At 63.3% G+C, this 57,671-nt stretch carries 43 protein-coding genes (2 of these 43 running past the window's edge); 24 read left to right on the top strand and 19 right to left on the bottom strand.

What is annotated here, in order from left to right; all coding sequences use genetic code 11:
• The 3 genes in view from OKA05_RS22495 to OKA05_RS22485 are tightly spaced (at most 26 nt apart) and all read left to right on the top strand, a layout consistent with a single transcriptional unit that may run on beyond the window.
• Positions 1-2,371, top strand: the 3' portion of a protein-coding gene (locus tag OKA05_RS22495) for a DUF1800 family protein (protein WP_264489449.1). The gene continues 2,309 nt to the left of window position 1, outside the view; the window shows 2,371 of its 4,680 coding nt (coding positions 2,310-4,680); its start codon lies beyond the left edge, outside the window; the stop codon is at positions 2,369-2,371.
• Between the two features lie 19 nt (positions 2,372-2,390).
• Positions 2,391-3,941 (top strand): DUF1501 domain-containing protein, encoded by a 1,551-nt coding sequence (locus tag OKA05_RS22490; protein ID WP_264489448.1) that lies wholly within the window; start codon positions 2,391-2,393, stop codon positions 3,939-3,941.
• A gap of 26 nt (positions 3,942-3,967) precedes the next feature.
• On the top strand, positions 3,968-4,495 hold the full coding sequence (locus OKA05_RS22485; RefSeq protein ID WP_264489447.1) for a hypothetical protein: 528 nt from the start codon (positions 3,968-3,970) through the stop codon (positions 4,493-4,495).
• A gap of 273 nt (positions 4,496-4,768) precedes the next feature.
• On the opposite strand, the gene OKA05_RS22480 is transcribed toward OKA05_RS22485, so the two are convergent.
• Together OKA05_RS22480 and OKA05_RS22475 are read right to left on the bottom strand one after the other, a co-directional pair.
• On the bottom strand, positions 4,769-6,301 hold the full coding sequence (locus OKA05_RS22480) for a DUF5060 domain-containing protein (RefSeq protein ID WP_264489446.1): 1,533 nt from the start codon (positions 6,299-6,301) through the stop codon (positions 4,769-4,771).
• A gap of 331 nt (positions 6,302-6,632) precedes the next feature.
• Positions 6,633-7,289, bottom strand: a complete 657-nt coding sequence (locus tag OKA05_RS22475; protein WP_264489445.1) for a PEP-CTERM sorting domain-containing protein — start codon at positions 7,287-7,289, stop codon at positions 6,633-6,635.
• A gap of 273 nt (positions 7,290-7,562) precedes the next feature.
• Here OKA05_RS22475 and OKA05_RS22470 point away from each other — a divergent pair, with 273 nt between their 5' ends.
• Positions 7,563-10,451, top strand: coding sequence for a glycoside hydrolase family 18 protein (locus OKA05_RS22470; RefSeq protein WP_264489444.1), 2,889 nt, complete (start codon positions 7,563-7,565; stop codon positions 10,449-10,451).
• Between the two features lie 190 nt (positions 10,452-10,641).
• On the opposite strand, the gene OKA05_RS22465 is transcribed toward OKA05_RS22470, so the two are convergent.
• A complete protein-coding gene (locus OKA05_RS22465) occupies positions 10,642-12,540 on the bottom strand; it encodes a beta strand repeat-containing protein (RefSeq protein WP_264489443.1) in 1,899 nt (632 codons plus the stop codon).
• A 927-nt stretch (positions 12,541-13,467) separates the two neighbouring features.
• Here OKA05_RS22465 and OKA05_RS22460 point away from each other — a divergent pair.
• The gene (locus OKA05_RS22460; RefSeq protein ID WP_264489442.1) at positions 13,468-13,701 is read left to right on the top strand and encodes a hypothetical protein; all 234 of its coding nucleotides are present in this window, start codon (positions 13,468-13,470) and stop codon (positions 13,699-13,701) included.
• A gap of 18 nt (positions 13,702-13,719) precedes the next feature.
• Here OKA05_RS22460 and infA read toward each other — a convergent pair whose 3' ends face one another.
• The gene (gene infA / locus OKA05_RS22455) at positions 13,720-13,920 is read right to left on the bottom strand and encodes a translation initiation factor IF-1 (RefSeq protein ID WP_264489441.1); all 201 of its coding nucleotides are present in this window, start codon (positions 13,918-13,920) and stop codon (positions 13,720-13,722) included.
• A 229-nt stretch (positions 13,921-14,149) separates the two neighbouring features.
• Here infA and ftsY point away from each other — a divergent pair, with 229 nt between their 5' ends.
• The 6 genes from ftsY to hflX all read left to right on the top strand — a co-directional run bounded on the left by ftsY (position 14,150) and on the right by hflX (position 20,525).
• Positions 14,150-15,001 carry a signal recognition particle-docking protein FtsY gene (gene ftsY, locus OKA05_RS22450; RefSeq protein ID WP_264489440.1) on the top strand — a complete coding sequence of 284 codons (852 nt, stop codon included), beginning with the start codon at positions 14,150-14,152 and terminating at the stop codon, positions 14,999-15,001.
• A 520-nt stretch (positions 15,002-15,521) separates the two neighbouring features.
• The gene (locus tag OKA05_RS22445) at positions 15,522-16,052 is read left to right on the top strand and encodes a hypothetical protein (protein ID WP_264489439.1); all 531 of its coding nucleotides are present in this window, start codon (positions 15,522-15,524) and stop codon (positions 16,050-16,052) included.
• Positions 15,973-17,241: a beta-ketoacyl synthase N-terminal-like domain-containing protein gene (locus OKA05_RS22440; RefSeq protein ID WP_319800664.1), complete on the top strand. Its 1,269-nt coding sequence runs from the start codon at positions 15,973-15,975 to the stop codon at positions 17,239-17,241. The genes OKA05_RS22445 and OKA05_RS22440 overlap by 80 nt, the downstream gene beginning before the upstream one ends.
• A complete protein-coding gene (locus OKA05_RS22435) occupies positions 17,238-18,368 on the top strand; it encodes an HAD-IB family phosphatase (protein WP_264489438.1) in 1,131 nt (376 codons plus the stop codon). Before OKA05_RS22440 ends, OKA05_RS22435 begins: the two co-directional genes overlap by 4 nt.
• Positions 18,369-18,775: 407 nt before the next feature.
• Entirely contained in the window at positions 18,776-19,114 is a 339-nt protein-coding gene (locus OKA05_RS22430) for a hypothetical protein (RefSeq protein ID WP_264489437.1), read from the top strand.
• A gap of 121 nt (positions 19,115-19,235) precedes the next feature.
• Positions 19,236-20,525, top strand: a complete 1,290-nt coding sequence (hflX, locus tag OKA05_RS22425; protein WP_264489436.1) for a GTPase HflX — start codon at positions 19,236-19,238, stop codon at positions 20,523-20,525.
• A gap of 4 nt (positions 20,526-20,529) precedes the next feature.
• Here hflX and OKA05_RS22420 read toward each other — a convergent pair whose 3' ends face one another.
• Complete coding sequence (locus tag OKA05_RS22420; protein ID WP_264489435.1) at positions 20,530-21,252, bottom strand: hypothetical protein; 723 nt, start codon at positions 21,250-21,252, stop codon at positions 20,530-20,532.
• Between the two features lie 549 nt (positions 21,253-21,801).
• Here OKA05_RS22420 and OKA05_RS22415 point away from each other — a divergent pair.
• The 6 genes from OKA05_RS22415 (at position 21,802) to OKA05_RS22390 (ending at position 33,298) form a co-directional block, all read left to right on the top strand.
• Positions 21,802-24,072 carry a DUF1592 domain-containing protein gene (locus OKA05_RS22415; RefSeq protein WP_264489434.1) on the top strand — a complete coding sequence of 757 codons (2,271 nt, stop codon included), beginning with the start codon at positions 21,802-21,804 and terminating at the stop codon, positions 24,070-24,072.
• Positions 24,073-24,113: 41 nt separating this feature from the next.
• On the top strand, positions 24,114-25,412 hold the full coding sequence (locus OKA05_RS22410; protein ID WP_264489433.1) for a DUF1552 domain-containing protein: 1,299 nt from the start codon (positions 24,114-24,116) through the stop codon (positions 25,410-25,412).
• A 59-nt stretch (positions 25,413-25,471) separates the two neighbouring features.
• Positions 25,472-27,742: an ATP-binding protein gene (locus OKA05_RS22405; RefSeq protein ID WP_264489432.1), complete on the top strand. Its 2,271-nt coding sequence runs from the start codon at positions 25,472-25,474 to the stop codon at positions 27,740-27,742.
• Entirely contained in the window at positions 27,640-28,251 is a 612-nt protein-coding gene (locus tag OKA05_RS22400; RefSeq protein WP_264489461.1) for a response regulator transcription factor, read from the top strand. Before OKA05_RS22405 ends, OKA05_RS22400 begins: the two co-directional genes overlap by 103 nt.
• A gap of 171 nt (positions 28,252-28,422) precedes the next feature.
• Positions 28,423-31,362, top strand: coding sequence for an autotransporter-associated beta strand repeat-containing protein (locus OKA05_RS22395; protein ID WP_264489431.1), 2,940 nt, complete (start codon positions 28,423-28,425; stop codon positions 31,360-31,362).
• 97 nt (positions 31,363-31,459) lie between these two features.
• A complete protein-coding gene (locus tag OKA05_RS22390; protein WP_264489430.1) occupies positions 31,460-33,298 on the top strand; it encodes an alpha-L-fucosidase in 1,839 nt (612 codons plus the stop codon).
• A 3-nt stretch (positions 33,299-33,301) separates the two neighbouring features.
• On the opposite strand, the gene OKA05_RS22385 is transcribed toward OKA05_RS22390, so the two are convergent.
• The 8 genes from OKA05_RS22385 to OKA05_RS22350 all read right to left on the bottom strand — a co-directional run bounded on the left by OKA05_RS22385 (position 33,302) and on the right by OKA05_RS22350 (position 39,740).
• Complete coding sequence (locus tag OKA05_RS22385; protein WP_264489429.1) at positions 33,302-33,706, bottom strand: hypothetical protein; 405 nt, start codon at positions 33,704-33,706, stop codon at positions 33,302-33,304.
• 50 nt (positions 33,707-33,756) lie between these two features.
• Positions 33,757-34,626: a transglutaminase family protein gene (locus OKA05_RS22380; RefSeq protein ID WP_264489428.1), complete on the bottom strand. Its 870-nt coding sequence runs from the start codon at positions 34,624-34,626 to the stop codon at positions 33,757-33,759.
• Positions 34,627-34,710: 84 nt separating this feature from the next.
• Positions 34,711-35,739 carry an alpha-E domain-containing protein gene (locus OKA05_RS22375; protein WP_264489427.1) on the bottom strand — a complete coding sequence of 343 codons (1,029 nt, stop codon included), beginning with the start codon at positions 35,737-35,739 and terminating at the stop codon, positions 34,711-34,713.
• Positions 35,740-35,747: 8 nt separating this feature from the next.
• Positions 35,748-37,175 carry a circularly permuted type 2 ATP-grasp protein gene (locus OKA05_RS22370; protein WP_264489426.1) on the bottom strand — a complete coding sequence of 476 codons (1,428 nt, stop codon included), beginning with the start codon at positions 37,173-37,175 and terminating at the stop codon, positions 35,748-35,750.
• A gap of 608 nt (positions 37,176-37,783) precedes the next feature.
• Positions 37,784-38,566 (bottom strand): GTP cyclohydrolase FolE2, encoded by a 783-nt coding sequence (gene folE2, locus OKA05_RS22365; RefSeq protein WP_264489425.1) that lies wholly within the window; start codon positions 38,564-38,566, stop codon positions 37,784-37,786.
• A 76-nt stretch (positions 38,567-38,642) separates the two neighbouring features.
• Positions 38,643-38,885, bottom strand: a complete 243-nt coding sequence (gene rpsR / locus OKA05_RS22360; RefSeq protein WP_264489424.1) for a 30S ribosomal protein S18 — start codon at positions 38,883-38,885, stop codon at positions 38,643-38,645.
• Positions 38,886-38,904: 19 nt separating this feature from the next.
• Positions 38,905-39,078, bottom strand: coding sequence for a 50S ribosomal protein L33 (rpmG, locus tag OKA05_RS22355; RefSeq protein WP_264489423.1), 174 nt, complete (start codon positions 39,076-39,078; stop codon positions 38,905-38,907).
• Between the two features lie 32 nt (positions 39,079-39,110).
• Positions 39,111-39,740 (bottom strand): TraR/DksA family transcriptional regulator, encoded by a 630-nt coding sequence (locus OKA05_RS22350; RefSeq protein ID WP_264489422.1) that lies wholly within the window; start codon positions 39,738-39,740, stop codon positions 39,111-39,113.
• Between the two features lie 226 nt (positions 39,741-39,966).
• Between OKA05_RS22350 and OKA05_RS22345 the strand changes: the two genes are divergently transcribed.
• On the top strand, positions 39,967-40,620 hold the full coding sequence (locus OKA05_RS22345; RefSeq protein WP_264489421.1) for an FHA domain-containing protein: 654 nt from the start codon (positions 39,967-39,969) through the stop codon (positions 40,618-40,620).
• A gap of 9 nt (positions 40,621-40,629) precedes the next feature.
• Here OKA05_RS22345 and OKA05_RS22340 read toward each other — a convergent pair whose 3' ends face one another.
• From OKA05_RS22340 to OKA05_RS22315, 6 genes are all read right to left on the bottom strand, one after another.
• Positions 40,630-41,685 carry a prenyltransferase/squalene oxidase repeat-containing protein gene (locus tag OKA05_RS22340; protein WP_264489420.1) on the bottom strand — a complete coding sequence of 352 codons (1,056 nt, stop codon included), beginning with the start codon at positions 41,683-41,685 and terminating at the stop codon, positions 40,630-40,632.
• Positions 41,682-45,248, bottom strand: a complete 3,567-nt coding sequence (locus tag OKA05_RS22335) for a coiled-coil domain-containing protein (protein ID WP_264489419.1) — start codon at positions 45,246-45,248, stop codon at positions 41,682-41,684. The genes OKA05_RS22340 and OKA05_RS22335 overlap by 4 nt, the downstream gene beginning before the upstream one ends.
• A 16-nt stretch (positions 45,249-45,264) precedes the next feature.
• On the bottom strand, positions 45,265-47,664 hold the full coding sequence (locus tag OKA05_RS22330; protein ID WP_264489418.1) for a hypothetical protein: 2,400 nt from the start codon (positions 47,662-47,664) through the stop codon (positions 45,265-45,267).
• 110 nt (positions 47,665-47,774) lie between these two features.
• Positions 47,775-48,074, bottom strand: a complete 300-nt coding sequence (locus tag OKA05_RS22325; RefSeq protein ID WP_264489417.1) for a hypothetical protein — start codon at positions 48,072-48,074, stop codon at positions 47,775-47,777.
• Positions 48,071-48,289, bottom strand: coding sequence for an addiction module protein (locus OKA05_RS22320; RefSeq protein ID WP_264489416.1), 219 nt, complete (start codon positions 48,287-48,289; stop codon positions 48,071-48,073). The genes OKA05_RS22325 and OKA05_RS22320 overlap by 4 nt, the downstream gene beginning before the upstream one ends.
• Before the next feature lie 39 nt (positions 48,290-48,328).
• Positions 48,329-50,875, bottom strand: a complete 2,547-nt coding sequence (locus OKA05_RS22315; protein WP_264489415.1) for an ABC transporter permease — start codon at positions 50,873-50,875, stop codon at positions 48,329-48,331.
• A 208-nt stretch (positions 50,876-51,083) separates the two neighbouring features.
• Here OKA05_RS22315 and OKA05_RS22310 point away from each other — a divergent pair, with 208 nt between their 5' ends.
• The 6 genes from OKA05_RS22310 to OKA05_RS22285 all read left to right on the top strand — a co-directional run.
• On the top strand, positions 51,084-51,554 hold the full coding sequence (locus tag OKA05_RS22310; protein ID WP_264489414.1) for a host attachment protein: 471 nt from the start codon (positions 51,084-51,086) through the stop codon (positions 51,552-51,554).
• Positions 51,555-51,645: 91 nt separating this feature from the next.
• The gene (locus OKA05_RS22305) at positions 51,646-52,257 is read left to right on the top strand and encodes an MBL fold metallo-hydrolase (RefSeq protein WP_264489413.1); all 612 of its coding nucleotides are present in this window, start codon (positions 51,646-51,648) and stop codon (positions 52,255-52,257) included.
• Between the two features lie 120 nt (positions 52,258-52,377).
• Positions 52,378-54,993: a hypothetical protein gene (locus OKA05_RS22300; RefSeq protein WP_264489412.1), complete on the top strand. Its 2,616-nt coding sequence runs from the start codon at positions 52,378-52,380 to the stop codon at positions 54,991-54,993.
• On the top strand, positions 54,990-55,613 hold the full coding sequence (locus OKA05_RS22295) for an SPFH domain-containing protein (RefSeq protein WP_264489411.1): 624 nt from the start codon (positions 54,990-54,992) through the stop codon (positions 55,611-55,613). The genes OKA05_RS22300 and OKA05_RS22295 overlap by 4 nt, the downstream gene beginning before the upstream one ends.
• Complete coding sequence (locus tag OKA05_RS22290) at positions 55,610-56,593, top strand: prenyltransferase/squalene oxidase repeat-containing protein (protein WP_264489410.1); 984 nt, start codon at positions 55,610-55,612, stop codon at positions 56,591-56,593. The genes OKA05_RS22295 and OKA05_RS22290 overlap by 4 nt, the downstream gene beginning before the upstream one ends.
• Positions 56,590-57,671 carry the 5' portion of a hypothetical protein gene (locus tag OKA05_RS22285; RefSeq protein ID WP_264489409.1) on the top strand. The gene runs 478 nt beyond the window's last position, so the window shows 1,082 of its 1,560 coding nt (coding positions 1-1,082); its start codon is at positions 56,590-56,592; its stop codon lies off the right edge, out of view. Before OKA05_RS22290 ends, OKA05_RS22285 begins: the two co-directional genes overlap by 4 nt.

Below are 57,671 nucleotides of genomic sequence, written 5' to 3'. Positions count from 1 at the left end.
ATTGGCGTCCTTCGACGAGTGGATCGACGACGAGTTCGAAAAGCAGGCCACCAGGCACCTGCCCTACGTCGAGCAATTCCGGAACGTGTCCAATCCCAACAACAACACTTACCCCGGCACTCTTTCCTTCAACTCCTGGTGGAAGAACTCGATCCAGGGCGAGGATCAGCTCCGCCAGCGGATCGCCTTCGCACTCAGCGAGATCATGGTCATCTCCGAAAGCGGCCCGCTCGACGAACGCGCCAACACGATCTCCGATTACTACGACGTCCTGTTAGATCACTCCTTCGGCAATGTCCGCGACCTGCTGGAAGCGGTGACCCTGCATCCGGCGATGGGCCGCTACCTCGACATGTTGAATAACAACAAGCCGAGCCTGTCCGCCGGTCGCATCCCGAATGAGAACTATGCCCGGGAGATCCTGCAGCTCTTCTCGCTCGGCCTCTACCGCCTGCATCCCGATGGCTCGCCGATGCTGAATTCGAAGGGCGAACTCATCCCGGTCTATGACCAGGACTCCATCATCGGCTACGCCCACGTCTTCACCGGCTGGGGCTACAATTACACCGGCAGCAGGACCACCTTCCCCTCCACGTCGAATTGGATCGATCCCATGCGTGAGGTCCCGGCCTGCCACTTCACCGGGAAAAAGCGCTTGCTCAACAATGTCGTCCTTCCGGGCATTCCGGTGCTCAATGGCACCCCGCTCAATCCCTACGGTGACCACACCATTGCCCCGATCGCGAACAACCCGGAGTTCCAAGCCCTGCCCGCTCTCGAACTCGATGCCGTCCACGACCAGCTCTTCCAACACCCGAACATCGGGCCCTTCCTCTGTAGCCAGTTGATCCAACGGTTGGTCACGTCCACGCCGACACCCGGCTACGTTTACCGCGTGGTTCAGAAGTTCAACGACAATGGCTCCGGCGTCCGCGGCGACATGAAGGCCGTCATCAAGGCCATCCTGCTCGACTACGAAGCCCGCTCGCTCGAAGCCACCGAGGCACCCGGCTTTGGCAAGCAGCGCGAACCAGTCGTCCGCGTCACCCAGCTCGCCCGCGCCTTCCGCCCGGAAAACAATTTCGCCGGAACCTACGCGCAGGACGGCGGCCTGATCACCGTGAACACCGGGGCAATGGCCCATCGTCTGGCAAACAACCAGAAGGTCCTGCTCGGCTTCTCAGGGACGGGCACCCAGTCCCACGATGGCGACTACACGCTGTTCGCCACGCCGCCCGCAAACAGCTTCACTGTTAGAACACGGGACATCTTCAGGGGCACCTGGAGCCAGCCGCTGGATGGCAATCTCATCACGGTCACCTCCACCTCCGGCGATCACGGTTTCGCCACCGGCCAATCGGCCTATCTGCGCTTCCGCACCGGCATCGCGGGCACCCTCGTGAGCGGGATCTTCCCCGTGACGCGGACCGGTAATACCACCTTCACCGTCACCGCCCCTGACATCGCCACCGCGGCGAGATCCGGAGACATCGACATCGCGGTCTTCCGCGGCGGCTATTCGCAATTGAGGAACAATGCGGACCTGATCGTTACCTGCGGCACGCTGCCGGGACTGGTGGTGGGTGGCAAGTTGACCATGAGCTTCATCGCGATCAGCAATCCGGCACCACCGGATGGGGTCTATGTGATTGATACCGTCGCTGGTACCGAGCCCCGCCGCTTCACGTTGAAGCGGGAGGGCGAAACCACCCCGCCGCCCACGACTCTTGACCGCACGGGCACCTTCAATGCCGCGCCGCATGCTCCGATCTTGAACCGCTCGGGCACCGTCGTTTCCGGCTACTCGGACTGGAATGTCGGAAATACCGATACCGCGCTGGGCCAGACCCCGCTGGGTGCTCCCACCGTCTTCAATTTCTTCGAGCCCGGCTACAAGTTCCCCGGCTTGCTTGCCGATAGCGGCCTCGTCACGCCGGAGTTCCAGATCAGCTCCGACACAAACGTCATCCGCCAGGCGAATTTCCTCTTCGCCGGCATCTACCACACGACCAGCACCACCGGCAGCGGCAGCCTCACCGCCGGCTACACGAACGGCTTCAGCAGCTTCGTCGGTGGCGCGCACGACATCATGATGGACTTCTCGAAGTGGATGGGTCCCCGACCCAGTGCCACCGGCAACTGGACCGATACCCCCAACCTCCGCGCCCTGATCCAGGAGCTGTCGGGGATCCTGATGGGCAGGCCGGCGAGCACCGCCTTGGAAAACGAGATCTATAACTACGTCTCCATCAATACCGGCACCGGCTACATCGCTTACCCCGCCACCCCCACCGAGACCGACCGGAGGAATCGCATCCGCGCCGTCCTCTACTTCATCGCCGTTTCCCCCGAGCACGCGATCCAACGCTGAGCCCACACCACGAAACGTCATGTCCACCATCGACCAGGACCGCGCCCGTCTCCTCCGCTCCCGCCGCAGCTTCTTCCGCACCATCGGCGGGGCCGCACTGGGCTCCGCCGCCATCTCCACCACCCTGCGGGATTTCCGGCTCATCAATTCCGCCCTCGCCCAAGGCAATGGCGTCGGCGGCAGCTTCACCGACTACAAGGCGCTGGTCTGCATCTTCCTCAACGGCGGCAACGATGCCAACAACCTGATCATCCCGCGCGGAGCCCAGCATGCGAACTATGCGGCGATCCGCGGGAATCTGTTCATCCCGGAATCCCTGCTGCTGCCGATCTCACCGCTGAACAACGACGGCAACGAATACGGCTTCCACCCCGGCTGCCCGCAGCTCGCCAACCTCTTCCAGGCTGGCAAGCTGGCCACGCTCTTCAACGTGGGTCCGCTGCTCTTCCCGACCAACCGCGTCCAGTATCAGAAGAAACTCGTCGCCTTGCCGCCTCAGCTATTTTCCCACTCCGATCAGGTCACCCACTGGCAAACCTCGCTGCCCGACCAACCGCCTCGCAGCGGTTGGGGTGGCCGCGTCGCCGACTATCTCCATCCGTACCAGACCGAGTTGCTCGAGGATCCGGTGGACCGGGCGAAGGTTTCCCTCTGCACCAGCATCGCCGGGGCCAATACCTTCGAGGTGGGCAATACCGTCCAGCAGTTCCACGTCTCTACCAGTGGCGCTGTCACCTTGGCCGGTGCCGCTTCTAACAGCACCTCGACGGCGGAGCGGGGAAATGTCATCCGCCGGATCGCCCGGCTAAACCAAGAGAACCTCCAGGCCGACGCCTTCGGTGATGTCATTGATAATGCCATCATCGCGGGAGCCATTCTCAATGACTCGGTCGCGGCCACCTCATCCGGTGCTCCCGCCAATTGGGTCTGGAACACGCCCTTTCCTTCCGGCGGCCTTGGCGATCAATTGAAGATGGTCGCCCGCATCATTGCCGGCCGGAAAAACCTCAAGGTGAAGCGCCAGATCTTCTTCGTCTCCGCCGGCGGCTACGACACCCACACCGCCCAGTTGGGTGACGGCACCCAGGAGGAGGCCGCCGTGACCGGCTCCCACGCCAACCTGCTTGCCACGCTCAGCCAGGCCATCGGTGCCTTCCAGGCCGCCATCGAACAGATCGCCGCCTACAATAACCCGCTTAACCCCGACATCGGCGATCCCGCCCTGGCGAATAACGTGGTCGGCTTCACCACCTCCGACTTCGGCCGCACCTTCCCCACCAATGGCCAGGGCAGCGACCACGGCTGGGGCAGCCACCACCTCATCTTCGGTGGCAATGGCAATCCCACCACCGGCGCCGTGATCGGCAAGAAGACCTACGGCACCTTCCCGGTGCTCACCGTCAATGGCCCCGACGACACCAGCACCGGCCGCTGGATCCCCACCACCAGCGTGGACGAATACAGCGCCACCATGGCCAAATGGTTCGGCGTGGATGCCGCCCACCTGCCGGTGGTCTTCCCGAATCTCGGCCGTTTCGCCACGCCGGACCTCGGCTTCATGCGGGTCTGAAACTACGAGACCTACCGTAGTTTCCCATGAAAGTCCTCGTCGCCACCGTCGTCGCGATCCTCCTGTTAGGCCTTGCCCTCTGGCGGCCATGGGAATCACAGCCGGCGCCTGCCTCCCCGTCCCCGGCTCCCCCGGCGGCGAAAAACCCGCCACCGCCCGCACCGGAAACGTCTTCCGAAGAACCGGCCGTCACTCCCGTCGAGCCACCGCCCCCGCCTCCTCCGGCAACCGATCTCTCGCTGCTCACGCCCGAGGAAATCCAACGCGTCCGCGACGCCATCGACAGCATGGAGCTCGTCCTCCGCGACTACGCCGTAGCCTTGGGCGGCAATCCCGTCGGCACCAATGCCGAAATCACCTCCGCCCTGCTGGGCGACAATGCCAAACAGCTCCGGCTGGACCTCCCCGGCGGATCATCGGTCAACGCCACCGGAGAACTTTGCGACCCATGGAGCACCCCGTGGTTCTTCCACCAGCTCAGCGCCACGAAAATGGAACTCCGCAGCGCCGGCCCCGACCGGAAGCTCTACACTAAGGACGATTTCGTCCGGTAAGCCATCTGCCCGGGCGATCGCCCAAGCCGGAACGCGATCCGTGCTTTGGTCACGCCGTAGGGATAAACGTGCATGGGGTCTGCATGGGGAGTCCTGGCGGGACATTCCACCGCTCGAACCACTTGCGGGGCGTGAGGACCGCGAAGTCCCTCGCCTTGGCGTCGATCCGCCCCACCCCTAGAGCCTGACCGGGCGTGCCCCCCAGTGTGTCCTGCGTCCACTGGCAGGTCCCCAGCAAATAGGCCGCAGCACTTTTGCAGGGCCGGCGGGCTGTTATTGCTGGCTGGGAACGCGGATTCGCAAAAGGTAGTCAGGGTGCGGGGCGGTAAAGCTGAATTCCCCGGGCTTTACGGGCTGGAGCTTTCTGGCCGACATGTTCCAGGTGTCGATCTCGTCGACCTCATATTCGCGCTCTCCCTCCATCTGTAGGCGGACAGGGCCTTCAGCCGTCGCGTAAACGAGATAGACCGAACCGGGCTTTGACAGTGCGAACGCGCTCTGTCCCAAGCGGGCCGGAGTCATCTCGGCGTAAGGGAGGGCCTCCATCGTTTTGCGCAGGAACGCGATGCGCGGCGGGCTCTCCCCGCGGAGTACTCCCCCTTTGGACCACCACAGGACGTCCTGCGGGTGCCGCAGCGTCTCGCCGTGGCCGACGTATCCGCCGCAGACAGTGCCCACCCAGAATTGCCGCAGCATCTCGGGGCCGGTGAGCTTGCCCCAACTGGCGCTGATGTTCCCCTCGTAGCGGCACTCGTCCAGCACGACGGGCTTCTGGAACCTCTCACGCCATTTCAGGATCTGGCTCGGGTCCCTATGCTGGACGCTTACATGGGTTACCCAGGGCTTCGAGTGGTCGTACAACTTGGACGCGTGATGGATGCCGCGGAGCCTGTGGTGCGGATCTTCCTTTTCCAGAATCGACAGGATCCGGTCCCAGTCCTCCATGCGCTTGTTGCCCCGCTGCCCGTCCCGCAGCGGCGGGATCATGAAGTCGTACTCGTTGGCCGCCGACCACCAGACGTTCCGATAGGCAGAGAGCCTGGCGATGGCATATCGCAGGTAGCGGTCGTCGGCCTCGGAATCCATCTCGGCGAAGCCCCATCGGTCGTACGGGTGAAAGAGGATCAGGTCCGCCTCGATCCCGAGCTTCCGAAGGTCGCCGATGCGTTGCTCAAGGTGCCGCCAGTTCGCGGGATCGAAGCGCTCGAAGTCGAACGCCTTTCCGTCGGCTGCGCGTGCGAACGGGAATGTAGTGGGATCGTTGGCGTTGTGCCTGTATGACTTCGGGAACACGCACATCCGGAGCTTGTTGAACGGCTCGGTCGCCAGCGTCTCGAGGGTTTGCTTCTGAAGCTCGTCCGTCTGGTGGGTCCACGCGTAGCAGGTGGTGCCTACCTGGAAGAACGGCGTGCCGTCGGCATATGCCAGGTGGAAGGTCTCACGGATCCGGACGGGGCCGTGGTTGTCCCCGGTCGCAGCGGTCGCCTCGAAGCTTCCGTCCTTGCCGCTCAGCTCGGCCTGGTTGCTCCGGGTCGTGTAAGTCCAACGCCCCGGGTCGGGAGGCGAGAAGCGGACGCGATACACGCCTCCCCCGTCGTAGAAGCCCGGCACGGTGATGGTCTCCTCGCCCTTGGTGAACCGGGCGGATAGCTGGACCTCGACGAACGGGTTCCCAGATGATGGCCCGGACAGCGTAAGCTCAAGCACATCCCATCGCTCGACCGACTTCGGCTGCTCTGCCGGAAGCGGTGACAAGAACGGAAGGAAGGCTGTCAGGGACCAAGCGAGGGGAAGGTTGCGCTTCATTGAGATTCTTGGTTAGGGACGAATATAGGTAAGGACTATAGTGCACGCACATTTCTCCACCCTACTAACCCAAAGCGGGGAAGGCATGGGCGATGAAAGGCCGTCGGGTGAGACGCAACGGCCTTGATAACGCGGCTCCGTCAGTAGAGGGAGGTGTCCCCCTGAAGAGAGAGGGAAGCGGCGATGTTGTTCCGCGAAATGCTGCACCGCAGCGTGCGCCTCAGCGCTGCGTCGCGCGAGCCTTGCCGGACGGCTCGCCCACCACGCCAAAAAAAAAACAGCCGGGATCGATCGGTCCCCGGCTGCGCGTAATGCCGTTGCGGCGAAATTTTTATGGCCGGCGTCGGCGCAATAGACCGAGCACACCCAGCCCGCCCAACAATGCGGCGGATGGCTCGGGGACAACGCTGAGCGAAACATCGTCAATCAACGGAAACTGCCCGTCCCCCGCGGTGCGGAAGAATCGCAGGTAGAGCGTGTTGCCCACACCGGCATCGCTGGCCTCCACCGCGGCCGTCGTTGAAATGGAAGACGATTGGTAGGCACCCGTGCCAGTGACCGTTCCGGAAAACAAGGCCACCCCGGTGGTGCTGGCTCCCTCGTCGAAATCGACGTCACCTTCGGCGCTGTAGTAAAAGATCTGCCAACTGATGACCGGGCTGCCGGTCGCGTTGTTGTCACGATGGAAGAACTGCAGGTCGAAAGTGTCACCTGCGGCAATGATGTGGCCAAGGTTGATCGTCGGTTGCGATGCAAGCGACACGATGCCTGCCGAGGTTCCGGTCCGTGCGGGTGTGCTGATGACCGCGGTCGTGTCCACGCCGGCACCGTAGTTGTACCACCCCGAGACGTTTGCATACGTGGTCCCGGCAGAGTCGCGTGCCTCAAACCCACCGTTCCGTGTCGTCCCATCGATGAGCACGGTTGCGGCCTGGCTGACCACCATCATGGTGGCGAGGATCATTCCTTGGAAAATCAATGTTCTCATGAATCTGCTGGGCGAAAGTTCCCCTTCAATGCGCATCACCCGCAAATGCCTGCCGACGGTTGGTTTTCCCGACCAGATGGCGGCGGTGAAACTGGTCGGGTTTGAGGACCGGTAGGTTTCGGTGGCGAGAAGTCCCGCCTCGGCGAGAAGTGCTTCAGACGTGCCCCGCCTGGGCGGGGCAGCTCTAGCAAGGGGGAAAGTTCCAGGTCGGGGCAACGGCCACCCGCCAATCGTCGCGCCGCATTCGTCACGTCTTTTCCCACAAGCGGAATTATGAGAATCTCCATCTTCCTGCCATCTGCGATCGTGGCTGCCACCTGCGGCAGCTCGACCGTCCTTTCTGAATCCCTTCCGGCGAATGCATCCACCGCTCACAGTGCGGTGATTCATTTCGACCGAACGGATTACTTCGTGGAAAACCGTTATGGTGCCACGACCCCGACCAAGTCCGCCGGGCAACTCGAAACCGCCATCGTCTTCAACCAAGGCGCGTTCATGGAGCCTGACACCGACGGCCACCTCGATCTGCCGGCAAATTTCGCCGACCGGGTGGCATTCATCAGAAGCGCTTCGCCCAATGCCAAGTTGACGCTCGGGGTCTTTTCGCTCCGGCACATCGTGTCAAATCCAACGGGCCTGCAAGCATTCATCGACCAGGTTCATGAGCTTGTGGATACGCATAACTTTACCGGCATCGACATTGACTGGGAAGACATGCCAAACTCGGGAACCTATGTGAGCCCGGCGAACTACGGGGCGACGGTCAAGGCGATCGCCGATGAGTTCCGGCCCCAGGGAATCGTGGTCTCCACTTCCCATGCACACGGCTCGCAATATGAACCGTATGTGGAGGCGATTGCGAATACGGTCGATTTCGTGAACATCCAGTTCTACTTCGCCCAGTCGAATGCGATGGACCTGGCTACTTTCAAGAGCCGCCTGTCTGCCTACATCAACCGCGGCCTGAGAGCCTCCCAAATCCGCATCGGGCTGCCGTCGTACGGAATGACCGCCCAGGGCAATTCGACAACCGACAAATGGCGGAGCTGGAACCAACTGCGCAATGCAGGAGTCGATCTCGCCCAGGCGAACCAGTGGACCGACCCCGGCAACGGACACGTGTACTATTTCAGCGGCTTGGAGCTGGTAGATGCGAAGGTCAACTACGCAAGGAGCAATGGCTTCGCGGGTGTCTTCAGTTGGGAGCTTACCCAGGATACGAACTACGATCACGAGCTGTCCATCAACCGCCGGATCGACAGCCTGGCGGCGCAGACACCTGTCCTCGAACTCAGCAACTCGAATGCGGGAAACGGGGCGCTGGGGACTGGCGTGGCGACTCTGGGGTCCGGCGCGGTGCTTAATCACGGCATCCTCCGCTTCTCCCGCACGGGGACGAACGTTTATGGCAACACGATCGAGGGCAGCGGGCGAGTGGAAACGGCCGGCTCCGGCACCACGGTGCTCACCGGGGATAGCGGCTATGCAGGCGGGTCCCTCGTGGCCGCGGGATCAGTCCTGCAAATCGGCAACGGAGCCGCACAGGGAAGCATCACCGGGCCCATCGAAGTGAACGGGACGCTCGCCTTCAACCGGTCTGACGATTTGAACATCGCGAATCCCATCAGCGGGACGGGACGCCTGAACAAGGCCGGGGCTGGCCGCTTGTCGCTGGATGAGGAAGATCTTCCCCTCACTCTCACCACCTTCGCCATCACCGGCGGGACTGTGGCAAATACCGGGGACCTGCAATTCCCGGGGAACGTGCTGATCGGAGATGCCGCTACCGGCACCTTTTCCCAAAGCAGCGGAACGCTGACCTTTTCCACCCCGGTCGGCGATTGGGGGAATGGAGTGAACATCGGTCACCGCAATGGAGGCATCGGCCGCTATGAGATTGCGGGCGGCACATTGAATGTCCCCAACGCGAACACCATCCTCAGCGCCGGCGGTGCCTGCAGTGGCACGCTCGCCGTTTCGGGTAGCGGCACGGCGAATCTAAAAGGCATCGCCATGGGTACCAGCGCGACTGGAGTGGCACACCTGCACCTCATCGGCGGTCGATTGAATGTCGGCAGCGGGGGAATCTACCATTGGGTCACACCGGCCGCCGGCGCGGTGCGCGAGATCCGCCTGGAGTCGGGGGTGCTTGGAGCGCTGGAAGATTGGTCGAGCGCGGTGAACATGAGCCTTTCCGGGGCTGAGCTGGGAATCGCCATCGACACCGCGGATGGGACTTCACCGGATGAAACCCGGCAGATCAGACTTTCCGGCATTCTTTCCGGCGCTGGCAGTGTCACCCTGACCGGCGGAGGCTCGCTGGTGCTAGGCGGTACGAATTCATACACCGGGACCACCACCGTGGAGGAGGGAACCTTGTCGCTGGAAGGCAGCCTCGCCAGTGAAACCACCGTCGCCGAAAAGGGGACGCTCCGCGGCACCGGTGCGATCCATGCCCCGGTAAACGTGCAATCGAGAGGCACGCTCGCTCCGGCCGCAACGTCCACTTTCACCACCGGCAGGCTGGACCTCGCTGAGGATGCCATCCTTCTGGCCGAAGGCCGCACCTCCGTCACCGGGGATGTGAGCGTGGCCGGCGCGGAGATCGTGGTGACCACGGCTCCCGAGGCCAGTCCGGGGGTCTTGATTTCCTACTCCGGCATCCGCACCGGGAAGTTCGCAGCGACCACTGTGCCGCTCGGCTGGGAAATCCGGTATGACGACGATGCCCGCGAGATCCAGTTGGTCCCACGCGATGCCGGTTTCGGCGCCTGGATGGAGCAGCTCGAGGCGGAAGGCCAAACCGGCTTCAATGACGATGCCGACAGCGATGGCATTTCCAACGGCCTGGAGTTCGTCTTTGGCGGGGATCCATTGATTCCTGACAGCACCATTCTCCCCGCGCTCGCAGCATCGGAGGAAGGGGGATTCCGCTATTCCTTCCGGCGCGACTCACGGGCTCGCGAGCACAGCGTCATTACCGTGAAATTCAGCGATGATCTGAGCAGTTGGCCAGAGGAACGGGACATCATCTTGGGCGCTGACACCCTTTCGAGTCAGAGCATCGAGATCGCCGACCAGGGTGACCATGATTGGATCACGATCCCGCTTCCTGCAGACGCCCCCCGGACCTTCATTCGACTGGATGTGAGGGAGCCTTGAACGTCGGGCATGAGGGCGAGGCGGCGGGTGGGAGGCTCTCCGTCAGCTTTTCTGAGGCGGTCGTCTGGTTCAGAAAGGATCTCCCCCGAGGCACCGGGAAACAGGTCGGACCCGAACGTCCGTCGGTACTCAAAAAAAGCCTCCCGCGCGTGGGACGCGGGAGGGCTCTGTAGAAACGGCCGGGTATGGATCAGAGGGTCACATCCACCCGGAGGCGGGCGAATTTCACCGTATCACCCGCTTGGGGCACGCTGGCAGTGATGGTGTCCGTTCCATTCGGGTTCTCCGTGACCATCACTTCCTGCGACACGCCAACGGTGTAGCTTGTGGGCCAGGTGGCGAGCGTTGTGCCGACCTCGATCCTGAGCACGGTGTCGGGAGTTTTTGAGGCCCGATCGCGCACGAATTCGAAGACCATGTTTCCGCCGGAAATCGTGATGTCAGGCAGCTTGCCAGCGTCATTCGTGGTCCCTGAGCCACCAAGCACATACTCGACTGCGTTCGCGACGCCATCCTTGTCGAAGTCGGCGTTGGCCGTGCCGCCACCGGCATTGGTTGCGGCCCACGCACCATAGCCGGAGGAGGTTGCCAGGGTGAGCACTCCGGTGGTCTCGTCGAAGGTCCAGAGCTTGGAGCCGTCGGTCTTCGTCCACTTGTCGCCTCCGGCGTCGGCAAAGCCACTGAGGACGGTGAAAGTGGTCCCGTAGGCCCCGGGAAGCGAAGGGACATTTTCCAAGGTCCAACTGCCGCTGTTCAGGGCGGAAGCGGCCGTGGTATCGATGGCGAAATCGCCGTTGAGGAACACCGTTCCAGCACCGGAGAGGGTGTTGGTCGCTCCGCTGGTGGCACCGATGACGAATGTCAGCCGGGCGTTGTCGGCGAGGGTGAGGGTGCCTCCGTTAACGGTGGTGTTTCCGCTGTAGGTGTTCAGACCCGAGAGCGTGAGTCCGCCGAGGCCGGCGGTGTTCAGCGCACCCGCACCCGAAAGAACGCCGGAGAGAGTAATCGTCCGCGCCACCGCGGCGACTGGATCCGTGGTGTTGAAGGTGACGCCGGCAATGGCATCGTTCAGGATCATCGCCGCCGGGCTGGACCAATCGGCCAGAGCGCCCACGGTTCCCGCGCCGAGGGTAACGGTGCCTGCCGTCGTGGCCCCGCGGACCAGTCCGTTGGCACCCAGATTCAGTCGACCGCCGGTAATCAATATCGAGCCATTCGCCGTGGCGGAAGTCCCGGACAGCCCGATGCCGCGCAAGTTGGCCGTGCCGCTGGTAATGTTCAGCAAGGCTCTGGCACCCCCGCCGACCGTGACATAAAGATTGGCGTTCGGAACATTGAGTGTTCCGCCCTGGAGAAAGTAGGTATTCTGCGTCGTGGCGGCGGCGCGAAAGGCGATGGAAATGCCTTCGCCAAAGGTAGCGACATCATCGACCGCGGAGCCAAGGGTGACCGTCCCTGCGGTTTGGGTGAAGGAAGCGGCCCCGTTGACATTGTTGTTCACATGGAAGCTTCCGGTAACCGTCAAGTTTCCGGCCGAAGTGACATTGACCCGGTTGTTGCTGGCCGGGCCGCCGTTCAGCGACGCCAGGGTGAGTGGGGTTGCCGCAGGCAAATCGATCGAGCTGCCGACTGCGGTTCGGATCGCGCCGAGCGATATCCCTCCGCCGCCGGGCGCGGTGAACGTGGTCGCTCCGCTGAGTGTGATCGCGTCGCTGATGGTCTGAAACTCGGCGCTGTTGTTCGTGATGCCAGTGCTGAGAGTGAAAGCATTTCCGCTGATGAGATACGCCGGAGCGGGGGCATTGAAAGTGATACCGGCGAGGGTCACCGTGACCGCAGTGAGGTCATTGTTCAACGTCGTTCCCGCAGTTCCGGCCGCATTGAAAATGAGATCGTCGCCGTTGACGGGGGTAAAGTCCCAGTTGTCAGGGGTGGTCCAACTCGCGTCAGTGTTACCGATCCATACGCAGGGTGCCGCGTTTGAGGAGCCGGCCGCTGCCAGCGCGATGGCACTCACTGAGAGCGCAGCACGCACACGCACTGCAGGAGAGCAATGAGGGGAGAGGAATGGGTTGGGTTTGAATTTCATTCGTTGAAATTGCAAAGCTAACAATGGGAAATGGGGGGGCGCACGGAATGGTGTGGTTGGTTGGTCGGACCAGTTGTCCAGGCAGGCGCCGATCAGCCAGGGCTCCTCCACTAGGATTAAGTCCAACCCAGATGGACGGGATGGAGGCAGATTCACGGGAAGGTTCCGGTTCCCGACTCAAGATCCGGGCTTTCGGAATGGAATGGACCGGTTCAAATCTTCGATTTGAAGTCCATTCTGAGATCCATCTGCGTTCATCCCGCTGCGATCGCCTCGGCTTCCTGCCGGCGGTGATCACACCAGAGGATCACCAGAGGGTTCCCGCATCGTAACATTCTGCAGATGCTTCTGCGGTGGACCAGCACGCTCGGCGCATCGTCTGCACCGTCCCAAAACCAGAAAGCGGCTTCCAAAGCCTTGAGTCCCTCAAACTCCTTTACTCCGGTCTGGTAGAGATACCGGAGAAGCGGAGTCCAGAAAGCAGCCTCGGCTTCCGGAGATCCGGCGAACTCCAGTAACACCAGTATAGAGAGGCTTACTGGAGTTTCTGGAGTAGTCCCAGAGGCCCCGTTCAGACCGACGAATCAGAACCGTCAGCATGATCCCCGGGCTTCACGACAGCGAGGCATCCGCCGCCGTCGAATTTCAAACCCGCTTCGCTACTCCGGCAATTCCGGTAGAGAGACATGCCGAAATACCGGAATGCCTGAAGATGTTCGGCGACAGCAAAAGTCGTCCCAGCTTCCGCCGTGCACGGTCCCACTCAAGTCTTCCATCCCTGCCTTTCATCTGTGTCCCTCTGCGTCCATCTGCGGTTGAAATTCTGTCACTTCAACGTCATCAGGTAAGCGAACAGATCCGCCACCTGCTTCTCGCCGAAACCGTCGATGAGCCCCTCCGGCGGTCCTCCGCGACTACGCCGTGGCCTTGGGCGGCAACCCAGTCGGCACCAATGCCGAAATCACCTCCGCCCTGCTGGGCGACAATGCGAAACAGCTCCGGCTGGATCTCCCCGGCGGATCATCGGTCAACGCCAGCGGAGAACTCTGCGACCCGTGGAGCACCCCGTGGTTCTTCCACCAGCTCAGCGCCACGAAAATGGAACTCCGCAGCGCCGGACCGGACCGGAAGCTCTACACCCCGGACGATTTCGTCCGGTAAGCCCATCCGCCCAAGCGATCAGCCAAGCCGGAACGTGATCCGTGCTTTGGTCACGTCATAGGGAGACATTTCCATTTTCACCCGGTCACCAACGACCAGGCGGATGAAGCGCTTGCGCATCTTTCCGGAAATGTGGGCGAGCACTTCGTGACCGCTCTGAAGTTGCACACGGAACTGAGTACCAGCGAGAACCGAGGTAATCGTGCCTTCGACCTCCACGGACTTCTCTTCGCCGTCTGGTCCAAGCTTGCGGGCGCGCGGGCTATTGCGGTCACCGCGACGGCCACCGCCGCCTCGTCTAAATCCTCCTTGGGGCATAATGATTGAAAAACCTCGTCTTGTGACGGGCGCGGCGATTCATCGTCAATGCTGCGGCCGCATTCAACTGCAAAAACGCGCCGCGCTTGCCGCATCCGCCCCCGCCCGCTAGAAGCCGCCCCCACTTTCCATGGCTGGCTTCTTCAAATCCCTCTACAATAAGCTCTCGAACAAGGCGGAAATCGACTGGGACGAACTGGAGGCCGATCTGGTCACCGCCGACCTCGGGCCAAGGCTCGCCATGACCATCGTCGAGGAGCTCCAGGGGCTCGGTCGCCAGGTCTCCCCCGAGGACGTGATCGAGTCCGCGCGCCGCCACGTCGCCAGTCGCCTGCCGGCCGATTCCCCGCCGTTGCTGCCGCGGATGGACGGAAAACCGTTCGTTTTCCTCGTGGTGGGCATCAATGGCGTGGGCAAGACGACTTCCTGCGCCAAGCTCGCCCACTGGCTGCAACGCCGCGGCCAGCCGACCGTGCTCGCCGCCGCAGACACCTTCCGCGCCGCCGCCGTGGAGCAGCTCGAGCGCTGGGGCCAGCGGCTGAATATCCCGGTCGTGAAGGGCCAGCCAAACGCCGACCCGTCGTCGGTGTGCTTCAATGCCCACCAGAAAGCCATCGCCGACGGCTCGAAATATCTGATCTGCGACACCGCCGGCCGCCTCCACACCCGCCACAATCTGATGGAGGAGCTGTCCAAGATCAAACGCACGCTGGCCAAGAATGACGAAACCGCCCCGCACCTCACGCTGCTGGTGGTGGACGCCACCACCGGCGCCAATGCGCTCCAGCAAGCGAAGGAATTCCACAAGGCCTGCCCGCTCGATGGCCTGATCGTCACCAAGATGGACGGCTCCGGCAAAGGCGGCGTGGCCGTGGCGATCCACGACCAGCTCGGCATCGCCCCCCGCTTCCTTGGCACCGGCGAGGAGCCGGACCAGTTCTCGCTGTTCAGCAAACAGAAGTTCGTGGAGGAGATGCTGTGACGCGATCGGGCCCGGCTCGAAATGACACCGCCCGGGCTTCCTCACTTTGGGATCCGTGGATGGCAGGCGGATGGAAGATGGAGGTCAGCATCTGCCCGGGAGCGCCGGTCTTCAGACCGGCCCGAATGGTCCCTCGATGCTCGTCTTCAGTGGCGGAAGTCTGAAGTCGGAAGTCGGAAGTCGGAAGTCGGAGGACAAATGGGAGCGCTACGCCTCGGTGGTCTCCGACCCCTGACTTCCGGCCCGCCGCGTCTCCGACGCAGTTCCGTGGCCCGGGAGCGCCGGTCTTCAGACCAGCTGCCAAGGACCATTCGGGCCGGTCTGAAGACCGGCGCTCCCGGCGAGGCGGCCTCGGCTCCCTTCGCTTCCTTCTGTTCCGTATCCTCCTGCCTTTCTCCGTGACCTCCTGTCTTCCTCTTGTCCCCTCTCTGGGCGAGCAAAGGATACAAAACGAGGTGGCTCTGATGACTCCGCAGTTTCCCCTGTTCAGCGTGGGGGAGTTCGTGGGAAAGATGCTTCGATGCGCATCGCACTTCTTCTGCTGACGTTCGCTGCGGCTTCCGCCGGCTGCCACAAGACCACAGTGACCACCACATCCTCCACCGTGGCAACGTCGCCCGACACCTTGATCGCCGGCACGATCATCCGGTCCGCAGGCACGTGGTCGGCTCACAAAGCAAGGACCACCCAGAAACTGGACGTCACGGTGAGTGGAAACTCCATCTCATGGACGATCGACACGATGGAACAGCTACCGGGCGGAGGCTCAAGCGGCGGGTCGGGATCATCCGGCATGACCCTCTCATCGCCCACAGACCCGTGGTTCATCTTTGTCGAATCGCCCCGCCATCTGTGGTTCTTCAATGGCACGACCGACCTCACCTACAGCCTCTCCGATGGTGGCGGTTCGCGAAGCGGCCCGGCGATCCATGCCGGCAAGCTAATGCCCACCAACGAAAAGATCCCGCCGGATCTCGTCCGCCAGCTCCCTCCCGATCTTCAGAAGCAGCTTCCGCCGGTACCGCCCAAGGAGGAGCGTCCCAGCTTGTAGGCTGCTTCTATTTCCTTGGCATCGTCCGGCTGCGGTTCTAGTCCCTCGCATCGACACGCCGCTTGCCATTACCGGACTCGGAGCCCTGTCGGGGCTTGGTGGCGATATTTCCTCTCACTTTCGTGCGATCGAGGAGGGGCGCACCAACTTCCGGCCGCTTTCCGAACTGTTAGGAAACGACAGCCCCCACCGAGACCTCCCTGCCTCGTGGATCGGGCCACGGAAGCTGCTGCTCAGCCGCAAATGGGCACCCGCCAGCATGGCCGCACTCCATGTCGCACGCCAAGCGATCGCGGAGGCCGGATGGTCGGCGGACGACTTGGAAAACACGGCACTTTTCCTCGGCACCAGCCGCGGCACCGCAGCGGGCTGGATCGATCCATGGCCGGAGCGCCGCGCCTTTCCGCTGATGGCGGCCAGCAATTCGCTCCACAGCGAGCCGGCCGCTGCGGTGAGCATCGAGCTAGGCATCCGCGGCCCGTGGCAGGTCCAGGCCAGTGGCTGCGCGGCGGGGCTCGATGCCCTCGGCATGGCCGCGCTGTGGCTTTCCGCCGGACTGGCAGAGCGGGCGCTGGTCGTCGCCGTCGATCTTCCCCTCTCGGCTTGCCTGCTGGATAGCTATGCGGCCACCGGCATCCTGTCGAAGAGCGGGGTCAACGATCCCTACTCGCCGGCCACCACCGGCATCCTACCGGCCGAGGCCGCCGCCGCGATCACCTTGGAACGCACGCCGCAACCCGGAGCCCCACGGCTTATCGGCTACCTCGCCAATGCCGACGCCGCCGACGCCATCGGCATGCCCGCGGGAGCCCCGGGAGTCGTCCGGCTGTTAGAACAAGCGCTCGCGAAATTCGGCCCACCCGCCGCGTTGTGCCCGCATGCCAGCGGCACCGCCTCGCACGCCACCTTGGAGCCCGCCGCGATTCTTGCTGCCCTCGGCGAAGGCACCGCCCTTTGCCCGCTCAAGCCCTACCTCGGCCACGGCATCGGCGGCGGCGGCTTGCTTGAGATGGTCATCCTCGCCGCCTTCCTTCGCGATACCCGACTGCCCCCACCCCTTCCCCACCTGACTTGCCCCCCCCGCCTGACCATGACGCCCCCCGCCCTTTCCCCGGGAGCCACGGTCTTCAAACTCGCTTCGGCGCTCGGCGGAAAGAACTCCCTCGTCGCCCTACAAGCCCCGTCATGAACGATCTGCGCCTCGAAGTTTCCATCGACGACCAACGACTCCGCCTCTACCGCGGCGCCGAACTGGAGCGCGAATATCTCGTTTCCACGGCGACCAAGGGCGCGGGCTTCACCGAGGGCAGTTATCGCACGCCTACCGGGCGTTTTGTGATCGTCCAAAAGATCGGCGATGGCGAACCGGCCGGCACCATCTTCAAAAGCCGCCAACCCGTCGGCCAATGGCAGCCCGGCGAGGCCTGTGACCAGGATCTGGTCCTCACCCGTATCATCCGCATCAGCGGCCTGCAGGCTGAAAGCGCCAATACCTTCGACCGCTTCATCTACTTCCACGGGACCAATCAGGAAGAAAAGCTCGGTACACCCGCGAGCTGTGGATGCATCCGGCTGTCCAACACCGATATCATCGACCTCCACGACCGCGTCGAACCCGGCATGATCGTCGAGATCCCCCCCCCCACCTGTAGCCGCGGAAAACTGATCTTCTTCGACTGCGACTCCACCCTGTCTTCCATCGAAGGCATCGACGAGCTGGGCCGGGCCCGCGGTGCCGAGGTCTTCAAGATGGTCGAGCATCTGACTCATCAGGCGATGAACGGCGAAGTGCCGATCGGCGAGGTCTTCGGCCGCCGCATGGAGATCATCCGGCCCGACCTGGCGACCGCCGACGCCGTGGCGCGGCTCTATCTTGAAACCATCGTCCCGGGTGCCCCGGAAGTCATTGCCCGGCTGAAGGCCCGCGGCTGGACGCCGGTCATCTTGTCCGGTGGCTTCGCGCCCCTGATCCGGCCGCTGGCGGATGCCTTGGGCATCGAGCATGTCGAGGCAGTGCCGCTCCATTTCCATGCCGACGGCAGTTATGCCGGATACGGGGAGGGCTACCCGACCACCCGCAATGGCGGCAAGCCGGAAGTGATCCGCGAGTGGAAGCGCGCCATCCTTCCCGAATCAGTGGTGATGGTTGGCGACGGCATCTCGGATCTCGAGGCGAAACCGGAGGTGGATCTATTCATCGGCTTCGGCGGTGTGGTAGCTCGCAAGGCCGTGGAAGAAGGCGCCGACGCATGGATTACGGACATGTCCGATTTTGCGAATATCAAGTTACCCGGATCCGACCCATTCCCGGCTTAGCACCGGAGATGGATTGCGCCGCCGCGGGAGCGACATACGCAAATACCCCTAGAACTTGTTAGAAGGGACGTCGGACTTATCAGGTTTCTGAATTCATCTCCCGCAAAGGGCGGGACGTCGTCATCAGCGGCTGACGGTTGAAATCTTCCCGCCTTCGTGGGATAAACCGCCGCAGGGAGGCCGACATCCAGTCAGATCGAGGTCCGCAGCGATATTGAAACCCGGTCGCAAGAGCGCCGCAGGAACGCCTTCGAAGCATCTAACGAGAACGGCCCTTCCCATGTCCGATTTTGGTAGTGACGTCATAGATCCACCACGTAGTAGTTTTACGAATATATAAACTTTTTGAGTTCTTGATCCACATTGGTCTTGCGACCAGTCACCATTGAGATTAACCCTCCGGAGTCATGAGCAACTCCAACGTCAATGCCGCCAAAGGCCGTCGTTATACCACCAAAGAAAAAGCCGACATCATTGCTTTCGTCGACAAGGTGAATGCAGAGAAGGGTCGCGGTGGTCAAAGCGCCGCCTCGAAGAAGTTCAAGATCTCGCCCCTCACCATCTCGAGCTGGATTCGCTCGGGTATCGGCGGTGGCACGGTCAGCACCTCCGGCGCCGCCTCCGTGGCTGGCCCGATCGGCAAGAAGCTCTCAAAGCTGCAGGCACTGCACGATCAGATCGCCCGGGCGGAGAAAGAACTCGGCAAGTTGAAGTCACAGTTCAATGCCCTGAAGGCCGCACTGTAATCCGAATTTCAAATCCGAACCCGCCACGCCCGCCGTTCCCCGGAACGACGGGCGTTGTGTTTTCCCGTGGCGCGTTTTCCCCCTCGCAGGGCCGGTGTTACGGTGCCAAGGTCGCGGCGGAATGTTCGAAGTCCGCGAGAAACCCCAGTTGGTAGAGCGCGCCCTGCTGGTGCGCCTTTATTTCGATCCACGCGAGGAGGAAGAGTCCGAGGCCCTGTTAGAAGAGCTTGGCGAACTGGTCTCCACGCTCGGAATCGGCGTGGTGGAGAAGGTGCTGGCGCGCAGCCGGGAGATGCACAGGAAGTTCCTCTGCGGCACCGGCAAGGCAGCCGAGATCGTCGAACTGGCCAAGGCCCATCAGTGCGATTGCATCGTCATCGACAACCAGCTCGCCCCCTCCCAGCAGCGCGAGTGGGAGCGGGCGGCGGACCTGTGTGTGATCGACCGGGAGGAAGTCATTCTCGATATCTTCGCCCGGCGGGCCCAGACCAAGGAAGCGCGCCTCCAGGTAGAACTCGCACGCATGCAGTACGCCCTGCCACGGATGGCGAGGATGTGGGGACACCTTGACCGGGAGGGCGGTTCGGGGGGTGGCCAGGGGGGGGGGGCGGCCCGCGGCATGGGGGAAAAGCAGATCGAAGTGGACCGGCGGATGGCCCATGTCCGTATCGACCGCGCACGGCGGGAGTTGGAGGATGTCCGCAAGCAGCGGGCGACCCAGCGCAAGGAGCGGGAACGGATGGAGACGCCGCACGCCGCGATCGTGGGCTATACCAACGCCGGCAAATCGACTCTCCTGAACCAGCTCAGCGGTTCCGATGTCATGGCGAAAGACATGTTGTTCGCCACGCTCGATACCACGACCCGCAAGATCGAGCTACCCGACGGCCAGCCATTACTCATCACGGACACGGTCGGCTTCGTCCGCAACCTGCCCCACCGGCTCGTGGAAGCCTTCAAGGCGACGCTGGAAGAAGCCGTGCTGGCGGATTTCCTGATCCATGTGCTGGATGCGACTTCTCCGGAAATCGAGCGTTTCCACGAGACAACACTCCACGTTCTTGGCGAACTCGGCGCGGGGGACAAGACGACCATCACCGTCCTCAACAAGATCGACCGGGTGTCCGATCCCGACCGGCTGGCCGAGTTGAAGCGCCTGTTCCCCGATGCCTTGAAGATTTCCGCGACGACCGGACTGGGCATGCCGGAACTCTTGCAAAAGTGCTCCGAAGTGATGGCCGACCGGGTGCGTCGCCGCCGCTATCGCATTCCGCAGCGCCGCGCGGACCTGATCGGCATGCTTCACCGCGACGCCAAGGTGCTCTCCACCGAGTACGAGGAGAATGACATCCTGGTGACCGCAGTGGTCCCTGCCGCGATCGCCGGGCGGCTGGAGGAGTTCGCATGCTGAAATCTCAGCGGGGCTCCACCCACTGGAGTGCCTTCACCCCGGTGATCTCGAACTGGCGGCGCTTCTCGCTGCCATTCACCGCGCGCACCGAAAGGGTCGCCGGAAAAAGCGATTCCTTTGATTCCTGAAGATCGCCAGCAGACGGGTGCTTGCGGTCGAGGTAGAAGTCCAAGGTCTCCGATAGGTCGGGCGAGGTGGCTTTGAAATGGAGCCACTTTTGCTCATCGTTGAACTCGTGGAGGTAATATCCGCCAGCTTGGAGTATCACGCGGACCTCAGCGGCCTCGGTGACTTTGCCGGTGAGCAAGTCCTCCCAAGGCACCGAGCCAAGACGGGCATAGCACTTGAAATCGACCTTCGCTCCTTCGGGATCGACAGTAACGCTCAACAAGCGGGCGGGAGCATTGGCAAGCTCGGCACTGTAGGATTCAAAAACCAAGTCTCCCGACGAGCCGGCACTCAGCGGACGAAGTCCTTTGATTTGCTCGGAGGCACCTGGCCCATCCCTGAAGAAGGCCTCCATCGCGGGACCCACTTGCGCGGGATTCCGGACCAATTCCAAGCGCTCCTTGTGGTTCTTCGCCTTCGTGAAACGCTCGGCGATGACGGAAGGGATCGGGCCATGCCACTTCTCCGGTTGCCCAGCCGACTCCCTACGATCCTCCGCGATAGCCCTGCCGCCCGCCGATTGCTTGCGACCCATCAGCCAAAGACCAAGAACGGTCACGAGCAAGACGCCTCCCATCAAGGCTCCGATGACCCATTCCTTTTTGATTTGAGGCCCGGAACGATACCGGCGCTCACGGCCCCTTTCCCCTGACCCGGTGGATGAGGAGTGCCCGCTCCGCCGGCGGCCCTGAATGGCGTGAGATCTTACGTCACGCTCGACAAAATCTGTCGTGCGCTTGGACACGGGAACCCGCGAGGGAGAGTCGTCGGAAGTCATTGGCGGTTGGGAGAATCCGTCCTGCCGCGATCCTGACGGACGATTCTTGTCCGACAAGGTCTTTCCCGCCACAGCATGTGCAGGTAATTACTTATATCGCCGGCTGAATTTCAATGATCCGAAAATGAATCCGAGGACCTAGTCGTGCCTTTTGAGGCGAAAACGTCACCTGCCTGAGGAGGTTCAGAAAGCCTCACCGGGGGCTCGAGAATTCTGGGGCGGCCCCCAACGAACCACAATTTGTGCGCGAACCTGTAATTTCCTGCGAATTTGGCGCGAAAGCAGCCGTAGGAATCGCGTCGCATGCTTGAAAACACCCGCTCTCTTCTGATGCAAGCCGCCGTGATGGCTGTCACTGCAGGTAGCTCGGGTCATGCTCAGACCACCGTCGAAGCGCGTTGGAAAAGCGAAGCGCTGCCGCTCCTCGAGACCTACTGCTACGACTGCCACGGTGATGGGATCAAGAAGGGCGAGCTTGCCCTCGACCGTTTCGGCTCGATCAAGCAAATGCAGCAGAACCGCGAGGTCTGGAAGCGCATCCGCGACCACCTCAAGCACCGGCTGATGCCACCGCTCGATGAGGATCAGCCGACCGTCGCGGAGCGGGAGAAACTGCTCGCCTGGATCGATGACGCGGTGTTTCCGGTCGATCCGAAGCATCCGGATCCCGGCCGGGTGACCTTGCGACGACTGAATCGCGTCGAATATCAGAACACTCTCCGCGATCTGTTAGGCGTCGAAGTGAACATCATGGACCTGATCCCGCCGGATGACTCGGGCTACGGCTTCGACAACATCGGCGACGTGCTCACGCTTTCCCCGGCGCACCTCGAACGCTACCTCGAAGCCGCCCGCGTGGCACTCGACAAGACCGTGAAGCCCGGCGCGATGCCGCCGCCCGAGACGCGGACCAACGGCCGCGATTTGAAGGGCAACGGCCAGCGCTCGGAAGAGGGCCACTACCTTTTCAAAGCCGGGACCGCGGAGACCGTCTACCGGCCACTGCGACGGGGCAAATATCAGGTGACGGTGAAGGCTTGCGGCACACTCGGCGGCGACGGACCGCCGGCCATGGAGCTGGAGATCGAGGGCAAGAAAGTCCACGAGTGGAAGGTCGATGCCCCGATGGACCGGCCAAAAGACTACGCTCACGAAATCCGCATCGAAGAAAAGGAGCCGCTTTCGATCGGAGTCTCGTTCACCAATGACTTCTACGACGAAAATCATCCCGACCGCTCGCGCCGGGATCGCAACCTGATGGTCAACTCGATCACGATCACAGGACCGCTGGATGGCCCACCGCTGCCGAAGCCGGAAAGTCACCGGCGGATCTTCACCGAGCGAAAGCCCGGCGAAAATGACCGGGCCTACGCATTGAGTGTCCTGAACCAGTTCGCGAGAAAGGCCTTCCGCCGTCCGACACGCGACGGCGAGGTGACGCGCTACCTTGAACTCGTCTCGTTGGCAAAGGACCAGGGCGTCGAGCACGGAGTGCGGCTAGCCTTGGAGGCGATGCTGGTTTCGCCGTCCTTCCTCTATCGCGAGGAACCCCAACCCGAGCCTGACAATGCGAAGAAGATCCACCTGATCGATGAGCACGCCCTGGCCACGCGGCTGTCGTATCTCTTCTGGAGCAGCATGCCGGACCAGCAGTTGATGGAGCTGGCGAATCGCGGCGAGCTGCGGAAGAACCTGGCCGGTGAGATCAATCGCTTGATCGCCGACAAGCGCTCGCGGCAATTCGTTTCCAACTTCACCGGCCAATGGCTGCGTCTGCGCGACGTGCCGTCATCGCAGCCTGCCAAGCGCGCCTTCCCTGGCTTCAATCCGCGATTGCGGGATGCGATGCGGCGCGAAACCGAGATGCTCTTCGCCCACGTCATCCGCGAGGACCTCCCGATGACCACACTGCTCGATGCGGACTTCACCTTCATCAACGAGGACCTCGCCCGCCACTACGGCATCCCCGATGTGCGCGGCGGGGAGTTCCGCAAGGTCGAGCTGAAGGACAGCCGCCGCCGCGGTATCCTCGGCCAAGGATCGTTCCATCTCCTGACCTCCTATCCGCTTCGTACTTCACCGGTATTGCGCGGGAAGTACGTGCTGGAAAACCTGCTCGACACCGCCCCTCCCCCGCCCCCGCCGAACGTCCCGCAGCTTGAGCCGCCATCCCGCCATGGCGACCAACGCAGCCTCCGCGAGCAATTGGAGAAGCATCGTGAGGATCCTTCGTGTGCTTCCTGCCATGCCTTGATGGACCCGATCGGCTTCGGGCTGGAGAACTTCGACGCCACCGGCGCGTGGCGCGACCGCGATGGAGGCAAGGAGATCGACGCCTCCGGAGAACTCGTCGACGGCCGGAAATTCCACGGCGTCGATGAACTCCGCAAGGTGCTCGTCGAAGACCACCGTTCGGACTTCCATCGCTCGGTCGCTTCAAAGCTCCTTACCTACTCGCTGGGCCGCGGGCTCGACTGGTACGACAAGCCGGCCCTCGACAAGATCGTCGCCGACACTGAAGCCGCTGGCGGCAGCTCGCGCGCCATGCTCCGCGCTCTGATCGACTCCGTCCCCTTCCAATACCGCCGTGGCGATTCCTAATATCTTCCATCTGCCATCCACTATCCACCATCTCCACCGCCATGACCCCGCGCCGCACGTTCCTGAAAAGCATCGCCGCCACCTTGGCCGTTCCAGCGTTCCCTTCGCTGGCCCAGACGGCAGCAAAAGCAGCATCGCCCACGCGGATGGCCTACATCTACATTCCGAATGGCGTGAACCTGGACTTGTGGCGTCCCACCGGCGGCGGCAAGGATTACGCGATCTCCAAGACGCTCGAGCCGCTCGCAGAACTTCGCGAGCACTTCTCCATCTTGCGCGGACTCGACCACGACAAGGCCTCCGCCAATGGCGACGGCGCCGGCGACCATGCCCGGGCCAACGCCACCTTCCTCACCGGATGCCAAGCGCGTAAAACCGCCGGCGCGGACGTCGAACTCGGCGAATCGGTCGATCAGATTGCCGCCCGCCAGGTCGGCCATCTCACCCGGCTCCCATCGCTGGAACTTTCCACCGATCCCGCGCGCAGTTCCGGCAATTGCGACTCCGGCTACTCCTGCGCCTACCAGTTCAACCTTTCCTGGATCAACGACTCCACCCCGGCCCCGGCGGAGCGCGATCCGCGGCTTGTCTTTGAAAAGATGTTCGGCTCCGGCAACGAGAAGGAAGACTCCCGCCGCCGCGCCTATCGCAAGAGCATCCTCGATTTCGTGATGGCGGATGCCAAGCGCCTTCAAACCCGCCTCGGCTCCACCGACCGCGGCAAGATGGACGAATACCTCACGGCCGTGCGCGATGTGGAGCAGCGGATCGAGCGCGCGGAAAAATTCCGGACCGAGGTGCCGGAAGACAAGCGCCCCAACGGCATCCCGGAAACCTACGGCGAGCACATGCGGATGATGTTCGATCTGATGCATCTCGCCTTCCAGACCGACACCACGCGCATCTCCACCTTCCTGCTCGCGCACGACGGCTCGAACCGGACCTTCCCGGAAATCGAGGTCCACTCCGCCCACCACGAACTGTCCCACCATCGCAGCAATCCACAGACGCTGGAGAACATCGGCAAGATCGACCGCTTCTACGTCGAGCAACTCGCCTATTTCCTGAAGAAGATGCGCGACACTCCGGACGGCGATGGCTCGCTGCTCGACCACTCGATGATCGTCTATGGCGGTGGCATTGCCGACGGCAACCGTCACAACCACGACGACCTGCCAGTGCTGCTTGCCGGGAAAGGCAACGGTTCCCTCAAACCCGGCCGGGTGATCGAGGCGCCGAAGGGCACGCCGATGACCAACCTTTACCTCTCGCTGCTCGACCGCATGGGAGCGAAGGCCCAGCGCATCGGCGACTCGAACGGGGTTTTCGACAAGGTCTGAGGAGCGCGCCCTTGCCAGAGAGATGGCTGTCGCCTTCCGGGCGCGGATATCGCATGTTCATGCGACTCTTGATCGCCCGGGGAAGACTGTCAGTGTGGCTACAGGCCATGTTCCTGAAATCCGCCATTCGAGCGCTGTTGCTGGCAAGCTGCGTCCATGCGGCGCCGCTGCTGCCGCTGCGCGTGGTGGAGTCCACCCAGATGAATTTCGGCCATCCGCTCTCCGAGCTGACCGATGGCGACGTCAGTCCGGACAACGGCTTGGACATGGACCGGGCGCAGTTCCAGGAGCAGGTGATCGTTTTCGCCACCGAGAAGCCGGTGTCCGCGCAAGTGTTCCAGGTGATGACCTGGCATGTTTCGAAAGAGAAAGGCACCTATCCCGCGCAGTTGGAACTGGCGGTGACGTCCGATGAAAAGCCCTCCTGGGGCGGCAACTGGAAGCCGCTAAGACCGAGCCAGGTGCTCATGGATTCCTTTCCCCGCAATCCCCTGCTGGCCCGCTCCGAGGGCGACTGGATTTACCTCGCGGGCGGGCTCGACCAAGCGGTGCTGACCCTGCGGGCCCCGGCCGCGCTGACCGGCGTGACCGGCTTCCGATTACGCTTGATGCCGGTGGAAGCGAGCCACATCAGCGGACAAAAAGTCATCGGCCGCAGCCGCAACGGAAATTGCGTGATCAACGAATTCCAGGTCCAAGTCGATCCCCTGCGCTCGACCAATCTGGCGCTCGGCCGGCCGGTCAAGTCGTCCGGCGAGGTCTACGAGGGACTCTATCCCCACTTCCTAACAGATGGCTTCATCGCCACCTTTTCGCATCCTCCCGACTGGCAGCCGGCGCGGGATTTCTACTATGAGGTGGACCTCGGTGCGACGCGGCCGCTCGACTACATCGTGCTGCGCGGCCGTCTGGATGGCACCGCTCCCGAGCGACTGGGCGACTATGAGTTGCAGGTGCTGGATGACGACGGCACCGGCCAGCCGGGAGCGGTCCGCTGGCGCGCGCGAATGCGGCAGGATGGGTCGCACGTGCCGCCCGGCGGTCGCGACGTGATCCAAGCGGAGGACGGAACGGGCACGAGCTTTTCGGGACGCTTCGTCCGGGTGCTGAATCCCATCGACGCCTTCTGCCGGCCGCAAGTGAGCGAGTTCGAGGTCTATCCCAAGCTCCATCCGCGCATCACCGGATTCCATGCAGACGGCCGCGAGATCGGACTGAAGGAACCGCCGCCCGGCACGCAGACCCTCGGCTTCACGCTGGCTGCCGGGAAAGACGACGCCGCCCCGGAACTGCTCGCCTTCCGCTGGCGCCAGTCCGCCGTGAATGCCCCGTGGCAAGAATGCGGCACCGGTGAGATGGCCACCATTTCCACCGACGAGCCCGGGATCTATCCCATCGAATTCCAAGCGCGCCACACCGACGGCCGCTGGAGCCGCAGCATCCAATCTCATCTCTTCTCCGTTCCCCGCGCGTGGTGGAGGAATCCGGTCCGCGTTGGAATGATCGCCTGCGGGTCGCTCATTCTGGCTGCGGGTGCCGCATGGTGGCTTTCGGTGCGCCGCCTTCACCACAAGTTGCAGCTCGCCCAAGCAGCACGTGCGATTGAGCAAGACCGGCTGAGGATCGCCCGCGACATGCACGATGACATCGGCGCGCGACTTACCCACATGGCGTTGCTGGCAGACCGTATCAAGCGCGTGCCCGGGCATGAGCCGTCGTTGCTCACGAAGCTCGCCGGCGAGGCCCGCGGCACGGTGGATGCCTTGGACCAGATCGTCTGGGCAGTGAACCCGCGCCACGACACGCTCGGCAGTTTTTCCGACTACCTCTGCCACCACGCCACCAGCTATCTGGCCGATGCCGGGCTGTCCTGCCATTTCGAATCGACCTCCGCGCGCCGGGACTCAGTCCTGCCATTCGCCATCCGGCATCCCTTGCTGATGGCGGCGAAAGAAGCGCTCCAAAACGTGGTGAAGCACGCCCATGCCAGCCGCGTTTCGATCCATGTTGGATCGACCGGCGATGCCGTCGAGATCGACATCCGCGACGATGGCAAGGGGCTCTCTGGAACCGACGACCCTTCTGGCGACGGGCTCTCTAACATGCGGGGCCGGCTTGCCGAAATCGGCGGCACCTGCATCATCGGCCGCTCGCCGGAGGGCGGCACCCGCGTCACTCTAACCGTCCCACCGACCGCAGAACCATGCACCCCTGCACCATCAGCCTCGTGGAGGACAACAAGCCCCTCGCGGAGGAGCTCCAAGCCCTCTTTGACAGCCAGCCCGACATGGAAGTTCTGGCGGCTTATCCTTCCGCCGAGGAAGCCCTGAGCGCCCTGCCGGCCAGTCCGCCTGACATCCTGGTGGTGGACATCCGGCTGCCCGGCATGAACGGCGTGGAGCTGATTGCGGCGCTCAAGCCACTTTTCAAGAAGCTGCCGATCCTGGTGCTGACCATGTATGAGGAAAGCGACCTGATCTTCGACGCGCTGAAGGCCGGTGCCTCCGGCTACCTGCTGAAACGCGCGGCAGGCGATGAACTCTGCGACGCCATCCGGCAGATCCGCAGTGGCGGCGCGCCCATGTCCCCGAGCATCGCGAGGAAGGTGGTGGACTCTTTCCGCTTGCCGGAACCTCTCGAGCGGGAGGAATCCCGGCTTTCGCCGCGCGAGCAGGAGATCCTGACCCTGCTGGCGAATGGCGCTCTCTACAAGGAGATCGCCAGCACGCTTGGCATCAGCCTGGATACGGTGCGCACCCACCTCCGCCGGATTTATGAGAAGCTCCACGTCCACACCCGGACGGAAGCGGTGGTGAAGTACTTGGGGCATCGCCGTTAGCCGGCGTGTCACCCAAGCATGCGACTGACGGATTTCCGCAGACTGGTCTTTAGTGGGATCGTTCCTGAAACCCCGGGAACGACGGATTGCCCAAGATCCAACCCATCCGAAGCCACGTCTTCCGCCCTGGCAATTGCCCTTGGCCGGACGTGTGCCGAAATCCATAAACCCATGAAGACCCGCCCCATCGTTTCCACCGCGATCACCGCCTGCTTGCTCGCCACCGCCGCGCGCGCCGCCATCTATCCCTACGCCGAATACCACCTCGGCGAGGCGGGAAGCCTTGGAAGCAGCAACAAACCGCAGGACGACACCGGCAACGGCCGCCACTTCTCCGACGACATCTCCGGAGGTGACGCTGGTACCGGCAACGCCGCGTTTCATCCGAATGCGACCGGCTCTACCGCCTTCCTCGATACATCCAATCCGGGCAACCAAGGCTGGTACTCCGGGAACATGTATGCCTCGCTGCCGACCGACAACTTCGCCTTCGGTATCTTCGCCCGTGCCGCCGAAAATACCGACGAGACCCGGGCGGATGTCTTCACGCTCGGCAATGAGGCGGGCTCTCACAAGCTCACGCTGGAAGGCAACGGCTGGTCGGCCAGCGCTCACAACGTGAACTGGATCGCCCCGCCCGGAGGCGTGCCCGATTCTTTCCAAGCGAATACCTGGGTCCATCTCGCGCTGGTCCGCAAAAGCGGCGTCACGACCTTTTACGTCAATGGGGTCGCGAATGGCACCTTCAGCGGTGCCGCGGTCCATGCCTCGCCTCACCTCTCGGTCTCGCCCGGCGGGGGTTCGTATTTCGACGGTCATCTCGACGAGGCGCGGATCGTCCATTTCACCTCGGATGAAACCGCGGAGGAAATTATCGCCGCGCTGCAGGGCGGGGTCGTGCCGACCTCCTTCGTAGAACTCGGCCCCAACGCCCGCTTCCGCGCTGCCAACCTTTCGACCGACGAAGCGTCGGAGTTCCGCTTGGGTGGCTTGGTCCAGGACAACGTGGAAATCACGGGGCCCGATGGACTTTCCGTGAGCGCTGGGACCGCTCCCAAGCACATCATCCACATCTCGCAGGAAGGCGAGATCCCCGTGGGTTCCTACCCACTCATCTCCTACACCGGCACGATCGGTGGCCTCGGTTTCGCAGGGCTCGAGCTTGCTCCCCTGCCCGGCCGGATCACCGGAACCCTGGTGAACAACACCGAGGACTCGACCATCGATCTGGTAGTGGACACTTCGGAACCCGGCGACCTCGTCTGGACCGCGACCGGCAGCAATACCTGGAACCAGACAAACTCCAACTGGTTCTTCACCGGCACCAGCACGCCAGCCCAGTTCTTCCCGGGCGACACCGTGCGCTTCGACGAAACCTCCTCTAACAAATCCGTGGTGGTGGGCGCTACCCTCACGCCGTCGACGGTTTACGTCACCGGCCCCGACAACTACAGCTTCAGCGGTGCGGGGATCGGCGGTTCCGCGGGACTCGACATCACCGGCGGCTCGACCGTCACCTTCACGAACGCCAACACCCACAGCGGGCCCATTTACATCGACGGCTCCAACGTCGTGATCGGCAACGGCGGCACCGTGGGCACCTTCGGGACCGGCGCGACTAGCCTGAACGGCAACCTGCTCGTAAACCGCAGCGGCACCATCACGATGCCGAACGCGATCTCGAACACGATCTCCGGCACCGGCTCGCTCACCAAGACCGGAGATGGCCGGCTCGTGCTCAGCGGTGCTAGCAGTTTCTCCGGCCCGGTCAACTTGCAGGCAGGCGTCATCGCGGCGTCAAACTCGGCCTGCCTGGGCAACGACACTGGAGCCACCACCATTACCGCAGGGGCTACGCTTGATGTCTTCACCTCCGGGGTCGGAAACGAACCCATCTTCCTCAATGGGGAGGGCGTGGACAATGCCGGCGCGATCGTCAATACCGCCGCCGCCGCCCAAAACCAAGGCGTCCGCCAGCTCACCCTCGCCAGTGACTCGACCATCGGCGGGAGCGGTCGCTGGGACGTTCGCGGCGACGGATCCTTCATCGCGGGAAACTTCAAGCTGACGAAGGTCGGCAACAACCACATCAGCGTCGTGGATTCGGACGTCTCGGTGAAAGACATGGAGGTCTACTCCGGGCTGTTCTCCTTCGAAAACGGAACCCAAGTGGACAACAGCAACCCGGGAACCATCGTGATCAACGGTGGAACGCTGGGCTTCGGCAATTTCTTCGCCCCCGTGGTCTGCACCAAGCCGATCGTCATGAACGGCGGCCGGATCAGCTCCACATGGTTCGATGACTTGGGCAGCGCCATCATCGACTCGCCTGTCGAACTCTCCGCCGCTTCCACCACCATACATACGGACAGCGGGACCATCCTCACCTTTACCGGCGCGGTGAGCGGCACCGGCTCGCTTCACAAGGACGGCACCGGCACGCTTTCCCTCACGGGGAGTCAATCCTACGAAGGCGACACCACCGTGGTGGAGGGCACGCTGGTGCTCGCCCAAAGCGGCCTCGCCGATGGATCAAACGTCCATCTCAGCAATGGTACCGTCCTCAATCTGGGCTTCGCGGGCACCGACACGGTGGCGGAACTCCACATCGGGGGCGTCCAGTATCCCGCTGGCATTTACGGCGCCAGCCATGCCAGTGGTCGCTTCGCCGGCTCGGGCACCCTCACTGTCACCGTCGATCCACCCCTGTCCGGCTACCAGTCATGGGAATTCGACAACAACATCGGCGGAGCGGGCTCGACGGTCGATTCCGATTTCGACGGCATCCCGAACGGAATCGAATTTGTGATCGGCGGTGACCCGAGCGGTCCGGGGTCCGACTCGAACCACCTGCTTCCGACCGCGACCAAAGACGCCACCCACTTCGAGTTCGTCTTCCGCCGCAGCGAGGACTCGGCCAGCTTCGGTCCCTATGTCCAGTATGGCTCCAATCTCGCTGAGTGGGCGGATGCCGTGCATGGCGAGGGCGGCGTGACCATTGCGGTCGATGAAGACTTCCCTAGTGAAGGGATGGACCGGGTGAGGGTCAGGATTCCGCTCCCTGTGGAAGAGACCTCGCTGTTTGCACGGCTGAGAGTGGACATTCCCTGAATGAGCGGAGGAATTCCGGCACCGCGTTTGGTCGCGGTGCCGGATTTTCTCTGGCGTTCCGGGCGGTCAAAGGAGACGGATTGTTCCAATGCGTGCGATGGTTCTTCAGCGATGGGTGGTGGGGACAGCGGCTTCCCTGCTGTTGGCTGTGCCATCGCATGCGTCGGAGAGCGAGGATGAGGTGGATCCTGAGATGCTACCCTTCGCCGGCAGTGCCGAATGGCGGGCCGATCACGAGCAGCGGACGAAGTGGTTTCGCGAGGCGCGCTTCGGCATGATGATTCATCTGGGCCTCTATTCGGCGGCCGGCGGCTATTGGCCACCGGATCCGGCGAATGGCCGGGCATTTGAACAGCCGCAATCCGAGCGCATCCGCACCTGGGCCTCGGTCTCCGAGCCCGACTATGGACGGGCGCTCAAGCCGCTCTTCTCTCCCGAACCCGGCTGTACCGAGGCTTGGGCAACCTTGGCCAAGGAAGCAGGCATGCGCTATGCCGTCTTCACCGCAAAGCACCACGAGGGCTACACGCTCTTCAACAGCAAGGCGGAATACTCCGCCCACAACCCGGTCAGCGGCTCGACCAACATCTCGCCACCCGGACGCGACCTGTTCCGCGAATATGCCGACAGCTTCCGCCGCGCGGGTGTGGTGCCGGGCGTTTACTACTCCCTCATCGACTGGCAGTACCCCGACCCGGCGCGTTACCGCCGCTACCTGCACCAGCACCTCGCCGAACTCGCATCCGGCTACGGCCCGCTCGGCGTGCTGTGGGTGGACTATTCATCCTCCGGCAATGAAGGCGCCCACTGGGGCACGCGCTCGATCCTCGATATCTGGCGCACCCATCAGCCCGGCGTGGTCATCAACAACCGCTTCTGGAGCGGCTTGGAAAACCCTAACGGCGACTTTCTAACACCGGACCGCTACGTTCCCCGCGGCAGCTATTCCGGTCGGCTCTTCGAAGCCTCTCACACGCTCAGCCGGAGCTTCGGCTACCGCCACCGGGAGGACTCCTGGAAAAGCCCGGCCGAAGTGATCCGCCTGCTTTCCGAGGTCGCGAGCAAGGGCGGCAACCTGCTGCTGAATGTCGGCCCCGATGCCAAGGGACGCATTCCCGAGCCAGCAGTCGCGACCTTGAGAGCCGTGGGAGCTTGGCTGCAAACCCATGGCGAAGCGATCTACGGCACCACGGCCTCTCCCCTGCCCGAACCGCCATTCAAGGGACGCATCACGCTGTCCGCCGATGGCCGGCCGACGACGCTCTACTGCCACCTGAACGAGTGGCCGGAAGGCGGCCTGCTTTCCATCGAGGGCCTTGAGACACCCTGTAGCTCCGCGACCTTGCTCGGGGGTGGCACCGTGCGCGTGGAGCAGTCGAAAGGCGGGCCGCCGGTGATCCATCTGCCCACTTCCCCACCCGATCCCGATGACCCGCTGCCGGTCGTGGCGCTACGGCTCGATGGCACCCCGGTCTTCGATTCCTCGCCCTACCCGCGCCAAGCGGTGGATCGCTCGATCACCCTTTCCGCGACCCAAGCGATCCTCGCGCCGTCGGTCACCGCAACCAATCCCATGCGGCTGGAGGAAAGCCATATCGGCTTTTGGTCGGACACCGGCGAAAGCGTTTGGTTTCCCTTCGTCCTCCGCTCGCCATCGGCTCCGGGAACCCAGGGACCGGGCAAGTTCGACGTCTATCTGGATAGCGCGGTCGGGCCGGACTCCGGCGGTGAAGTGGAAATCCGGCTGCTCGACCAGACGATCCACCACCGTCTAACACCCTACGACCACTGGCGCGATTTCCGCCGGGTGAAAGTCGGGACCATCGCCCTTTCGCAACCGGGCCTCATGTCACTTCACGTCCGCCCGCTCAGCATCCAAGGCATCGGCCTGATGAATCTGAGAAGCATCAAGCTGGTGCCGGTGGTGGACGAATGATTGTCAGCGGGAGGAATCGGAGTGGTCTTGGACTCCTAGCATCTCTCGGAATCCCTTTTGATCGTATCCTAGAAAGTAGTGCTTCCCGATGCGGAACGGGCCGCCACCAGTGGAATTCGAGAATACCTCCACGGTCGATACCTCTCGCCCTTCGTCGAAGAGCCGGACCGTTCCGAAAACCTGCCATTTCGCGGGGATTCGATCGCGGGGAATACCGCTGAAAAGGTCGTGGAGCCGCTCTCGTTGCGCGAGCGAGAGTTCCACTTCCTCCTGCTCCCGCTGCCCGAAGATGCTCATCGTGGCCCTGTCGAAATTCGGCAGGCTGCTTTTCAGCGGGCCCGCCCAAGCAACGAGTCCGACTGCCGCGGCAAGGATCACAGCGAAGATGAAGGCTGATCGTCGTTTCATCTTCTCCATGTAGGAGAATCACACTAGCTCCGGCAACAACCGCCTGCTCGTCACTCCACCTTGTCCACTTCCACCGTCACGGTCATCTTGCAGTGACCGCTGCCGTGATAGGTGCCGCGGACTGGCGCGACGTCGTCGTAGTCGCGGCCGACGGCGACCTTGATGTAGCGTTCGTCGGCCAGCGTTTCATTGGTCGGGTCAAAGCCGATCCAGCCGACGCCGGGGAAGAAGACTTCCGGCCAGGCATGGGACGCCTGCGCGCCTAACAAGTGATCGCGCGGGCCATTGTAGAGATACCCGGAAGCGTAGCGAGCCGGGATGCCGATGGAGCGGCACAGGCCGAGCATCACGTGGGTGAAATCTTGGCAAACCCCGCGGCGCAGGGCGAAGGCTTCCTCGATGTGAGTGTTCACGTGGGTCGAGCCTTCCTCGTAACGGAACTCCCGGTGGACCCAGTGCATGATCGCCACGGCTTGTTCGAAGACAGGTTCGATGCCAGCGGTGATGTCCAATGCCTGCCGCCAGATCTGCGGATGGCGGAAGACGAAGCGGCTGTCTTGCAGATAAGCCCAAGTTCTCTCCGGGATATCACCGCCGCGGTATTCGTGGAGCAGCGCCTTCTGCGAGGCCTGCGGCACCACGAGCGGCAGATTCTGGATGCGGATCCGGCTCTCGATCTCCAACCGCCGGTGGTCGCCCGGAACCTCGAAGTGGTGGGTGACGTTCTCGAACAGGTCGTGAAAGCGCCGCACGCGGGTCGCCGGCAGCACCTTCACCACCGCCGATAAAGTGCGTTGGAAGGGAAAGGTCCGCGGCTCCAGATGGAGCGTGTTCAAGCTGTCCCGTACCGGTGCGTCATAGTCGAAGACGGTGCGGTGAAGGACTTTGAAGATCGGGCCTGGCTGCAGCGGTTGTCCCATGGGAGGTCCGGCGGTGAGCGCAGGTTTCGGGCCAGATTCGATAAGGGTATTCAATGCGGCAGGTGGAAGGGCAAGCGCGGCGCGCTATTGCTGCTGCTGCGACATCTGCCAAGCCACAACCGCCGACATGCTCGCAGCCGGGATCGGCGGGCGCGCATCGGTGATATCGGGGAACACATAGGCGTTGAACAAGCCCTCGCCGATTTGGTTGAAGCGGGTCTGTGCATCATCGAGATACTCGTGAAGCCCCTGCTTCAGCACCTCGTCGGTGGAGCCGTAGGATAGCTCGGAAAGCATCCGGCCGGCGACTCGTTCGGCGTCATTCGTATAGGTGCCTCGCGGCGATCCCGAGATGCGATGAAGGTTGCGGTCGATGCGATCGACGCAGTAGCGGACCGAGCGCGGGAAATCATTCGAGAACATCAGCAGGTCGAGCACGTTCCCGGCGGAGGGCTGCCCTTGATGTTGTGCCCGGAAGGCTCCGAGCGCACCACAGGAACGAAGGATGGCGGTCCAATGGAAGGTCGCGGCGCCGTTCCCGTCCTCCACCTCCGGCAGGAAACTGGTGATGTCGAGGAAGCGGGTCGTCTTGTCCGCCCGCTCCAAGTGACGGCCCAGATCCATGAACTCCCACGCTTCGCTGCGTGCGATCGATGCCGCGGCGATGCCGTGGAAGGTAAAGGTCGCGCGCCGGATGGTCTCGTAGTATCGCGTCGGGTCTGCCGAGAGCAGTAGCTGGCCGTCGCGGGAGTTGATGAAGAGATAGAGGCTGTTCAGCTCTTCCCACAGCTCCTCCGAGAGCTGGTCGCGCACCATCCGGGCGTTTTCACGACCCTGGGCGATGGACGAGACGATGCTGTTAGGATTCTTGCGGTCGTCGGTCAGGAAACGGATCACCTCCACACTGCCGGCTTCGCTGTAAAGTTCGCCGAACAGTTCATCGTCGCCGGTGGCGAGGATGATGGGTTTCCAGAAGGCACGCAGGCGTTCGCTGTCGAGGCGCTCATGGTCGAGCAGGAGCTGGCCGTTGACCTCGATCAGGCGGGAGAGATTGTCGGCCCGCTCGATGTAGCGGACCATCCAGTAGAGACTATTGGCAACGCGGGATAGCATGACGGAAGTTATTTCAAGACCCAGGTATCCTTGGAGCCGCCGCCCTGCGACGAGTTCACGACCAGCGAGCCTTTCCGCAAGGCCACGCGCGTTAAGCCCCCGGGAACGATCTTCACATCGTCGCCATAGATGATGTAGGGGCGCAGGTCGATGTGGCGGCCCTCCATGTTCCCCTCGCACCACGTGGGCGAGCGGGACAGCGCGACGACCGGCTGGGCGATGAAATTCCGCGGGTCTTCGATGATCATCTCCTTGAATTTGGCGATCTCCTCCTGGGTCGCGGAGGGACCCATCAGCATGCCGTAGCCGCCGGATTCGTTTGCCGCTTTCACGACGAGCTCGGGCAGATGCTCCAGAATGTACTTCCGGTCGCTTTCTTCCGACGCGAGGTAGGTCGGGACATTCGGCAGGATGGGATCCTGGCCTAGGTAGTATTCGATGATCTTGGGGACGAAGTAGTAGATGACCTTGTCGTCCGCGACGCCGGTGCCGACAGCATTCGCCAGCGCCACGTTGCCGGCCTGATAGGCCTTCATGATGCCGGGCACGCCGAGCACGGAGTCCTTCCGGAAGACGGTGGGGTCGAGGAAATCATCATCTATGCGGCGGTAGATCACGTCCACGCGGACCAGCCCCTTGGTGGTGCGCATATAGACGAAATCGTCCATCACCACGAGGTCGCGGCCTTCCACGATCTCTATGCCCATCTCGCGCGCGAGGTAGCAGTGCTCGAAATAGGCGCTATTGTAGCAGCCCGGCGTGAGCAGCACGCAGACGGGCTCTCCCTCGCGATGCGGGGAGACGTAATGCAGCATGTTCAGCAGCTCGCGCGGGTAGGAATCGACCGGACGAACGCCGAGCGACTCGAACAGACCGGGGAAGGCGCGCTTCAGGGCGTTGCGGTTTTCCAGCAGGTAGGACGCGCCGGAGGGGCAGCGGCCATTGTCCTCGAGCACGAAGTAGGTGCCATCCGCCCCGCGGATCAGGTCGCTGCCGCAGATGTGGATGTAGATGTCCTTCGGCACGTTCATGCCGCGGAACTCGGGGCGGTAATGCTTCGCCTCCTCAATATAAAAGCGCGGGATGATGCCGTCGCGCAGAATGTGCTGCTCGTGGTAGATGTCGTGCAGGAACAGGTTCAGCGCGATGATGCGCTGGGTCAGCCCCGCTTCCAGATGCTCCCACTCATCCGCCGGAATCACCCGCGGGAGGGGGTCGAAGGGGAAGATCCGCTCGGTGCCACGGTCGTCGTGATACACGTTGAAGGTAACGCCTTGCCTCAGGAAATGCTGGTCGCAGGACGCCCGCCGGGCCTCGAAGTCCTCCGGGGGGTAGCTGGAGAAGCGGCTCAGCAGCGCCCGGTAGTGGGGCCGGACTGCTCCGCTCTCGTCGAACATTTCATCGAAAAATCCATTGGCCTCGTAGGCGTCAAACATGCGTGTTCTTGGGGTGGACTTCAATTTAGCAGGCCACGGGCCAAGTCCGGCGCGCTTTCCTGAATGAGACAGGTTAGACGCGGTTTACGGGCGGCGTAAAGCGGGCAATTCACGGGAAGGTGGTCGAGCAATACCAGCCGCCGCTACTTCTTCTGCAGTAGGACGGATGTCATCGACGACAACAAGCACATGACAAAGCCTGCCTCGATAGCCATCCGTGCCCAATGGATTTTTAGAACAGGCTCGCCGACCGGGCCACCCCAACCTCCTGCATCGAAAAACGGCCCATCGATCCAACTCTTCGCACCCGGAGCAATCTCGCAGGGCTCCGGGGGGCGCCACATCGGGCTCACCGGAGGAGTGTAGGTTCTCACCTCCACGCTACCCATGTAGGTGTAGTCCGTCACAACAATCCAGTTGGCGGACGAAACCTTCCAGAGCGCGATGATCCAAGCGAACAATAGAATCCTCTCCTCAAGGGACAACCAGCGGAAGACTCGGCGCGTTCGGCGTAGCATTGCACAACCATCGCAACCAACGGTGAAGCCGGTGCGAAGCGTCGCGGAAAAATGCGTTCAATTCATGTCTGAAGGTCTTACCCGCCTCCCTCACACCACCTTCTCAATCACCGCATACGCATTGTGATTGTGGATCGACTCGAAGTTCTCCGCCTCGACCCGGTACCACTCGATGTCCGCATGCGCATTCGAGCGTGAGGCGACATTGCGCACCAGGTCCTCCACGAAGACCGGATTGTCGTAGGCGCGCTCGGTGACGGCCTTTTCGTCGGGGCGCTTGAGCAGGCTGTAGAGTTCGCAGCTCGCCGAGCGCTCGACGAGTTCGATCAGGTCCTCGATCCACACCGGCTCCTTGCAGCGGACGGAGTAGGTCACCAGCCCGCGCTGATTGTGGGCACCGCGCTCGCTGATTTGCTTCGAGCACGGGCAGAGGGTGGCGACCGGCACCATGACGGTGAGAATGAAATCGAGCGGGCCACCCTTGATCGCTTCCACCTCGAAGCGGACCTCGTAGTCCATCAGGCCGGTTTGACCGGTGACCGGCGCGGCCTTGCTGCGGAAAAAGGGAAACTGAAACTCGACGTGCGCCTTGCGGGCGTCGAGGCGCTTGAGCAGTTCGCGCGGCAGCCCGGCCATCGAGCGGACGTCCAGGAAGCCGCCGTGGGAATTCAGCACCTCAACGAAGCGGCTCATGTGGGTGCCCTTGTAGTGGTGCGGCAGATCGACGGCGAGGGCGACGGTGGCGACGGTGCGCTGAGTCGAGCCGCCCTTGTCGTGCACTTCCACGGGGAAGCGCAGGCCCTTCACACCGACGCGGTCGATGGGCAGGTTGCGGTCGTCGCGTTCGTTCTGAGTATCCTTGAGTTCCTTCATCGGGGACGGAAACGAAAGAAGCCCGCCCGGTTCAGGGGCAGGCTTCCGTTAAATCGTTGCTTTCGGGAACGCCCGATCAGCTCATCAGGTTGACAGCGCGGGAGCGCTTGATCTGACGGGTGATCTTGCGGTGCAGCTTGGCCGAAACACCGGTCACGCGACGGGGCAGGATCTTACCGGTCTCCGAAGTGAACTTCGAGAGGAGATCGGGATTCAGGAAATGGACCTCGGCCGCCGGGATATCGTGCCGGCGGGTGGTCATCTTGCGGTTCGACTTGCGGAAGCGAATCCGGCGCTCGACGGTCTTTGGTTCGGACATGGGAAGCTAGGAAGCTAAATTAGCGGAGTTCGCGGTGGACGGTGCGGCGTTGGAGGGAAGGATTGAATTTGACCTTCTCCAAGCGACCCGGGGTGCGCAGGCTTTTCTTGTTGCGCGTGGTCACGTAGCGCGAAGGCGGCTTGCCTTCGGCACGAGCTTCCGTGCATTCGAGGATGATAATTTCGCGTGGCATGTGCGGCGGGAAGTTGGGGCGCGAACGCTAATTTAGTCGTCGTCCTCGTCAAGCGAAACCGTTTCAGAATCTTCATCATCCGAATAATTTCCGCCGGAGAAGCCGACTTCATTGGACGGACGGAAGCGGCGGTTGCCGTATTCCTTCTCCCACTGGGCTTGGCATTCGACCGTCAGGCGGGCGAATGGAATCGCCTCCAGACGGGCCTGAGGAATGCTCTTGCCGGACATTTCGCAGACGCCATAGACGCCACGGTCGATGCGGCGCAGGGCCTGCTCGATCTCGTAAAGGGCGTCCTGCTCCTTGGCCAGGACGCTCAGGGCGAAGTCGCGGTCGTAGGCATCGCTGCCGGCGTCGCCCTGGTGCATGCCGCTGCCGGAGGCCTCGCTGCCCTCGGGGGCATTGCGGATTTCCCCGGTCATGCCGGACATGGCGTCGACCAGCTCGTCCCGGAGGTCGAGCAAGCGCTGCCGCTGCCGGAGGGCAAAGCCGCTGACCTTGATCGGACCGGAGGGCGACTTGATCTCAACGATCTCGTCGTGCTCGGGTTCGGTTTTGGCGGCGGGCTTCTTGGTTTCGGCCTTGGAAGCGGGCTTTTCAGCGGGCTTCTTCGCAGGCTTGGCGGGTTCCGCCTTCTTCGCGGGTTGCTTCTTGTCGGCCATGTCGGTGGGGTCTCTTGAAATCTTTGGTAAATCCGTAATACCGCCCGGAGCTGAAAAATCGGGCGCGGTCGATTAGCGCTTCTCACTTACTCCTGCAAGTTGAAATTTTATCGGCGACCCATGGGTTTACGCACTTTAATCGACGATTGCGGCCTGTCCGAATTTTTCCGTGCAGGTCGCGACTCTTTCCCGCTAGAAAACCGCCGCAGTTCACGTCTTTCACCTCATGCCCCGCGTCACCATCACCGTCGCCGACCGCACCCCGCAGCCTTACCGTTTCCTTCTCGACCGGATGAAGGTCAATATGGGGCGCGGCAGCGAGAATGATATTGTGGTCGATGACGGCTCGGTTTCCGTCCGTCACGCGGTGATGGAGCGGATCGACGGCGGCTACCAGCTCCGCGATCTGGGCTCGACCAACGGGATCAAGCTGGAAGGCATTCAGAAAGAGATCATCCCGCTGCGCCACGGCCTGTCGGTGAAGATCGGCGACGTGGCCTTCGATTTCACCCTGACCGAGGAGGAGCGCGAGGCGCTGGCCCGCGAGAAGCCGCCGGAGGAATCCCCCATCATCAAGGAACAAGCCGCCGCAGCAGCCGCTGTGGCAGATGGAGGCCCACGCCGGGGAGCCGCGGGTCCGGGAGCCGGTCCGCAGCGCGTCATCGTGCAATCGTCGCAGCCCAGCGCGGCGGCGAGCTTTTTCATGACCCTGCTGTTCCTACTGCTGGCGGCCGGAGCATTTTTCGTCGGCATGACCGTGCGCCACGAGAAGGAAACCGGCCGCAGCCTGCTGGAGGCCATGAAGGCCGGGCAAGCCAAGGCAGCCGCCCCGGCGGAAGCCACCGAGACGCCGGCAACGGAAGAAAAGCCAGCCGAGTAACCGGTTGGTTCACTCGGCTTCGTCCACCGTCTCGTCCCGCTGGTAAATCGGGAGCTGGCGGTAGGGCACCGTGAAGGCCAGCACCATCATGCAGGTGCCGTAGATGCGTCCGGCCTCGCGGCTGTTCCAGGAGCCGTCGTCGGTCTGCTTCTTCAAATAGGTCTCGTACATCCAGTTCGCGTAGTCGCTCCAGTAGCGGCCGCCGATCTGGAAGGTGCCCTGGGCGTTGTAGTAGTTCCCGTAGAATTCGAACTGGTCGCCGGGCAGGTCGCGGAAGGTCTTCATCACGTAGTCGGCGGCCTTGGTGGTCTCCGGCGAGCCGTGCTTGCCGCAGAGTTCGAGGCAAAGGAGGCCCATGCCGGTCAGCGAGCGCGCGTGGTCGGAGCGATTCATGTAGCCGAATGCGCCCTCCTTCTCGTCCTGGTGGCGGCTCAGGTAGCCCACCGCATCGGCGATCGCCTGATCCGGCACGGCGGCCCCATTGAGCTTGGCGGAGCGCAGCGCCATGAGCGCCCAGCCGCTGCACGAGGTGTCGCTGTCCGATGAGCCGGGATGGTAGCGCCAGCCGCCCTGATGGCGCTCGTCCTTCCTCACCGCCTGGGCCTTCAGGATCAGCTTCAAGGCGGGCGGCAGGGCCTCGGCGATCTTCTTCTGCCGCTGGGGGTCGACCATGCCGCTGACCTCGGAAAGGAACAGCGTGGCGATATTGTGGGCATACATCGGACCGCTGCCGGCGTTGCCCTTCTGGAAGAGCCCGCTGTCCTCTTGGTTTTCGAGCACGAAGTCGATGCTGCGATTCAGCGCCTGCGCGTATGGCCCCTCGGTCGGCAGATGGCCCTTGGAAAGGAAGGCCATGCCCGCGAGTGCCGGGATCCCGGTCGAATCGCCGTAGCTTTCCGGAAAGGAGCCGTCGCTCTTCTGGACCCGCGCGAGGTATTCGAGGGCGGACTCGACCGCCGGGTCGACGCGCCCGCGCCACTCGGCAAAGACCGGATCGGCGGCTTCCTGAGCCACGCCAGCAGAAGCCGTGAGGCAGAGGGCTAGGGAAATGATACGGGCTTTCATTCAGAGGTCATTGCTTCAAAATATTTCTTCACCAGCCCGCGGTATTCCTCGGGCACGCCGCCGGCACCGCTGCCCCCGACGTCGGATTTCAGGTTGGCCTGGATCTTCTCCCAGTCCGCGGCGCTGATCCCGAGCTTCGCTAATTCCGGCGGCACTCCGGGATCCGCCTCCGGGGTGCGGAGATTCTCGTCGGGCTTGTCGCCCGGTTCCTCGCCGGGCTGGCCGGGCATCGGTTGGCCAGGTTTCCCCTGCCCTTGCATCTGCTGGCGGGCAGCCTGCGCCGCCTTGGCCATGGCCTCTGCGGCTTGGGTCGCTTGATTCGCAGACTGGGGCGCTTGGCCCTGCTCCGAGGCTCGCGACGCGGACTGGAATGCCTCGGCAAGATCCTGCGGTGCCAGCGGGGCGCGATGTTGCTCCGGCTGCTGGCCCTTGGCTTGCTCAGCCGCCCGGTCAAACTCTTCCGCCGCACGACCAAGGGCATCGGCGCTGCGCTGGAGGTTCGCGGCCGACTGTTGGTGCTGGCCCGATGCCTCCTGGGCCTTGCCTTCGCCACTCTTTTGCGCCGCCGATTGCGCCTGCTCGCCACCCTGACGTGAGGTTTCCCGGGCCTCGTTCATGGGGCCTGATCCCTCCGCCTGCGGCATCTCCGCCACGGCTTCCGCGAGCTGCTTCGCCTCCTCGGCCTGAAGTTGCTGGAGACCTTGCAGCGCTTCCGCGGTCTTTCCTTCCGACAAGGCATCCAAGGCTTCCGCCACCTTCTCCTGCCGCTCCGCCAAGGCTTCGACTTCAGCTTTCATCTCCGCCTCCGCCGCTCCTTGTTCGGACTTGCCCTGCTCGGACTTGCCCTGCTCGGACTTGCCCTGCTCGGACTTGCCCTGCTCGGACTTGCCCTGCTCGGACTTGCCTTGCTCGGACTGGCCTTGCTCGGACTGGCCTTGTTCGGACTGGCCTTGCTCGGACTGGCCTTGCTCGGACTGGCCTTGCTCGGACTGGCCTTGCTCGGGTTGGCCTTGCTCGGGTTGGCCTTGCTCGGGTTGGCCTTGCTCAGACTGACCGGCTTCCCCTTGCTTTGGATCGGCAACAGACTCCTTCAGAGCCTCCGCGGCTTCCTTGGCCGCGTCCGCCGCGGCTTGGTCATCGCCTTTGGAAAGCGCATCTTTCGCCTGTTCGGTGGCCGCGACCGCTTCGGGCAATTGATCCGCCGCTTCGCTCCGCTGCTGCCGCGCTTCCGCCAGTTGCTCGGCCGCCGCCTCCGCGATCTTCGCCTGCTCTTTTGCCAAGGACTCGCGAAGCCCCTCGGGAGAACTCACCGGGGTCTGCTTCGCCTGTTCTTCCAAACCCTTCTGCGACTCGCTCAACGCCTTGGCTTCCTCCGCAAGCTTGCGCGCTTCCTCCGCCTGCGCTTCCAGCACCTCGGCCCGCGCCTGCGGTTGTTCGCGCAACTGCTGCCGCAACTGCTCCTCCACGCCGCGCTGACGATCCTGCCATTCCTGGTTCATCGGCGTCTCCTGCTGCGCCGTCGACTGCTTCTCGGCCTGCCGCGCCAATTCGCGCTGCTGCTGGGCCAGCTCTTGAAAGCGCGCCAGCTCCTCCACCTTCTGCCGGTCGCGTTCCATCGCTTCGCGCGCCTTCTCAAGATTCTTCACGGCTGCCTCCGCCTGTTCGCGGGCATTATCGAGCTTTTCCTCACGCTGCTGCTGGCCGTCCTGCAATGGAGCGCTTTCCAGCTCTTGCCGCGCTTGAGCCAGTTGCTCCGATGCCTGCCGTACTTCGTCCGCCTTGGTCGCGTGGACGCTTTCTTGCATCCGCTCGGCCAGCTTCTCCAGATTCTCCTGAGCCTCGGCCAGCCGCTCGCGGGCTTCCTCGAAGTGCTTCACCGCGTCCTTGCTCAACTCCTCGTTGCGCATCTCGCCGCGGTGCCAATCCATCCGCTCACGCGCTTCACGGGCCTGGCGCATCGCCGCCTCGATCGTTTCCCGCGCGCCATCATGCTCCGCCCGCAATTCCTGGCGCGCCAGCGACTCGGCATTGCGGTCGATCTTGATCAACAGCCACTCCGAATGTCCCACGCCAGGACCATCGAGATCCGCCGGCCGCGCGTCCACCGCGCGGACCCTCAAGCGTAGTTCACCGGCCTGCGGCCACGCCTCTAACAACTCGCCCACCGCCACTTCACCCTCGCCGCGATAGCGCGCCGGCTTGGCACCGCCGCCCAGCTTCTCAGGCAAGTCCCGCGCCAACCTCCGCGGTTCCTGGCCAGTTGTCTTCACTTCCAACTGCAGCGCCGCCACCCCGAAATCCTCGGTCACCTCGTAGCGCAGCCCCAACACCTCATCCGGTCGCACACGGAGTTCCGTGGCCACCGGGCTTAGCCAGCGCACCGCCGGCGAAAGATCCTCCAACACCCGCACGGGAAAGCGCAGCGCCTCCACCTCGCGGCCCAGCCGGTGCTTCAACATCAGCACCGCCTCGCCCGAGCCCGCCTCCTTCAGATCCCAAGCCACCATGACCCGGCCACCCGAAGCCGACTTCTCCAAAGCCCCGTCGGCCACACGCTTTCCATCGATCTCCAGCCAAGCCGCCTCGACCGCCGTGTTCAGTGCGCCGGTCAGCGCCACCTTGGTCCCGCGCACCGCCTCGATGCCACGACCCAGCGGGTCTTCCTTTGGCAGCAAGCCGGTGTATTCAGGAAAAGCCAGCTTCACCCGTGGCTCCGGGATCGAGGGCAAGGGCCACACCGTCACCTCGTAGCCGTCGCTTTCACCACGACCCGCACGGGCCTTGTAGCGGAAGCTCTCGCGCACGGGATCGAGGCGGTAGCTCCAGCCATCGCCGGCAGGCAGCATTGGCTGGATGATTTCGTTGCCGCCGGGCATCGCCATCACGAGCTCCAGTTGCTTGGCCGGGCCATCGTAGCTAGCCGTGATCTCCAGCGCATCGCCTTCAAGCAACTCCACGTCCTGCGGCTTCACGGAAAATTTCACCGCCCCGGCATTGCCCAGCGTGCTGAACGGCGCGACCGCACGCACCGCGAGCCGTGCCGCTTCCTTCGGCCATACGACGAAGACCAGCAGCAACAGCGCCGCCAAGGCGATCGCCGGCCGTGCCCACTTCTTCGCCGCGCCCACCGCCTTCAGCTCGGCGCGGGCGTCCACCTTGCCCACATCCTCACCCGCCGACTTGGCGAGCTCTTCTAACAGACTCTCCGAAACTCCGCCGTGGCCACCGGCCAGCTCCAGCACGGTGCTCATGCGTTCCTCGATTTCCGGGTGCCGTCCTTCGATCCAGCGCGCCACCTGCACCAGCCCGATCTTCCGCAGCAACGGCCGCAGCCCGACCACCGCCGCGGCCAAGGTGCCGACCACCCACACGCCGAACATCGCCCAGCGCGCGGCCTGCGGCAGCGGCGCGAGCAGATGATCCAGCGCCATCATCAGCAGCAAGCCGCCAAGCATGACGGTCGTCACCAGCAGGCCGCCGCGCGTCCACTGCGCTCGCCGGATGCTCGACCGCACCGCCTCCAGCCGTCGCCCGATTTCCCGCCTTGATTCGTCCGTGCTCATGACATCGCTCCTTTCATCATGGCAATCCACCGCCGCGGCGGATCACCCATTCGGCCGCCAGCAGCAGGGCGAACAGGCCCAGCACCAGCGCATTGTCCCATAGCGGCGTCTCGCGCAGTTCACGACGCGCGTCGCCTTCCTTCAAAAATAGTCCCGCCAGTTCGCCGGCATTCGCCGCATCCACGACCTTGCCGCCGGAAAGTCCGGCCACGGTTTCTAACAGCGGTCGGTTCAGCGTGGTCTCCGCCAGCTCCACCGGCCCGCGCGATCCGACCACGCGGAATCCCGCCGTCACCGCGGCATTGCCATCCTCGGCGGAAAGCCGGTCCGCCTGCTCGCCGCGCAGCCGCACCTCGTAGCGTCCCGGCTCGGCCAGCGGGGCGAGTTCGGCTTCGTGCAGGCCATTCGATCCCGCCACCGAAGTCAGCGGCACGCTCGAAACCACTTCGCCATTGCGCAGCAGCTCGGCTTTCAAATTCTCATCGGTGACCGGATTCAACTCCGCATCGCGCAGTCGGGCCGTCACCTTGATCCGGTCATCCGCCGTGTAGGTGAGCTGGTCGGTGCCGAGCCGGGCCCGGGAACCACCCGCGCGCAGCACCGGGCCCGCGCCCCAGCGGACCAGGTTGCCCCAGAAGCGGTGGTGATACAAATCCCCCGCCCCTTCGCGCAGCCGCCAGGTCCGGTCGGTGAGCAGAAGCGCCACCTTGCCCTTGCCGGTCTGGCGCGTGACCAGCAGCGCGGAAGCCGCCTCGTGCTCGCGCCGCTTCGCCAGCGCGTCGAGCGCGGCACTCAGCCCCTCGCCGCCGCCGACCTCCTCGCCTTGGCCATCGCCATTCGCGGTGAGCAAGACCTCCGCGCCCTCCTTCAAGCCTCGGATCGGCTGCCGCCACGAGACCGCGGGAAAGCCGGCCCACACCGCATCATTGGCCGCTTCGCCGGTCGCCTGCTGGACCACCGGGTGCGCACGGCCTTCCGCGGTCAGCGCGAACCGGAACGGTTCCCCGCCCGCCGAGTAAAAAGTACGATGCCTCTCGTAGGTCTCGACCGGTACCAGGCCTCGCCCGGTTTCCGAGGCAATCCCATGCGGCATGTATTGGGGACCGGCGATCATCACCAGCAGCGCCGCTCGTTCCTTGACGCAACCGTCCAGGATCTTCCAGTCGCGTTCATCGAGAGCTTCCGGCGCGATATCGCCCAGGATAATGACGTCGAACTTCCGCCACTCTTCCTCGCTCGTCGGCAGACGCGTCGCATGGGCATCGCCGAAGGGCCGCGAAACCGAGGCCGGAATCAGCACGTCATCCTGCCCCTCGATGCGATCGGGATGGAGCAGCACGTACTGCAGGTGCACCGACTTGTCGCGTCCGTAGAAGAGGTTCCGCAGGTAGCGGAATTCCCAGCGCGGCGAGCTTTCCACGATCAGGACATTCGTCCGGGCATCGGTGATGGACGTCTCGAAGGCCCACGCGTTGTTGTCGGCGAAGCGCTCGCCATCCAGCCCGTCGATCTCGATGCGGAACCCGCCGACGCCGCCTTCCTCAGGCACGGTGGTGAAGCGGACCTCTTCCCGATGATGGTCCTGCGGCACCGAAATCTCGCGTGACTCGATCTCCTCGTCGTCTCGCATCAGCTTCACCTTCGCCTGCTTGCCCTTGTAACCGTCGAATTTCAGCGAGGCGGTCACCCGCATCTTGTCGCCGAGGTGAATCGCCTCGGGTGCCTTCACCTCCAGAATCGAGGCGTCGCGCGGCGGCTCGGCACTGCCAGTCGCCACCACGCCCACCGGCGCATCCAGGATGCCGAAGCGCCGCGCCACATCCTCCACCCGGCCGGGCCGGTTGTGGCGTCCGTCGCTCACCATGATCACGCCCGCCAGGTCATCCGGCGGGACCTGCTCCAGGACCGTGCCGAGCGCGGCGGCCAAGTCCGTGGCATCGCCCCAGCCTTCTGCCTCACCTTCGCCCGTTTCCTTCACGCTGCGCGCCGCACGCACGGTGCGGACTTTCATCGACTCGGAAAGCGTCTTCACGAGGTTCGCCTGCTCCAAACCCCGCTCGCCGAGTTCCAGGCGTGTCGCGTCCGCGCCATCGTCTTTCAGATGCATCGACGCCGAATCATCCAGCACCACCACCAGTTCGCGATTCCGGTCGCGCTCGACCATCCGAACCCATACCGGCTCGATCAGGATCCAGCCGAGCACCGCCAGCGCCATCAGCCGCAGGCCTACCACCCAGCGGCCCCGCCCCGGCGTCACCGCGCCCGATTCGTAGCGATAAAGCCCGAGAACCAACTCCGCCGCCGCCGCACCCGCCAGGGCCACAGCCCACAGCGGCCACTCCGGCGACAGGCGCACGATCTTGCTCACCCCGTGGAGCAACGCCCACAGTGCGAGGAAAACGATCGGGAAACGCACCAGATGCCTCATGCCGAGCCTGCGCCTCCATCGGGGTGATCCAACAAATCCATTCCCGACCTCAACGCCCGGGAAGCTCTAGCTATTTCAACGAAGTCTGTCGTGAAATTTTATGCACGCCGAAGGTGCTCCCTGATCCACGACGGACTCCTGCGACAATCCACCACTGCTCTGACACTGACCACCACGCCCTCAACGGTGTAATAGATGGCAAACGGGAAGCGCTTCGAAAGCGCTCGATGCAGATTCCGGTAGGGCTGCCGGTGCATTCCTCCATGGATTCGCAGTGAATCGATATCGGAGAACAAGCTGTCGAGAAAGTAGGCTCCCAGCCCCTGCTCGCGGCCTTCGTAAAAGCGAAAACCCTCCACCAGATCCCGGCGGGCGAGATCCAAGATCTCGATTTTCATGAAATCTCGTCGCGGATTTGCTGCTTGGCGACTTCCCAATCAATGAACACCGCCTTGCCCTCCACAACCATTCGGTCGCGATGGTCCAGGATCTCCTTGTGCCATTCCGGCACTTCCAGCTCGTCCTCCTGCGGGGCAATACCGTCCCACAATGCCTCCATCATCCTCAACTTGTCGTGAAGAGGAAGTTCGCGGATCTCGGCGAGTGCGATCATGGAAACTTCATACCAGAGTTTCGTGAGGGAAACAACCCGCTATACTCCGCTCCGCAAGATCTCCAGCGGCGGGTGATGACAGACACCGCGGCTGAGGGCCAGGCCGCCGATCACGGAGATGCCGGTCGCCGCGACAAAGGCCCCAATCACCACCCCGAGGTCGGGCCATGGCGAGCCCTTGAAAAGGAAGATCGCCAGCGCTGCATTCCCCGCCACGGCCAGCAGCACACCGGTCAGCGCCGAGAGCAGGCCAAGCGCGGCATACTCGATCACCAGGATCGTCCGCACCTGTTTTGCAGAGGCACCCAAGGTCCGCAGCAGCACGCTTTCCCGCAGCCGCACGTCCCGCCCATTGAGCAAGGTGCCGATGACAATGGGTAGCCCCGCCAGCACGGTGAAGCCGGCCAGCACCGAAACGACGGTCGAGATTTTGTTCAGAATGTCCCGCACCGTTTCCAGGATCAGCGTGAGATCGATGGCAGTGACGTTGGCGAACTCGGCGATCAGGGACCGCTGGAGCTCGCCCGAGGCGGCCGGAGTGGGCGTTTTGGTCGTCACCACATGGAAACCGGGCGCGTCCTCCAGCACGCCCGGCGGGAAGACCATGAAGAAATTCAGGTTGAAGCGGCTCCAGTCGACCTTGCGCAGGCTCGTGACCCGGGCCTTCACCGGCACGCCTTGGATATCGAGCGTGAGTTCATCCCCTACCCCGATCCTCATGTCCTTCGCAATCTGTTCTTCCAACGAAAGCGGCACCGGCTGGTTCGGGTCAGGCACCGAGGTGTGCCAATCCCCGGCAACAAGCGTCTCCGTCGCATTCATTTCGGCGCGGTAGGTCGAGCGGAACTCGCGGCGGGCAATCCAGCGGGGCATGTTAGGCACGTCGCGCACCGGCACGCCGCGGATCGACTCGATGCGCATCGTGACCATCGGCGCGCTTTCCAGCACCGGCATGCCCTGTTTCTCCACGGTCGCCCGCACGCCAGCGACTTGGTCGGGCTGCACGTCGATCAGGTAGAGGTTCGGGCTCTCAGCGTTCTGGGTGATGTTCATGCGCTGCCGGATCAGGCTGCCGGTCAGCAGCACCGTCACTAACAGGAAGGTTCCGAGCCCCAGCGAGAGCAGGAACAGCAGGGTCTGGTTGCGGGGCCGGTGGAGATTGGAAAGCCCCTGCCGCAGCAGGTAAGGCATCCGCGAATTCACCGAACGGCGCGTGACGAAGATCAGCAGCTTCGCGACGCCGACGAGCACCGCAAACGCCACGGCCAGGCCGCCGACCAGCGACAGCGCGCGCTTCCACTCCGGGTCATTGGTCAAGGCAAGCAGCACCAGCAGCCCGACTAACAGGGCATACACCGGCAAGGCCCGCAGCGTGTTCCCTTCCAAGGTCGCCCCACCGCGCAAGGTCGCCGCCGGCGAAATCCGGCGGATCTTCAGCAGCGGCAGCAATGCAAACCCGCAACACACCGCAAAGCCAGCCGCAGTGGTCCGCGCGACCACCGCCCATTCCGGCGACGGCTCGACCGAGACCGGCAGGCTGCCTTGGAAAAACGCCAGCGTCCCTGTCTGAAGCACGATTCCCAGCATCGCCCCCACCACCGCGCCTAACAGTCCCAGCGCCGCGGCTTGCACGAAGTAGATCCCGAAGGCGACCTGCCCCGGACAGCCGAGGCAGCGCAAGATCGCCACCGTCGGCACTCGCCGCGTGACGTGGGCATGCACCGCACCCGCCACGCCGATGGCTCCGAGCACCAGTGCGGCCAGTGCCAGGATGCCGAGGAACCGTTGGAAATGCTCAAGCGCATCGCCGAGGTTCTCGCGCCGGTCGTCAGGCGTTTCGAGCCGCCACGGGGTATCGGGGAAACTCGCCCTGATCTTCTCCTTCAAGCCACCTTGGGCATCCGGAATCTCCAGATGCACCTGATGGGACGCCATGCTGTTCTTTGACAGAAGGCCGCTGCGTTCGACGTCGCCCAGCCGCACGTAGGCTTCCGGCGCAAATCCGCTGAAGCGGCTGCTCTTCGGCGCGGGCTTGGTGACCGAGCCCAGAATCGGCAGTCGCAGACCGCCGAGTTCCACTTCATCACCCGGCTTGGCGCCGAACTGATCGAGCAAGGCCGGCTCTAACAAAATCCCCGGTCCGTCCTTCAGGCGCTGCCACCCGCCGGCGGGATTCGTTTCGACCTCTCCGTAGTAAGGATAGCCCCCCTCCAGCCCGCGCACCTGCACCATCCGCGCCGCGCCGCCGGGCAGAAACTTCAGCATCGAGGGAAAACTCGTCTCACGGCTGACTTCGCGAGCCATCCCTTTCAATCGCGCGAGGTCATCGTCCGAGACCGGCTGGCGCGACGAAATCTGCAGGTCAGAGCCGAGCAGGGCCTTTGCCTGCGTCTCGATGCCCTTCTGCACGCTCGCCTTCAGCGAATGGATGGCGGTCAGCGCCGCGATTCCGGCGACAATCGCCAACGAGAAGATCAGCAGCCGCCCTCGCTGCGACCGGCTGTCCCGCCAGGCCATCCGCCAGGTCCATGGGTGAAAGAGGGCGGCAATAAAATACCTGGGGAGCGTGCGGGATCCGGAACTCATGCGCGTGCAATCAGCAAAACCTGTCGCCACCTTGGCATTCGCGAGCCATTTGACAAATGGGAGCTTCGTTTGCCCTCCCATGTTACTTCGTTTTTCTTGAGTTCACACCTTCAAACCAAGCAGGGACGGGCATTAGCCATTCGTTCCTTGCATCACGGCAGGGCGCTCTCCATGGTCTGATCGAATCGTACCTCGATTCCTATTTATCATGGAACCGCTTATCATCCTTTCGAACTTGGGTCGGGTGCGAGTCCTGACCTTCCTCGCGGCGGGCGATGACCCGAAGCAGCAAGCTCACCTCCGCGAAATTCCCGGCAGCCGGGTGGAACTTCGACCGCAGTCGGTCACCAAAGTAGTGACCGATCAGGCCGGGCGCTCGACACAAAGTGGACCGGTTGGCCTCGCCGGCGGTATGTCCTATGGGGAAATGCACGGATTGGAAACCGAGCTGGAGCGTCAGGCTCTGGCGAGGATTGCCATGGAAATCGGCGACCGGGTGACCGCGGAAGGAAATCCCCGGTGGCACCTGGTGGCTCCCGCCACGATTCTCCCGTCCCTCAAGAAAGCGTTGTCCGCAGCGGTCCAGAAAACCTTGGCGGGATCCACCGCCGGGGACCTGACCAAACTGCCGCTCGCCAAGCTGGAGGCGCAGCTCTTGCACAACGGTGCGATGAAATAATCTGCCCCGGTTCCGCCGGGAAATCGTGATAACTCGGCCAGAGTCCGGGGGTGGATTGACACACCCCGGCAGGCCGGGCTTGATCCCGCACATGCCCGAGCGCTTCACCGGTGGTTTCTTCCAGACGAATGGCTACCTGTTGAACGCACCGGACGGATCCCACCTGCTGGTGGATGCTCCGATGGGAGCGGCGGCATGGTTGAAGGCCAAGGACATTGTGCCTGCCGCCGTGCTACTCACTCACCAGCACATCGATCACGTCGAAGACGCGGCAGCGATTGCGGCGATGGGCGCGCGGGTGTATGCCTTTTCGCCGCATTCCTCCGACCTGACGCTGGAAGCGCTGTTGCAAGGCTTCGGCATGCAGGTGCGGGTGGAACCCTTCGTGGTGGACCAACTGCTGGAGGGTTGCCAAGAGCTGGAAGTTGGTGGATTGCGCATGCGACTGGCGCACGTGCCGGGGCACTCGGCCGACAGCGTGACATTTTACGTGCCGGAGTTGGGCGAGCTGTTCTCCGGAGACACCCTGATGGCCCAAGGACTGGGTCGGTCGGATTTCCCGGGCGGCAACGGAACCCTGCTCATCGACGGGATCCGCGAAAAACTCTTCGCACTACCGGAAAACACGCAGGTCTTCCCCGGCCACGGGCCTGACACCACGATCGGCGCGGAACGTGCTGAAAACCCGTACTGCGGCGATTGAAGGGGACGAAACGCCAGCCCGGCGGCGCTTTCCTCCCGCGAGAAATCCGCTGGAAATCGGGGGCTGTCCCTGCGAGTTTCGCAAAGCTGATGAATCAACCGACGTTTAGAGCCTGAACCCATGGCAAACGAACCGCAAACGCCGGTGGAAATCCCGATGCCCGAGTCGCTGCGGCGACAGCTCGATCAGTTCCGCCGCCGCCTGTGGCGAAACAAGATCGCGGAAGCGCTGCTGGCGGGTCTATTCGGGCTGGTAGCATCGTTCCTCGTGGTGTTCGCGCTGGACCGGGTGTGGCAAACGCCGGGACCGGTGCGACTCGGGATTTTGATCGGCGGCACCTCCTTGGCCGCGGTTTTCGCACCGCTGTGGCTGCACCGTTGGGTGTGGAAGCACCGCCGGGAGAACCAACTCGCCAGCCTGATCGCCAAGAAATACCCGGGGCTGGGTGACCGGCTGCTCGGGGTCGTGGAACTGCAAGGCCAGCACGAGAATGCCGACACCCTGTCGCCGCGCCTGCGGGCCGCGGCCATGGAACGGGTGGCGGAAGAGGCGGAGCGCCGGAAACTCGATGGAGCGCTGCCGTCCTCGCGCAACCGCACCTGGGGATTGGCCGTATTCTCGGTGATCGCCCTGGCGGCAGGCGGATTCATGCTGGCGCCAAAGGCCGGCTGGAGTTCGCTCAAGCGCTGGCTGCTCCCGCTTTCCTCGTCCCCTCGCTACACGTTCACCTCGCTGGAAAATGTCCCCGCGGAACTGACCGTCCCGCAGGGTGAGGCATTCCGGGTGAGCTTGCGGCTGGCGGAAGATTCTGAATGGACGCCGGACGACGGCTCGGCCCGCTACGGCCGCCAGGATCCAGTGGCCGCCCTCCGTGAGGAAAAGACCTACCATTTCGATTTTCCCGCCCAGCAGGACCCAGGGCTCCTCAAGGTCGAGATCGGCGACGCCAAGCACTCGATCAAGGTGACCCCCACCCTGCGGCCGGCGATCCGCAAGGTATTCGCGAACGTGAGCTACCCCGATTACCTGCAGCTCCCCGGACGGGAGCTGGATTTGGGATCGGGCGTGCTGACCGCCGTCCAGGGCAGCAAGGTCAGCATCACCACCGACGCCACCCGCGAGCTGAAATCCGCGAAATACGGCCCGCTGACCCGTGAACGGGCGGCGATCGGCGAAGGCGGAGCGATGACGGTTACGGGGACCTCGGCCCAGACACCACCCTTGGAGATCGCCGCCGAAGGTTTCACGGTGCCGATTTCATGGACCGACGTGCTGGGGCTGGATGGACAAGACGGCTTCGAGGTCCGGATCGACGCCCTGCCCGACGAAGCACCGGGCATCTACATCCAAGGCCTGGCCCGCCAGCACGTGATGCTGCCAGAGGAGACAGTCGATTTCCAAGTGCTCTCGGAGGACGACTTCGGCATCCGCCGGATCGGGCTGGAGTGGCGCGGTGAGTTCACCCGTGCGACCGACGAAACGCCTGCCTCGGGCGAGATGAAGTTGGTGGACGGCGGGCCATCGAGCGACCGCCTTTCGGGCGATGCGGCGTTTTCACCGGCCACCCACGGCATCGTGCCGCAGAAGCTGACGTTGCGGGCATGGTCCGAGGACTACCTGCCGGGCCGGCCGCGGTCCTACTCGGAGCCGGTGACCTTGTTCGTGCTGACGCTGGATGAACACGCGCAGATGCTGAAGACCCAGTTCGACCGGGCCATCGGCGAGCTGGAAGACCTGGCCCGCCGCGAGCGCGATCTTTTCGAGGAAAACCAGCGCTTGGAAAAACTGGACGACGCGAAGCTCCAGGAGGACGCGGCGAAGAAGCGTCTTGAATCCCAGCAGGAAGGCGAGCGCCAGCAGACCGAGCGGATGAAGGATCTGGCGGAAAAGATGGAGAAGCTCTTCAAGGACAGCGCCCGCAACGACAGCATCGACAAGGAAACGATGAAGAAGATGGCGGATGCCATGCAGTCGATGAAGGAGCTTTCGGACAAGGATATGCCCGAGGTGGAGAAGAAACTCGGCGAGGCGCAGGACCAGAAGAACTCCCAGGAGAAGGCCAAGGAAGACGTCGAAAAGGCGGTCGAGAAGCAGAAGGACGTGCTAAAGAAGATGCAGGACGCCGTCGACAAGGCGAACGACGCCAACGAGCGCTTCGAGGCCAGCACCTTCGTCAACCGCCTGAAGAAGGCGGCCTCGGAGGAAACCGGCATCGCCACCACGGTGATTGATCCCACCTTCTACGAGCGCACCGCCGGCCAGCGGCTCAATGAGATGGACCCATCGGACTCGGGCAAGCTCATGGACACCGTCCGCCAGCAATCGAACACGACTTCGGACGTGCGCTGGATTCAGGAAGACCTGGGGCATTTCCACGCACGCACCAACAAGGAACCCTACCGCAAGGTGCTCGACGCGATGATGGAGTCCCGCATCGACATGCAGCTCGAGGACATCCGTCGCCTGCTGGAAGCGAACCAAGGCTCGCTCGCTTGGGAAGGCGCCAGCAAAGCCGCCACCAAGCTCACCGAGTGGGCGAAGCTGCTCGAAGGCGAGAAAGATGAACAAGGCGGCGGTGGCGAAGGCAGCGGCAGCCCGCCCGACCCGGATGAAGATTTCGAGTTCATGCTGCGTGTGATGAAAATGATCCAACAGGAACAGGACATCCGCGCCCGCACCCGTTCGCTGGAAACCCTGCGCCGCTCCTACGAAGGCACGCCACCCACCAAGCCATGAAAACCATCGCGCTTCTCCTCGCCCTGCCCCTGCTCGGACTCCACGCCGAGGAGCCCGATGTCGGCACCAAGATCGCCGAGCATCAGGAAGGCTCGCGCAAGCTTTCCGAAAATCAGGACGAGCTCGCGGCGGATGTGCAGCAGCTCATCATCGAGCAAACCAACCCGAAGGTGATCGAACTGCTGGAAAGCGTCGAGGAAGCGATGGACGAGGCGTCCGGGCTCTTGCTCGATCGTGACACCGGCGGCACGACCATCGCGGCGGAGACCGATGTCATCGAACGCATCTTCGAAGCGGCCAAGGAGAAGCAAAAGCAATCCGGTGGCCAACAAGGCGAAGCCAGCGGCGCGATGCTGGAAATGATGCAGGAGATGATGGGCAAAGGAAAACCCGCCGACAAACCGGGCGACCAGCCGGGACAGAAACCCGGCGACAAAGGTGGCGAAGGCCAAACCGGCGATTCCGACTCGGCGAATTCGAAGGACGGGGGGACCTCCGGAACCAAGTTCGAGGAACGCCGCGTGCCGAAGGCCTCCGGCAAGGCAGGCCAAGGATTGCCGCGCGAATTCCAAGACGCGCTCGACGCCTACAACCGCGCCGCCGAAAAACTCGCGAAATGAAAGGCTACCTCCCGCTTTTATTCCTCACTGCCACCTTGCCGCTGGCGGCGCAGGATCTTCCGCGACGGCCGGATGACCCGATCCCGCCCCAGGTCGATGCGATGTATGAGCGGGGCCTCGCTTACCTCTCGAAAAGCCAGAACGCCCGCGGTTCTTGGGACGATAGCATGGGCAGCGAGCCCGGCGTGGTCGCGCTGTGCGTGGTCGCCTTTCTTGCCCATGGCGAGGACCCGAATCACGGACCCTACGCCAAGAGCATTTCCAAGGGCATCGACTACCTGCTCTCACAGCAGAACTCGACCAATGGCTACATCGGCAACAGCATGTACAACCACGGCTTCGCGACGCTGGCGCTGGCCGAAGCCTACGGCTGCGTCGAGGATCCTAAGATCGCTCCGGCCCTGCAGAAATGCGTGGAGCTGATCCTGAGCGCCCAGAAGCGCAACAATTCCAAGGCTTGGCGCTACACCCCAGACAGCACCGACGCGGATACCACGGTCTCCGGCTGCCAGCTCGTGGCGCTGTATGCGGCAAGAAATGCCGGGCTGCCCGTGCCGGACGAGGCCTTGAAAAACGGTCTCGCCTACATGGCGCGCTGCCGCGGCACCGACGGCGGCTACGGCTACACCTCCGCCGGCGGGCCGAAGCCCACGCTCACCGCGATCGGCGTGCTGTGCCTGGCGCTCGCCAAGGACAAGGAAGGCAAGGGATTCCAAGCCTCCGTCGAATACCTCCGCAAGAATCTCAACTACCGCGACCGCCACTACCCGTATTACTTCGAGTACTACATGTCGCAGGCGCTCTTCCATGCCGAGCCGGACACTTGGAATGATTGGAATGCGCGAAACATCCGCTATCTTTCCACCATCCAGGCACGGGATGGCTCCTGGCCCGGCAACAAGGGCCAGTCCTTCAATACCGCCGGCTCGCTGCTTTCGCTCGCCCTGAACTACCGTTTCCTGCCGATCTACGAGAAATGATCCGACCGTTCGTCATCGCCACCTTGCTCGCCGCGCCCTTGGCCGCCGATGAGGCCGTGCCCGCCGCCGATCTGCTGCGCTTCACCAATGGCAACCAGATCGATGGTCGCTTCGCCGGCATGGACTCCGGCGGCGTGGTCACTTGGACAAGGCCGGACGTAACGACACCGATGCCGTTCCAGCGCGAAAAGATCCGCCAGATCGTCCTGCGCAATGCGCGGCCACTGTCCGCGATGGCCGACCCATGCCACGTGACCTTGATCAATGGTGACCGCATTCCCGGCAAGGTGGTCGCGGCAGACGAGGACAACGTGACGATCGAGACCACGGTCGCCGGCACCATGGTGTTGCCGCGCGAGGCGGTCGCGGTAGTCGCGCCGAATCCCTTCGGCGGCCGCCTGCTTTACGCCGGGCCCTTCGATGACAAGGGCTGGAATCTCGTCCGGTCCGATGGCCCGGTGGTGGAGCCGGATCCCTTCGCCGGCAATTTCCGCGCGCCGCTGCCACTTCCCCTAAAGCTGGAGGACGAGGACAAGGACAAGCCGTCGTGGGTGCATACCGGTGCCTCATGGTATTCGCGCGGCGGGGCTGCCGATGCAATCACCCTCGATGCCGGCCTGCCGGACCGCGCGTTGCTGCGCTTCAAGCTGGGCTGGCGCAGCCGCCCGAGCATCTCGGTCGCCTTTCACGCCGACCTCCAGCGCCCGGAGGTAAAGGAAAAGGAAGGCGAGGCGGAGGAAGAACAGCCGCGGCTGAACTTCGGCGGCATGCAGCACCTCCCCCGGCTCTTCGGCACCGGCTACGTGATCAATTTCCAAACCGGCTTCGTGTACTTGCAGCGCACGTGGTTCGATGACGAGGGCCAGCCAAAGGCCGAGCGCTTCCGCAACAGCAACACTTCCGTGCGGTTGCCCGATACCGGCGAGGCGGTCTTTGAAATCCGCTGCGATCGCCAGCAAGGCACCATCACTGTGCACATCGACGGCGAATTTGCCGTGCAGTGGAACACCACCGACGAGGGCGCACGCGTGGGGGACGATGCCAAACCCGGCCGTCCCGTTACCTATCATGGTCCCGG

This window comes from Luteolibacter arcticus (genome assembly GCF_025950235.1).
GTDB classification, from domain to species: domain Bacteria; phylum Verrucomicrobiota; class Verrucomicrobiia; order Verrucomicrobiales; family Akkermansiaceae; genus Haloferula; species Haloferula arctica.
Note: the sequence above shows the minus strand (reverse complement) of the source record. Positions and strands in the feature narration are given on the sequence as shown.

Bases quoted from the DNA above. Each gene is read 5' to 3' on its own strand.
- OKA05_RS22325 (WP_264489417.1), bottom strand. From the start codon at position 48,074: ATGAAAATCGAGATCTTGGATCTCGCCCGCCGGGATCTGGTGGAGGGT.
- OKA05_RS22380 (WP_264489428.1), bottom strand. From the start codon at position 34,626: ATGGGACAACCGCTGCAGCCAGGCCCGATCTTCAAAGTCCTTCACCGC.
- OKA05_RS22405 (WP_264489432.1), top strand. From the start codon at position 25,472: ATGCGACTCTTGATCGCCCGGGGAAGACTGTCAGTGTGGCTACAGGCC.
- OKA05_RS22335 (WP_264489419.1), bottom strand. From the start codon at position 45,248: ATGAGCACGGACGAATCAAGGCGGGAAATCGGGCGACGGCTGGAGGCG.
- OKA05_RS22370 (WP_264489426.1), bottom strand. From the start codon at position 37,175: ATGTTTGACGCCTACGAGGCCAATGGATTTTTCGATGAAATGTTCGAC.
- OKA05_RS22485 (WP_264489447.1), top strand. From the start codon at position 3,968: ATGAAAGTCCTCGTCGCCACCGTCGTCGCGATCCTCCTGTTAGGCCTT.
- OKA05_RS22475 (WP_264489445.1), bottom strand. From the start codon at position 7,289: ATGAGAACATTGATTTTCCAAGGAATGATCCTCGCCACCATGATGGTG.
- hflX (WP_264489436.1), top strand. From the start codon at position 19,236: ATGTTCGAAGTCCGCGAGAAACCCCAGTTGGTAGAGCGCGCCCTGCTG.
- OKA05_RS22465 (WP_264489443.1), bottom strand. From the start codon at position 12,540: ATGAAATTCAAACCCAACCCATTCCTCTCCCCTCATTGCTCTCCTGCA.
- OKA05_RS22345 (WP_264489421.1), top strand. From the start codon at position 39,967: ATGCCCCGCGTCACCATCACCGTCGCCGACCGCACCCCGCAGCCTTAC.
- OKA05_RS22430 (WP_264489437.1), top strand. From the start codon at position 18,776: ATGAGCAACTCCAACGTCAATGCCGCCAAAGGCCGTCGTTATACCACC.
- OKA05_RS22490 (WP_264489448.1), top strand. From the start codon at position 2,391: ATGTCCACCATCGACCAGGACCGCGCCCGTCTCCTCCGCTCCCGCCGC.
- OKA05_RS22395 (WP_264489431.1), top strand. From the start codon at position 28,423: ATGAAGACCCGCCCCATCGTTTCCACCGCGATCACCGCCTGCTTGCTC.
- OKA05_RS22295 (WP_264489411.1), top strand. From the start codon at position 54,990: ATGAAAACCATCGCGCTTCTCCTCGCCCTGCCCCTGCTCGGACTCCAC.
- OKA05_RS22435 (WP_264489438.1), top strand. From the start codon at position 17,238: ATGAACGATCTGCGCCTCGAAGTTTCCATCGACGACCAACGACTCCGC.
- OKA05_RS22410 (WP_264489433.1), top strand. From the start codon at position 24,114: ATGACCCCGCGCCGCACGTTCCTGAAAAGCATCGCCGCCACCTTGGCC.
- OKA05_RS22340 (WP_264489420.1), bottom strand. From the start codon at position 41,685: ATGAAAGCCCGTATCATTTCCCTAGCCCTCTGCCTCACGGCTTCTGCT.
- OKA05_RS22315 (WP_264489415.1), bottom strand. From the start codon at position 50,875: ATGAGTTCCGGATCCCGCACGCTCCCCAGGTATTTTATTGCCGCCCTC.
- OKA05_RS22310 (WP_264489414.1), top strand. From the start codon at position 51,084: ATGGAACCGCTTATCATCCTTTCGAACTTGGGTCGGGTGCGAGTCCTG.
- OKA05_RS22320 (WP_264489416.1), bottom strand. From the start codon at position 48,289: ATGATCGCACTCGCCGAGATCCGCGAACTTCCTCTTCACGACAAGTTG.
- OKA05_RS22305 (WP_264489413.1), top strand. From the start codon at position 51,646: ATGCCCGAGCGCTTCACCGGTGGTTTCTTCCAGACGAATGGCTACCTG.
- OKA05_RS22375 (WP_264489427.1), bottom strand. From the start codon at position 35,739: ATGCTATCCCGCGTTGCCAATAGTCTCTACTGGATGGTCCGCTACATC.
- OKA05_RS22470 (WP_264489444.1), top strand. From the start codon at position 7,563: ATGAGAATCTCCATCTTCCTGCCATCTGCGATCGTGGCTGCCACCTGC.
- OKA05_RS22390 (WP_264489430.1), top strand. From the start codon at position 31,460: ATGGTTCTTCAGCGATGGGTGGTGGGGACAGCGGCTTCCCTGCTGTTG.
- rpsR (WP_264489424.1), bottom strand. From the start codon at position 38,885: ATGTCCGAACCAAAGACCGTCGAGCGCCGGATTCGCTTCCGCAAGTCG.
- rpmG (WP_264489423.1), bottom strand. From the start codon at position 39,078: ATGCCACGCGAAATTATCATCCTCGAATGCACGGAAGCTCGTGCCGAA.
- OKA05_RS22445 (WP_264489439.1), top strand. From the start codon at position 15,522: ATGCGCATCGCACTTCTTCTGCTGACGTTCGCTGCGGCTTCCGCCGGC.
- OKA05_RS22385 (WP_264489429.1), bottom strand. From the start codon at position 33,706: ATGAAACGACGATCAGCCTTCATCTTCGCTGTGATCCTTGCCGCGGCA.
- folE2 (WP_264489425.1), bottom strand. From the start codon at position 38,566: ATGAAGGAACTCAAGGATACTCAGAACGAACGCGACGACCGCAACCTG.
- OKA05_RS22290 (WP_264489410.1), top strand. From the start codon at position 55,610: ATGAAAGGCTACCTCCCGCTTTTATTCCTCACTGCCACCTTGCCGCTG.
- OKA05_RS22415 (WP_264489434.1), top strand. From the start codon at position 21,802: ATGCAAGCCGCCGTGATGGCTGTCACTGCAGGTAGCTCGGGTCATGCT.
- OKA05_RS22350 (WP_264489422.1), bottom strand. From the start codon at position 39,740: ATGGCCGACAAGAAGCAACCCGCGAAGAAGGCGGAACCCGCCAAGCCT.
- OKA05_RS22300 (WP_264489412.1), top strand. From the start codon at position 52,378: ATGGCAAACGAACCGCAAACGCCGGTGGAAATCCCGATGCCCGAGTCG.
- ftsY (WP_264489440.1), top strand. From the start codon at position 14,150: ATGGCTGGCTTCTTCAAATCCCTCTACAATAAGCTCTCGAACAAGGCG.
- OKA05_RS22480 (WP_264489446.1), bottom strand. From the start codon at position 6,301: ATGAAGCGCAACCTTCCCCTCGCTTGGTCCCTGACAGCCTTCCTTCCG.